51 protein-coding genes and 1 pseudogene are annotated in these 57,607 nt (G+C 50.0%); 32 read left to right on the top strand and 20 right to left on the bottom strand.

The genetic code is table 11. From position 1 onward, the window contains the following. Positions 1–372: 372 nt before the first annotated feature. From H6G45_RS00445 to H6G45_RS19740, 3 genes are all read right to left on the bottom strand, one after another. A complete protein-coding gene (locus tag H6G45_RS00445; protein WP_242017981.1) occupies positions 373–861 on the bottom strand; it encodes a Tab2 family RNA-binding protein in 489 nt (162 codons plus the stop codon). A gap of 46 nt (positions 862–907) precedes the next feature. Beyond that, positions 908–2,233, bottom strand: a complete 1,326-nt coding sequence (locus H6G45_RS00440; protein ID WP_190595537.1) for an ankyrin repeat domain-containing protein — start codon at positions 2,231–2,233, stop codon at positions 908–910. Positions 2,234–2,310: 77 nt separating this feature from the next. Continuing rightward, positions 2,311–2,433 (bottom strand): hypothetical protein, encoded by a 123-nt coding sequence (locus H6G45_RS19740; RefSeq protein ID WP_277922694.1) that lies wholly within the window; start codon positions 2,431–2,433, stop codon positions 2,311–2,313. 77 nt (positions 2,434–2,510) lie between these two features. Between H6G45_RS19740 and gltD the strand changes: the two genes are divergently transcribed. From gltD to H6G45_RS00405, 7 genes are all read left to right on the top strand, one after another. After that, complete coding sequence (gltD, locus tag H6G45_RS00435; protein ID WP_190595536.1) at positions 2,511–3,995, top strand: glutamate synthase small subunit; 1,485 nt, start codon at positions 2,511–2,513, stop codon at positions 3,993–3,995. Between the two features lie 465 nt (positions 3,996–4,460). Beyond that, a complete protein-coding gene (locus H6G45_RS00430; RefSeq protein WP_010871406.1) occupies positions 4,461–4,772 on the top strand; it encodes a BMC domain-containing protein in 312 nt (103 codons plus the stop codon). Positions 4,773–4,900: 128 nt separating this feature from the next. Further along, positions 4,901–5,236 carry a BMC domain-containing protein gene (locus H6G45_RS00425; protein WP_010871405.1) on the top strand — a complete coding sequence of 112 codons (336 nt, stop codon included), beginning with the start codon at positions 4,901–4,903 and terminating at the stop codon, positions 5,234–5,236. 32 nt (positions 5,237–5,268) lie between these two features. Beyond that, entirely contained in the window at positions 5,269–5,571 is a 303-nt protein-coding gene (locus tag H6G45_RS00420; RefSeq protein ID WP_010871404.1) for a EutN/CcmL family microcompartment protein, read from the top strand. Positions 5,572–5,702: 131 nt separating this feature from the next. Further along, the gene (locus H6G45_RS00415; RefSeq protein ID WP_190595534.1) at positions 5,703–7,709 is read left to right on the top strand and encodes a ribulose bisphosphate carboxylase small subunit; all 2,007 of its coding nucleotides are present in this window, start codon (positions 5,703–5,705) and stop codon (positions 7,707–7,709) included. Between the two features lie 34 nt (positions 7,710–7,743). Further along, the gene (locus H6G45_RS00410) at positions 7,744–8,469 is read left to right on the top strand and encodes a hypothetical protein (RefSeq protein ID WP_190595532.1); all 726 of its coding nucleotides are present in this window, start codon (positions 7,744–7,746) and stop codon (positions 8,467–8,469) included. Between the two features lie 383 nt (positions 8,470–8,852). Then, entirely contained in the window at positions 8,853–10,859 is a 2,007-nt protein-coding gene (locus H6G45_RS00405; RefSeq protein WP_190595530.1) for a serine/threonine phosphatase, read from the top strand. Here the strand turns inward: H6G45_RS00405 and H6G45_RS00400 are convergent. Beyond that, positions 10,822–12,156, bottom strand: a complete 1,335-nt coding sequence (locus tag H6G45_RS00400; protein ID WP_190595528.1) for a hypothetical protein — start codon at positions 12,154–12,156, stop codon at positions 10,822–10,824. The two genes, H6G45_RS00405 and H6G45_RS00400, sit on opposite strands and share 38 nt — an antisense overlap. Positions 12,157–12,258: 102 nt before the next feature. After that, positions 12,259–13,107: a prohibitin family protein gene (locus H6G45_RS00395; RefSeq protein WP_190595526.1), complete on the bottom strand. Its 849-nt coding sequence runs from the start codon at positions 13,105–13,107 to the stop codon at positions 12,259–12,261. A 225-nt stretch (positions 13,108–13,332) separates the two neighbouring features. On the opposite strand from H6G45_RS00395, the gene upp reads away from it, so the two are divergent. The 4 genes from upp (at position 13,333) to H6G45_RS00375 (ending at position 16,997) form a co-directional block, all read left to right on the top strand. After that, complete coding sequence (gene upp, locus H6G45_RS00390) at positions 13,333–13,983, top strand: uracil phosphoribosyltransferase (protein ID WP_190595524.1); 651 nt, start codon at positions 13,333–13,335, stop codon at positions 13,981–13,983. 70 nt (positions 13,984–14,053) lie between these two features. Then, on the top strand, positions 14,054–14,353 hold the full coding sequence (locus tag H6G45_RS00385) for a hypothetical protein (RefSeq protein WP_190595522.1): 300 nt from the start codon (positions 14,054–14,056) through the stop codon (positions 14,351–14,353). A 93-nt stretch (positions 14,354–14,446) separates the two neighbouring features. Beyond that, positions 14,447–15,325, top strand: a complete 879-nt coding sequence (locus H6G45_RS00380; RefSeq protein WP_190595520.1) for an MBL fold metallo-hydrolase — start codon at positions 14,447–14,449, stop codon at positions 15,323–15,325. A gap of 16 nt (positions 15,326–15,341) precedes the next feature. Next, positions 15,342–16,997, top strand: coding sequence for a TAXI family TRAP transporter solute-binding subunit (locus tag H6G45_RS00375; protein WP_190595518.1), 1,656 nt, complete (start codon positions 15,342–15,344; stop codon positions 16,995–16,997). A 169-nt stretch (positions 16,998–17,166) separates the two neighbouring features. Here H6G45_RS00375 and H6G45_RS00370 read toward each other — a convergent pair whose 3' ends face one another. Beyond that, on the bottom strand, positions 17,167–20,238 hold the full coding sequence (locus tag H6G45_RS00370; protein WP_190595516.1) for a plasmid replication protein, CyRepA1 family: 3,072 nt from the start codon (positions 20,236–20,238) through the stop codon (positions 17,167–17,169). Between the two features lie 221 nt (positions 20,239–20,459). On the opposite strand from H6G45_RS00370, the gene H6G45_RS00365 reads away from it, so the two are divergent. Further along, positions 20,460–23,306, top strand: coding sequence for a right-handed parallel beta-helix repeat-containing protein (locus H6G45_RS00365; protein ID WP_190595513.1), 2,847 nt, complete (start codon positions 20,460–20,462; stop codon positions 23,304–23,306). 331 nt (positions 23,307–23,637) lie between these two features. After that, the gene (locus H6G45_RS00360) at positions 23,638–26,487 is read left to right on the top strand and encodes a right-handed parallel beta-helix repeat-containing protein (protein ID WP_190595511.1); all 2,850 of its coding nucleotides are present in this window, start codon (positions 23,638–23,640) and stop codon (positions 26,485–26,487) included. 81 nt (positions 26,488–26,568) lie between these two features. Here H6G45_RS00360 and coaE read toward each other — a convergent pair whose 3' ends face one another. The 5 genes from coaE to H6G45_RS00335 form a co-directional block, all read right to left on the bottom strand. After that, entirely contained in the window at positions 26,569–27,177 is a 609-nt protein-coding gene (coaE, locus tag H6G45_RS00355) for a dephospho-CoA kinase (RefSeq protein WP_190595509.1), read from the bottom strand. Between the two features lie 64 nt (positions 27,178–27,241). Beyond that, a complete protein-coding gene (locus tag H6G45_RS00350) occupies positions 27,242–27,976 on the bottom strand; it encodes a hypothetical protein (RefSeq protein ID WP_190595507.1) in 735 nt (244 codons plus the stop codon). A gap of 84 nt (positions 27,977–28,060) precedes the next feature. Next, the gene (locus H6G45_RS00345) at positions 28,061–29,974 is read right to left on the bottom strand and encodes a ribonuclease J (protein WP_190595505.1); all 1,914 of its coding nucleotides are present in this window, start codon (positions 29,972–29,974) and stop codon (positions 28,061–28,063) included. 678 nt (positions 29,975–30,652) lie between these two features. Beyond that, positions 30,653–31,558, bottom strand: a complete 906-nt coding sequence (gene dapA, locus H6G45_RS00340; RefSeq protein WP_190595503.1) for a 4-hydroxy-tetrahydrodipicolinate synthase — start codon at positions 31,556–31,558, stop codon at positions 30,653–30,655. A gap of 60 nt (positions 31,559–31,618) precedes the next feature. Then, a complete protein-coding gene (locus H6G45_RS00335) occupies positions 31,619–32,635 on the bottom strand; it encodes an aspartate-semialdehyde dehydrogenase (protein WP_190595501.1) in 1,017 nt (338 codons plus the stop codon). Positions 32,636–33,176: 541 nt separating this feature from the next. Here H6G45_RS00335 and tig point away from each other — a divergent pair. From tig to H6G45_RS00305, 6 genes are all read left to right on the top strand, one after another. Then, a complete protein-coding gene (gene tig, locus H6G45_RS00330; protein WP_190595500.1) occupies positions 33,177–34,583 on the top strand; it encodes a trigger factor in 1,407 nt (468 codons plus the stop codon). A gap of 303 nt (positions 34,584–34,886) precedes the next feature. Then, complete coding sequence (gene clpP / locus H6G45_RS00325) at positions 34,887–35,567, top strand: ATP-dependent Clp endopeptidase proteolytic subunit ClpP (RefSeq protein ID WP_190595539.1); 681 nt, start codon at positions 34,887–34,889, stop codon at positions 35,565–35,567. A 4-nt stretch (positions 35,568–35,571) separates the two neighbouring features. Further along, the gene (gene clpX / locus H6G45_RS00320) at positions 35,572–36,909 is read left to right on the top strand and encodes an ATP-dependent protease ATP-binding subunit ClpX (protein WP_190595497.1); all 1,338 of its coding nucleotides are present in this window, start codon (positions 35,572–35,574) and stop codon (positions 36,907–36,909) included. Between the two features lie 181 nt (positions 36,910–37,090). Next, entirely contained in the window at positions 37,091–37,549 is a 459-nt protein-coding gene (locus H6G45_RS00315; protein ID WP_190595495.1) for a DUF29 domain-containing protein, read from the top strand. 154 nt (positions 37,550–37,703) lie between these two features. Further along, positions 37,704–38,774 (top strand): potassium channel protein, encoded by a 1,071-nt coding sequence (locus tag H6G45_RS00310; RefSeq protein WP_190595493.1) that lies wholly within the window; start codon positions 37,704–37,706, stop codon positions 38,772–38,774. Beyond that, entirely contained in the window at positions 38,771–40,387 is a 1,617-nt protein-coding gene (locus H6G45_RS00305) for an ammonium transporter (RefSeq protein WP_190595491.1), read from the top strand. Before H6G45_RS00310 ends, H6G45_RS00305 begins: the two co-directional genes overlap by 4 nt. Before the next feature lie 23 nt (positions 40,388–40,410). On the opposite strand, the gene trpC is transcribed toward H6G45_RS00305, so the two are convergent. Beyond that, a complete protein-coding gene (gene trpC / locus H6G45_RS00300; protein ID WP_190595488.1) occupies positions 40,411–41,298 on the bottom strand; it encodes an indole-3-glycerol phosphate synthase TrpC in 888 nt (295 codons plus the stop codon). A gap of 75 nt (positions 41,299–41,373) precedes the next feature. On the opposite strand from trpC, the gene H6G45_RS00295 reads away from it, so the two are divergent. The 6 genes from H6G45_RS00295 (at position 41,374) to rsgA (ending at position 45,724) form a co-directional block, all read left to right on the top strand. Beyond that, positions 41,374–41,595: a hypothetical protein gene (locus H6G45_RS00295; protein ID WP_190595486.1), complete on the top strand. Its 222-nt coding sequence runs from the start codon at positions 41,374–41,376 to the stop codon at positions 41,593–41,595. A gap of 121 nt (positions 41,596–41,716) precedes the next feature. Then, complete coding sequence (locus H6G45_RS00290) at positions 41,717–42,592, top strand: 3'(2'),5'-bisphosphate nucleotidase CysQ (RefSeq protein WP_190595485.1); 876 nt, start codon at positions 41,717–41,719, stop codon at positions 42,590–42,592. Positions 42,593–42,596: 4 nt separating this feature from the next. Further along, a complete protein-coding gene (locus tag H6G45_RS00285; RefSeq protein WP_190595484.1) occupies positions 42,597–43,100 on the top strand; it encodes a crossover junction endodeoxyribonuclease RuvC in 504 nt (167 codons plus the stop codon). Positions 43,101–43,206: 106 nt separating this feature from the next. Then, positions 43,207–44,340 carry a molecular chaperone DnaJ gene (gene dnaJ, locus H6G45_RS00280; protein WP_190595483.1) on the top strand — a complete coding sequence of 378 codons (1,134 nt, stop codon included), beginning with the start codon at positions 43,207–43,209 and terminating at the stop codon, positions 44,338–44,340. Next, the gene (locus tag H6G45_RS00275) at positions 44,337–44,591 is read left to right on the top strand and encodes a sulfurtransferase TusA family protein (protein WP_190595482.1); all 255 of its coding nucleotides are present in this window, start codon (positions 44,337–44,339) and stop codon (positions 44,589–44,591) included. The genes dnaJ and H6G45_RS00275 overlap by 4 nt, the downstream gene beginning before the upstream one ends. Before the next feature lie 17 nt (positions 44,592–44,608). Beyond that, positions 44,609–45,724, top strand: a complete 1,116-nt coding sequence (gene rsgA, locus H6G45_RS00270; RefSeq protein WP_190595481.1) for a small ribosomal subunit biogenesis GTPase RsgA — start codon at positions 44,609–44,611, stop codon at positions 45,722–45,724. 64 nt (positions 45,725–45,788) lie between these two features. Here the strand turns inward: rsgA and H6G45_RS00265 are convergent, their stop codons facing one another. Next, positions 45,789–46,031: a DUF4327 family protein gene (locus H6G45_RS00265; RefSeq protein WP_190595480.1), complete on the bottom strand. Its 243-nt coding sequence runs from the start codon at positions 46,029–46,031 to the stop codon at positions 45,789–45,791. 261 nt (positions 46,032–46,292) lie between these two features. Here H6G45_RS00265 and glmU point away from each other — a divergent pair, with 261 nt between their 5' ends. Both glmU and hisG read left to right on the top strand, forming a co-directional pair. Next, positions 46,293–47,663 (top strand): bifunctional UDP-N-acetylglucosamine diphosphorylase/glucosamine-1-phosphate N-acetyltransferase GlmU, encoded by a 1,371-nt coding sequence (gene glmU, locus H6G45_RS00260; RefSeq protein ID WP_190595479.1) that lies wholly within the window; start codon positions 46,293–46,295, stop codon positions 47,661–47,663. A 6-nt stretch (positions 47,664–47,669) separates the two neighbouring features. Further along, positions 47,670–48,302 carry an ATP phosphoribosyltransferase gene (hisG, locus tag H6G45_RS00255; protein WP_190595478.1) on the top strand — a complete coding sequence of 211 codons (633 nt, stop codon included), beginning with the start codon at positions 47,670–47,672 and terminating at the stop codon, positions 48,300–48,302. Here the strand turns inward: hisG and H6G45_RS00250 are convergent. The 7 genes from H6G45_RS00250 to H6G45_RS00220 all read right to left on the bottom strand — a co-directional run bounded on the left by H6G45_RS00250 (position 48,299) and on the right by H6G45_RS00220 (position 53,468). After that, positions 48,299–48,577: a TMEM165/GDT1 family protein gene (locus tag H6G45_RS00250; RefSeq protein ID WP_190595477.1), complete on the bottom strand. Its 279-nt coding sequence runs from the start codon at positions 48,575–48,577 to the stop codon at positions 48,299–48,301. The two genes, hisG and H6G45_RS00250, sit on opposite strands and share 4 nt — an antisense overlap. 22 nt (positions 48,578–48,599) lie before the next feature. Continuing rightward, positions 48,600–49,910 carry an ATP-binding protein gene (locus tag H6G45_RS00245; protein ID WP_190595476.1) on the bottom strand — a complete coding sequence of 437 codons (1,311 nt, stop codon included), beginning with the start codon at positions 49,908–49,910 and terminating at the stop codon, positions 48,600–48,602. A gap of 18 nt (positions 49,911–49,928) precedes the next feature. Further along, positions 49,929–50,516, bottom strand: coding sequence for a ParA family protein (locus H6G45_RS00240; protein ID WP_010874075.1), 588 nt, complete (start codon positions 50,514–50,516; stop codon positions 49,929–49,931). Between the two features lie 122 nt (positions 50,517–50,638). Beyond that, a complete protein-coding gene (psbD, locus tag H6G45_RS00235) occupies positions 50,639–51,697 on the bottom strand; it encodes a photosystem II D2 protein (photosystem q(a) protein) (RefSeq protein ID WP_010872429.1) in 1,059 nt (352 codons plus the stop codon). Positions 51,698–51,886: 189 nt separating this feature from the next. Continuing rightward, positions 51,887–52,765, bottom strand: a complete 879-nt coding sequence (locus H6G45_RS00230; protein WP_190595475.1) for a 4-hydroxybenzoate solanesyltransferase — start codon at positions 52,763–52,765, stop codon at positions 51,887–51,889. 16 nt (positions 52,766–52,781) lie between these two features. Then, entirely contained in the window at positions 52,782–53,015 is a 234-nt protein-coding gene (locus H6G45_RS00225) for a hypothetical protein (RefSeq protein WP_190595474.1), read from the bottom strand. A gap of 87 nt (positions 53,016–53,102) precedes the next feature. Then, on the bottom strand, positions 53,103–53,468 hold the full coding sequence (locus H6G45_RS00220) for a single-stranded DNA-binding protein (protein ID WP_190595473.1): 366 nt from the start codon (positions 53,466–53,468) through the stop codon (positions 53,103–53,105). 114 nt (positions 53,469–53,582) lie between these two features. Here H6G45_RS00220 and purE point away from each other — a divergent pair, with 114 nt between their 5' ends. The 5 genes and pseudogenes from purE to H6G45_RS19375 all read left to right on the top strand — a co-directional run. After that, positions 53,583–54,113, top strand: coding sequence for a 5-(carboxyamino)imidazole ribonucleotide mutase (gene purE / locus H6G45_RS00215; protein WP_190595472.1), 531 nt, complete (start codon positions 53,583–53,585; stop codon positions 54,111–54,113). A 121-nt stretch (positions 54,114–54,234) separates the two neighbouring features. Beyond that, complete coding sequence (gene argF, locus H6G45_RS00210) at positions 54,235–55,161, top strand: ornithine carbamoyltransferase (protein WP_190595471.1); 927 nt, start codon at positions 54,235–54,237, stop codon at positions 55,159–55,161. Positions 55,162–55,186: 25 nt separating this feature from the next. Beyond that, the gene (locus H6G45_RS00205; RefSeq protein WP_190595470.1) at positions 55,187–55,873 is read left to right on the top strand and encodes a TrkA family potassium uptake protein; all 687 of its coding nucleotides are present in this window, start codon (positions 55,187–55,189) and stop codon (positions 55,871–55,873) included. Positions 55,874–56,176: 303 nt separating this feature from the next. Continuing rightward, entirely contained in the window at positions 56,177–57,076 is a 900-nt protein-coding gene (locus H6G45_RS00200; RefSeq protein WP_190595469.1) for a hypothetical protein, read from the top strand. Positions 57,077–57,507: 431 nt separating this feature from the next. After that, positions 57,508–57,607 (top strand): annotated as a pseudogene (locus H6G45_RS19375) (IS630 family transposase); the annotation flags it as partial.

The following is a 57,607-nucleotide window of genomic DNA, read 5'->3' as shown; positions in this document are numbered from 1 at the left end:
TAAATCAAGATCGTAAGTCATGACTGATTTATTTATGGATTCTTGTGTTATTCTTCCAACATGTTACCATACAACTCCAGCAAAACGTCTCAAAACTAAATAAATCAGCTATATCACTTAACATTCCCACCATTAGATATTTAAAAGCTTCATATGCTCTTACTTCTGGAAATATTTCTTTGTACAGTTCACTGTACGTGTCCACACACTGTACTGTCTTTTTCGCTTCTCTTGCCTTCGTCATACTCCCTCTGGGCTTTCCAGCCTTTTTTCTCCATTCTAATTCACCCACTCTGACGGAAGAGGGATAATTTACCTAATCATTCCTAAAAAAGCAGAGGGGAAATTAGATTAGACGCAAGGAATGGAGTTCTATTTTTGCTTTCTCAATAACCAAAATCCGGTGGTGGTGACCCCAGAATCATCGGGCTGGAGCCATAAAAAATGTAAGCCTTTGGCCTTTTGTTGCCGCTGATTAAATACCCCCGCCGCTGTGGCCATTTCCCCGTCTTTAAAGGTGACCATCACCCATCGATCGCCGTTTTGGGTATGAAGTACCAGTCCTCCTGATTGTTGGGGGTCTTCGGCAATATAGAGCAGACTTGTTGGTTGTTGTTCTGCTAGCCATTGACCAATCTGACGACATTGACGGCCACCATAAATAACCACGCCAGGTATGGGCAAATCCGCTGCTAAACCTAGCTGGAGGGGGGACAAATGCTCCGGCATGGCTTGATAACGCATCGGGCGATCGCCAAAATAGGGCCAGATATCCTGGGCCGGCAGAGCGACAAATTGCCAACTTTCCCCCAGTAGATGATCGGGCAAGGGTTGGGGAGGAGAGGGCTGGGAATTAACCATGGTTGAGAAGTGAAAATTACAGTCGAACAAAATTTTTAGTTAACAATTAGGCGCTACGGGAAAGATGGGATTCCAGCAACGCCACAATGGGCCAATGACGATTTAATCGTGCTAAATCGAGGGCTGTTTGCCCACCTTGGTTTTTGAGGTTAACCTCCAAAGCGGGGAAATTAGCCAGTAGGGTTTGCGCCGCCTCCCCATGGCCCCGATGGCAAGCCCACATCAGTGCAGTGGAGCCGCTGGGATCAGCACAGTTAACTTGGACAGCATAATTAGCAATGGCGATAATCACAGCACTCAGATTTTCCATGGCCGCCAACATTAAAGGGGTTTTTCCCTCCCATAGGGTTTGATCGAGGTCAACCCCCGCCTCCCCCAGGGCGTTAACCATGGCCGCTTGGGTCTGGGCATCCCCATGGGTGGCAGTTAGTGCAGTTAGGAGGGGCGGTTCTCCATTACTGGCAAAATTACCATCGGCCCCGGCATTGAGCAGTTGACCCACAATCTCCAAATGTCCCTGGGCGATCGCCAAATGTAGGGCCGTATCCCCCGCTTGATTAACCGCATTCACCATATTCCTGGGGCCATTTTTTAATAGAACCGCCACCATGGGTTCATAACCTTCCAAACAGGCAAGGTGTAAAGCTGTATCCCCGGCTTCTCCAGCTTGGGCAAAGGGATAGCCAGCCTCAATCAATGCTTGGACGGCAAAAGTGTTGCCTTCCTCCACCGCTGTGAACCAACCATTTTGATCCCAGGGGGCACCGGCTTGCAGTAAACAGTCAACGATGGCTTGGTCACCTATATTGATGGCCAGGGTCAGGGGTAAATTGCCATCCCCATCCCTCAGATCCAGCCTAGCTTGGTGCCCTAGCAGCTTCTGTACCATGGCCAGATTTTGCTGTTTTATGGCCCATTCCAGAGCCGTTGTGCCCTGTTGATCTTGGGTCTGTGCCTTGCTTCCTCCCCTTAATAAAGTTTCCACCAAAGGCAAATTATTGCGATAGGCCGCCATTATCAACGCCGTGGTACCGTCATCGTTGCCCCGATTCACCTCGGCGCCAAATTCGATTAACATTGCGGCGATCGCCTGTTGAGCCAGATTTTTTTCAGCGTCATTGGGGTGGTACTGTAGCCCCGCCAACAACATTAGGGGGGTAATGCCATGGGGCGGCCGGGAGCGGTTGGGGTCAGCCCCCGCTTGGAGTAGTTGTTTGACGGTGATCATTTCCAGGGCCGCTACGCCATACATCAAAGCTGTCAGTCCCCTGGCATCCCTTTGATTAACCTGGTCTGGGGTGGCAGTAAATAAGTGTTTTTGCACCAATTGCCATTGACCCTGTTTAGCCGCTACCACAATGGGATTGACCATGGTTTGATTGCTGATTTTTGAGTAAAAATGCTTTGACTTTTGCCCGTTTGGATTGCCCATTTCCCAAAATATCATTGTTATTCGGGGCCTGGGCATTCCCCCGTCGGGGATTTTTGCCAACAACCTAGGGTGATGGTAGCGGGGGGATTTGTAACAAAAAGCAACATGGCCAGCAAATCTCGATAAAAGTTACCCTCCATTGGTTGGGAACTGCTTTAAACTAGGCTTAAGCCCCAATTTATGGCGATGGCCCCCACCACAAGAGGTAACTACGAGCATGGGCAAACCCACTGGTTTTCTGGAATATACCCGCGAAATTCCCCAAGAGTTAAGCCCTGGCGATCGCCTGAGGAATTGGGACGAATTCCACCTAACCATGCCCGACGAACAGGTGGAAACCCAAGGGGCCCGTTGCATGGATTGCGGCACGCCCTTTTGCCACACCGGTAATTTGATCAGTGGCATGGCCAGTGGTTGCCCGATCAATAACCTCATCCCGGAATTCAACGACCTAGTCTATCGGGGCCTGTGGCGGGAAGCCCTAGACCGTCTCCATAAAACCAATAATTTTCCCGAATTCACTGGTCGGGTTTGTCCCGCTCCCTGTGAAGGCTCCTGTGTGTTGGGCATCAACAATCCCCCGGTGACCATCAAAAACATTGAATATTCCATCATCGAAAAGGGTTGGCAGGAAGGTTGGGTGACCCCGGAACCACCCGCAAAACGTACTGGGAAAAAAGTAGCGGTGGTGGGGTCTGGCCCCGCTGGTTTGGCCGCCGCTGCCCAACTGAATAAAGCGGGCCATTGGGTGACGGTTTACGAACGGGAAGACCGCCCCGGTGGTTTGCTCATGTACGGCATTCCCAATATGAAGTTGGACAAAGAAGAGGTGGTGCTCCGCCGGTTGAACGTGCTGGAAGCGGAAGGAGTCACCTTTGTTTGCAATACCGAAATTGGCAAGGATTTACCCCCAGAAACCCTACTCAAAGACTACGATGCGGTGGTGCTTTGTACCGGTGCCACTAAGCCCAGGGATTTGGCGATCGCCGGTCGGGAATTGGAAGGTATTCACTTTGCCATGGAATTTTTGACCGCCAACACTAAGGCAATTTTAAATAAGGCTGCCGGTCCGGACTTTATTAGTGCCAAAGACAAGGACGTGGTGATCATCGGTGGGGGAGATACTGGTACTGACTGCGTGGGGACTTCCCTCCGCCACGGTTGCAGAAGCTTAGTGCAACTGGAAATTATGCCCAAACCCCCCGAGGAACGGGCCGCCAATAATCCCTGGCCAGAATGGCCCAAAGTGTACAAAATGGACTACGGCCAGGAAGAAGCCGCCGCCGTCTATGGGCACGATCCCCGCAGTTATCTCACCACCGCCACCAAAATTGAAGGGGACGACCAAGGGCGGGTTAAGGCCGTGCACACGGTGGATGTCTGTTGGGAAAAGGATGATCAGGGACGCTTTATTCCCCAGCAAGTGGCCGGCACAGAACAGGTCAGACCGGCCCAGTTGGTACTGCTGGCCATGGGATTCCTCGGGCCAGAAAGTCAACTATTAGATGCGATGAAATTGGCTAAAGATGGCCGGGGCAATGTCAAAGCTGAATATGGCCAGTATGAAACTAGTATTCCTGGTGTCTTTGCCGCTGGGGACTGTCGCCGGGGTCAAAGTTTAGTGGTCTGGGCCTTCAATGAAGGTCGAGGGGCGGCTAAAGCCTGTGATCTTTACCTCATGGGGGAAACGGATCTCCCCTAGGTGCCCATAGCCATCGGTTAATTGATCATATAAGTGAGCGTCGGCAGCGGCGATCGCCCCCTGATTTTTTTTGATTAGCAATGCTGAACAGTCGAATTAAAAATTATCATAATCACTTATATTGTCAAAGGGCCCAAGGTTTCCTATGCTTTTCATAGGGTAAATAATCAAATTTCCGTAAATTTTTTATTTATCCTCCTAAATTCGACCTCAACAGCAGGAAAGTCTGTCAGGAGCCGATACTTTTTGTGTCGGGGGTTTGTCTTGGGTTCCTAAGATCTGCTCTGAAATTCTCTTGATTTTTCCGTTCACCAAAGCTGTTACTGTGGACTGTTAGGCAATCAATCGGGTTCTGAGTTTTGCTCCCTTGGTGGGAATGGCCAGATCCGGCTCTGCCTCTGACCACAGTCGAACTCGCCTGCTAACTTTTACCCGCCCTTTCACGATTCTAGGAGACTATCCCCCATGTCCATTGCAGTTGGAATGATCGAAACCCGTGGCTTCCCCGCTGTTGTAGAAGCGGCCGACTCCATGGTTAAAGCCGCTCGGGTTACCCTGGTGGGCTACGAAAAAATCGGTAGCGGTCGGGTTACCGTCATTGTGCGGGGGGATGTGTCCGAAGTACAAGCTTCTGTTTCCGCTGGTATTGAAGCCGCTAACCGAGTCAACGGTGGCGAAGTGCTTTCCACCCATATCATCGCCCGTCCCCACGAAAACCTGGAATACGTCCTTCCCATTCGCTACACCGAAGAAGTTGAACAATTTCGGACATATTAATTCCCCTTTGCTTGGCGATCGGTAGTCAACTACACAGAATAGCCAGCACTGCCGAGCCGGGGCCATGGGCGCTGAGCAGCGTAATTTTGATTTTTTGATTTGATATTCCCTGGGAGTAACTTAAACCTATGTCAATTGCAGTTGGAATGATTGAAACCCTCGGGTTTCCCGCCGTTGTGGAAGCCGCCGACTCCATGGTGAAAGCCGCCCGGGTTACCCTGGTGGGCTACGAAAAAATTGGTAGCGGTCGGGTTACCGTGATTGTGCGGGGTGACGTGTCTGAAGTGCAGGCCTCGGTTACCGCTGGCATCGAGAACATCCGTCGGGTGAACGGTGGTGAGGTTTTGTCTAACCACATTATTGCCCGTCCCCACGAAAACCTAGAGTATGTTCTTCCCATTCGCTACACCGAAGCAGTGGAACAGTTCCGGGAAATCGTTAACCCTTCCATTATCCGCCGTTAGTTTTCCCTGTAAATTTTGAGCCCAATTAAGCCATGCAACTTGCCAAAGTTTTGGGGACCGTGGTCAGTACATCGAAGACACCAAACTTGACCGGCGTCAAGCTGCTTCTGGTTCAGTTCCTCGACACCAAAGGCCAACCCCTAGAACGCTATGAGGTGGCCGGCGATGTGGTGGGGGCAGGCTTGAATGAATGGGTGCTGGTGGCCCGGGGTAGTGCCGCCCGTAAGGAACGGGGTAATGGCGATCGCCCCTTGGATGCCATGGTGGTGGGCATTATCGACACGGTTAATGTGGCTAGTGGCTCCCTCTATAACAAGAGGGATGATGGGAGATAGTGCTCCCCCCTTTTTCCCATCCTTCCTATCCACTGGGGGAATAGGGTTTTGCTTGGGACGTATTTGAACCCGATGCAGTGCTGGCAAAGCCCCTGGGCTGGTTGTTCGCTGTATCTAGGAGGAACTATTGCATGGGATCTCGCACCGCCTTGGCCTCCAGGCCTTGGTCCAAACATTTAGCAGACCCCCAAATTGACCCGACGGCCTACGTGCATTCGTTTGCCAATGTGGTGGGGGATGTGCGCATTCAACCTGGGGTCAGTGTTGCCCCTGGTAGCTCCATCCGAGCCGACGAGGGCACCCCCTTTTGGATTGGCAATAATGCTTTAATTCAGCACGGAGTGGTAATCCACGGCCTAGAAACTGGTCGGGTGCTGGGGGACGATGACCAGGAATATTCTGTTTGGATTGGGCCGGGCACCTGTGTGGCCCATTTGGCTTTGATTCACGGCCCAGCTTACCTAGGGGCTAATTGCTTCATTGGTTTCCGTTCCACTGTGCTCAATGCACGGGTGGGGGATGGGGCGGTGGTGATGATGCATTCCCTTGTCCAGAATGTGGAAATCCCCCCCAACAAGTTGGTGCCCTCCGGTGCCATGATTACCCAGCAACACCAAGCAGATAGTTTGCCGGATGTGCAAGCTGGCGATCGCCATTTTGTCCAGCAGATTGCGGCCATGCAAGGGGAAAGTTCTTCCCCAACCCAGGGGAATAGTCCCGCCGTCTGTGTTTTGCCGGAGTCCCTCCCCGCTGTTACCCCCGTTACCGAAACTCCCTATATAAATTCCATAGACAACATGAGTATTAATTCTGACATTACCAACCAGATCCGCTCCCTCCTGGCCCAGGGCTATGGTATTGGGGCAGAGCACGCCAACGAACGACGTTTCAAAACCAAATCTTGGCAGAGCTGTGGCACCGCCGATGGTTTCCGCCCCGACCAGGTCATTGCCACGGTGGAAGGTTGGCTCCAGGAGTTTGCGGGGGAATATGTGCGCCTAATTGGCATTGACCAGGGGGCCAAGCGCAGGGTGGTGGAAGTGATTATCCAACGCCCCGGCGATGTACCCGGTTCCCCCAGTCGGGGCACCACTACGACCAAGGCCTTGAGCAGTGGCAGTGCCAGCCGGAGTAGCGCGGCCCAGGGAGGAAGTTTAGCTGGGGACAGTGCTAATCAGATGCGCGCTCTGTTGCACCAGGGTTGCAAAATTGGTTTGGAATATGCCAGCGCCCGTCGCTTCAAAACCGGCTCTTGGTTGACCGGGGGGACTATTAGCAGTCATCGGGAAGGGGAAGCTCTGCAGGAATTAAATCGTTTCATTGCTGACCACACCAATGAATATGTACGCATTATCGGCATTGATCCGGCGGGTAAACGGCGACTGGCAGAAATTGTTGTACACCGTCCCAATGGCAATGGTGTCAGCAAGTCCAGCAGTGCTAGCAGCGCCGGCACCTACAAATCGGCTCCAGTAAGTGCCCCCGGTAATAGCAGCGGTGGTGGTTTAACCCCAGAGGTAGTAGCAACGGTGCGGGGGTTACTGGCTAATGGTCACAGTATTGGCACCGAACACACGGATAAACGTCGCTTTAAAGCCAAATCCTGGGATACCTGTCCCACCATTGACGGGGGTCGGGAAGCTGAAGTTTTAGCCAAATTGGAAGCCTGCCTCGCTGACCATGCCGGGGAGTATGTGCGGATTATCGGCATTGACCGGGGAGCAAAACGACGGGTGTTGGAACAAATTATCCAACGTCCGGGGGATAACGTTACTTCCGGGCGATCGCCGTCTTCGGCTAGTGTTAGTGGCACTGGTAGTGCTTCCAGCAATGGCTTTGGCGGTAGCAACGGCAGCAGCTATGGTAACTCCGCTGTGCGTTTAGACAATAGTGTGGTCACCCAGGTGCGTTCCCTCCTGGCCCAAGGTTACAAAATTGGCACCGAACATACGGATAAACGCCGCTTTAAAGCGAAATCCTGGCAGAGTTGTGCCCCCATCACCAGTACCCACGAGTCGGAAGTGTTGCGGGCCCTAGAAGGTTGCTTGGCAGACCACAATGGCGAATATGTCCGCTTGTTGGGCATTGATCCGGCGGCTAAACGACGGGTGTTGGAAACCATTATTCAGCGTCCCTAGTAACCACTAGTCGACCAGCCCTCCGGATTTTGCCATGCAGTTACCGCCCGTTCACAGTGTTAGTCTTTCTGAATATTTTGTGAGTGGTAACGTGGTCATTCACGAAACAGCGGTGATTGCTCCGGGGGTTATTTTAGAAGCGGCTCCGGATTGTCAAATTACCATTGACGCCGGGGTCTGCATTGGTTTAGGCAGTGTAATTACCGCCCATGCCGGTGATGTCCAAATCCAAGCTCAGGCGGCGATCGCCCCTGGTTGTCTGCTCATTGGGCCAGTGACCATTGGACAAACAGCCTGCCTCGGTTCTCGGAGCACAGTTTTTCAACAGAACATTGATGCCCAGGCCCTGATTCCCCCTGGATCTTTACTAATTAATCGGGTTGTCAGTGCCCAGACGGTAACCGCCAGTGCTCCAACTAGTGACAGCGTTACCGAAGAAAATTCCGCTTCGATAGCAAACCCCATCGCCCCGATTCCTTCCCCCTGGGACAACGACCCCCCTGCCCCTAGGACGGATTCCCCCTCGGATAAACCCAAAGAATCCATGGCAAAGGAAACAATGCCAGATCCTGCCCAACCACAGGAACATGTTCCCCCCAATCAACCCCCTAGGGAATCGGTACCAACCGCTCCAACTGTGGTCACCACTACGCCGTTAGTCCCAGAAGAAATCAAGGAAAAGCCGCCCGTGGTGGGTCAGGTTTATATTAATCAATTGCTCTTAACTTTGTTTCCTGAACGACGATATTCTGGTTCCTAAATTGACGAGCATCAAACCATTGCACCATTACATAAAGTCTTTACCCCACATGAGGCGTTAGGGGAGCCATATCACCAATAATGGGAGTTAAGAACTAATAATGGGAGTTAAGAACTGGCTAAACCGATTATTAAGTGAGGTAATGCCGACAAAAGCAGAGTTTATTGAAGTAGTGTCTGATTTTTGAGATAAGGTATTTACCATGGGGGAGATAGTCTTGAAAAATTAGCGTCTCCCTGGAAATCTCCCCTCCTTGCCTGTAGTCACGGTTTTTGTCCCGGCGCAGCTTGATTGTTGTCTTATGGGCAAAGTGGGGCTTTTTCTGGAAAAAACTGGTTGTCATTTGTCCCAGTTACCTCAGTCCATTGCGTCTCGCCTAAATTATGCTGATTTGTCCCCAGTGCTCCGCCGAAAATCCTAACCGTGACAGTGTTTGCCAAAAGTGTGGCGCGTCCCTGAAGGAACGTCCCTGTAATCAGTGTGGAGAAATGGTGCAGTACGGAGAGGCCCATTGTCCCCATTGTGGGGCGATCGCCGGTCAGATATTAAAGGTGTTGGTGACAGTGCCAGTGGCGGTGGGCCCGGACGGGGAACCGGAGCAAAGTTTTGATCCCCAAAAGATCAAGCTTTATGAAAATTTTATTGATGTGGGTCAACGTTACCAATTACTCACCCCCGTGGAAGAAAATCCCTTTACCATTGATGAGTTTGGGGGAGGGGAACAAATTATGCTCAAAAGTAGGGTGGTGGATTGCCAGCCCCTACAACCATCCGTACTGAAAGCATTATTATCCCAACAGGGAGATCTGTTAGCTCGATTACCCCAAATGTCCGACGGGGAAATTATGGCCGATGACACCTGGTCGAGCTTGAATTTACCCAAGGCGATTATTCCTTATTTTCGCTTTCCGGAATTGGTGCCCAAAATCCCCGAAGCCTACGATGCCTGGTGTGACGGAGATTATGGTTTTGTGTTAATGGAAGACCGTTCTGAATGGGATGTGTTGGCAGACATCCTGCGGGACGAAGGGGACTCCCTGCCTGGGCTGGAAATGGTTTTCTGGATTAATCAACTCTTCCAACTCTGGCATCAACTTGCCTCAGCCGGCTGGGGGAAAGGACTGTTGATGGCGCAAAATCTGCGGGTGGACGAAGACCAAAACATCGCCCTAGAGCAGATTTATGCCAATGGCAGCTCTCCGGTTTCCCTAGAGGAATTTGGCGATCTATTACATGGTTATTTTAGTCCGGTCCCCTCGGCGGGAGAAGAATTGTTGGCCATATTACAAAAGGCGGCCCAGGGTGAGTACCAAGACATGGACGATTTATTTACGGACATCGAAGATTTGGTGATTATGGTGGAGGAAGAAGGGGAAGATTTCACCATCCATGAAGTGGATTTCGAGCAGATTCCAGATGAGGTTTTTGCGGCGATCGAAAGTGGGGAAAGCGCTCTGCAAAGGGATGAAATTCCCTCCAGTACTAACCCAGTGACCATGCCCGATGCCAATGTGTTTGACTCGGAAGAGGTAGACGATGTCCCCACGGCGGTATTGCCTATGCAGTTAATTAGCCTGGTGGATGCGGGCTACACTGACCGGGGTGGGCACCGGCAGCACAATGAAGATTTTTTTGGCATCACCACAGATGTGGAAACCCATCGCAACAACCATGGCAAGACCATCAAAGCCCAAGGAATTTATGTAGTCTGTGATGGTATGGGAGGCCATGCCGCCGGGGAAGTGGCCAGTCAAATGGGAGTCAAAACCCTGTTGGAATATTTTCAAATTGTCATGGCCAATAAGTTGCCTGATAAAAAAACCATTGCTGAAGGCATTGGCCTGGCCAACCAAAAAATTTACGAAGTTAATCAAAGTAATGCCAGCTCTGGCAGTGGCCGCATGGGCACCACTCTGGTAATGACGCTGGTCAAGGACACCACCATGGCGATCGCCCACGTGGGGGACAGTCGTATTTACCGAGTCACCCGCAAAAACGGTTTAGAACAGTTGACGGTGGATCACGAAGTGGGCCAACAGGCCATCCTCAACGGACTAGAGCCGGATTTGGCCTATGCCCGCCCCGATGCCTATCAGTTGACCCAGGCCTTAGGTCCCCACAGTAGTAGCTATATCAAACCAGATGTACAAATCTTTGAAATTGAAGAAGATTGCCTGATTCTGCTCTGTTCTGATGGCATTTCCGACAATGATTTTGTCGAGGAGCATTGGCAAGAATTACTCCTGCCCTATGTTAGCTCCAGTCAAGACGTGGACCGGGGACTGAGAAAATTAATGGAGGCGGCAAATGAATACAATGGCCACGATAATTTGACCGGCGTATTGGTGCGGCTTAAGGTTCGTCCGCAAATTCCTTTGGATGTATGGTAGTTTCAGTGGTTTCTGGTTGACGTTTGGCCAAGACAAATGCATCGATCGCCTTGCTGAGGATACAGGTATAGGTGAGGGCTTCTTCTAGCCGTTGGAAAGAGGGAATGACTAGACTGTGGGTGGCGGTTAAGACCAAAATTTCTGGCTTTTCCTGCCCCACCGTTAATACGGCTTCCACCGCGTCGGTGGGGACTTTTCCCAGGGGTTGATTGTCCAAATTTGCCCGTACAAAATGTTGGTCCACAGCACAGTACTTAACCCGACTAAGGCGCCAGCCCCGATAAATCATAATGGCGATCGCCAGCAGTAGGGGCAGACCAATGCGCCAATCTTGCCAGGGCATCATTAAACCAAAATTAGTTGGTATCTCAACGTAAACCATCTCCCCCGCAAAAGCCCGCCGAAAACCATCCAAAATAGCGCCCAATTGCACCATAAATCCCATCATTAACATCACAAATAACAGGAAACCCGATTCCCGAAAAATTTGTTGAATTAATAGCCAAGAATCCCCCCAACGCCAACGGGAAAAAATCTGCCATTTACGTTCTGTCCTTTTTATCCCCACCCCTTGTCCTTGTTGCAATAGTCGTGCTTCCTCCTGGGTTGTAATGGGATTCAAAGCATAGGCTCCTGGTCCATGGCTAGCTTCAAAGCCCACTGGCACCGGTTCCCCCAGCAATTCTTGGATCGTGGCGATCGCCTCTAGCACCCGGTCAAGGTTTTGATCTTCTTCAAAAATCCAATCAGAACCATCGTACAGAAGCAGTTGCCCCTGCCACACCGTCGCCAACTTATCCTGAAAGGCTCCCCCCCTAATTTCCCGCCGCCGCACACCGATGGCCCGCACTTGCCCTGGATTAAATTCCATAGAAAGGGGAGGGCGTTGGGGTAATTGCAGTTGCCAACTTAAATTTCCAGCCCTATTGAGACGGAGGTAAACCCGACGAATGTAATGTCCCCTCTGAAAATTTTTGTGGCTGATAGAGTTGTCAATAAACCAAAAGATAAAAAATAAGGTAAATAACCATTGACTAGCAGTACGAAAGCTAAACGTTAGCCAAGCAAGAAGCAAAAAAATCAAAAAAAGGATGAGATTAAAAGCTTCGTTGTTTTGTACTTCCCCCGCCCACAACTCCTGCCACATTATTTTCAACAAACTGGTGTAGAGGGATTGGAAAATTTTCTTGAGCTGGACCAAAGGGGTAATGGCCAGGGCATAGGGACTGGGGGAAGGATAAAGAATGGTGCCCGTATACACCGGCTGGGGTTCGGCAATATTTTCGTTATCTGCCATGGGGAACCTCAGTGGAAAAAATAGCGCTATCGGATTATATTAAGTGGCCCCCAAGGGTTAGTCAGGGAAGCCACCCTGGGACCAATAAAGTCCCTGCTGTTGCTAGTTGGCCAGGTCAGTCAGGTTAAACATAAAGGGAATGGCTGCCCCTTTGCCTTCTCCCCCCATCACCAAAACCTTGGGCATGGGAGCACCTCCTTCCCGCCAAGCTTCGATCGCCTCTTTTTGTAGGACCAATTCCCCCCCCTGGGCTTTTAAAGTTTCCGCCAGTAACCGTTGGGCTTCCGCCTTCCCCTTGGCTCGGTTGATGTCCGCCTGGGCCTGTTGTTCCGCTTCCTGAGCCACATACACTGCCCTTTGGGCTCGTTGTTCGGCGATTTGTTTTTCCTCCACTGCCTTGGCAAATTCTGGGGAGAAGGCCAAGTCCACTACGCTCGTATCCAGGACAATAATGCCGTATTTCTCCAGGCGGGAATTGAGGGCGTTGTCAAAGTCTTCTTTCAACTCACTGCGTTTGGTAATAGCTTCTTCCACTGTGCGCCGGGCAGCGGCAATTTTAAAAGATTCCTGGGTTTGGGGAGCGATGATTTTGGCCACAATATTTTGTAGCGTGCCCTGGGTACGGCGAATGGTGACCACTTCGGTGGGATCAAGACGGAAGTTAATGGCAAAGCTAGCAGACAAATCCTGTAAGTCCTTAGTGGAGCTTTGGGCCGGCACTTCAAATTTTTGCACCGTCACATCGTAAATATCCACCGAGGATACTAGGGGGGGCTTGAAATGAATACCTTCTAGTAAGGCTCCGTCTTGGGCCTTACCCAACACACTCAACACACCGGCCTGACCAGGGTTAATCACCACAAAGGAGTTGAAACTCAGCAGGACTAACAAGGCGGCAATCAGCCCCCCCACAATGGACTGCCAGCCGTCAAAGGATGGTTGTTTGCTCATAATTCTTGTCTGCCTGTCGTTGTACTTGGGGGAGATCCCTGCCCAAAGTATGGCAGAAAACCCTTCCCTTCCCAATGCCTCGACTTGCGGTAACCCGATCTGAGCTACAGTGGAACTTTGAGGCGAGTTGTTGCTGACGGTGAGATCACACCCCGACTTTTAGCCAACTTTGCGGTTCCCCAGGGGCCAAAATTAAGTTTTAGATATCAACTTTTAAGTTTTCCCATGGCTTCCCAATTACGTGTTTATGTGCCGGAGCATCCCTTAATTAAGCATTGGTTGGGGGTGGCTAGGGATGAAAACACGCCGCCGGTTTTGTTTAAAACGGCCATGGTGGAATTGGGGCGTTGGTTGACCTATGAAGCTGGTCGTTATTGGTTACCAACGGTGGATACGGAAGTAACAACTCCCCTGGCGATCGCCAAGGCTAGCCTGATTGACCCCCAAATACCCTTTGTAATTGTGCCGATTCTACGGGCGGGTTTGGGATTATTAGAAGGGGCTCAAGGTTTATTGCCCCTGGCAAAGATTTACCATCTGGGTTTGGTGCGCAATGAAATTACCCTGGAGCCCAGCCTTTATCTCAACAAGTTACCGGAGCAATTTGCCCCCGGCACCCATCTTTTATTACTTGATCCCATGTTGGCTACGGGCAACACCATCATGGCCGCCCTGGATTTACTCATGGCCAGAGGTATTGATGCCAATTTAATCCGTTTAGTCTCCGTGGTGGCGGCCCCCAGTGCCCTCCAGAAATTGAGTAATGCCCACCCCCATTTGACCATCTACACCGCCATGATCGACGAACAGCTCAATGACCGGGGTTACATTGTGCCCGGCCTAGGGGATGCCGGCGATCGTTGCTTTGGTACTTGATGACGCCGTTAAACTAGTAATCAAATAATTACAAATTTCACCCCCCAAAGTTAAAAACAGGAGTAAAATCATGGCCCAAAAAGATAACTTCGCCGGAGGATTTTTATTAGGCACAGTCATTGGTGGTGTGGTAGGGGGAATTTTAGGTTCCGTCCTGGCCAATCGAGCTGCCACCCAAAGCCCCGACCAGGAGAAATTGGACACTGAGGGGGGAGGAAATCTCGATAGCGAGGAAAATATTGAGTTGGCCCGCCGTCGCCTGGAAGACAAAATTGCCCAACTTAATTTGGTTATTGACGATGTCCGTGACCAGTTAGGCCACGTCAACGAACTAAACAATATTAAGGAAGTGCAAGAAGAACATCGCTAATCAATCCCAGCCGAAGGCTTTTCCTCACAATTCCTTTGGTCTAGTTGAAGTTACCGCCATCATTGCTAGGGAACCAGAGGAAGTGACAGTCCAATGACATTCAAAATTAAATTTTGGGGAGTACGGGGTAGCATCCCCTGTCCAGGGCCAACAACACTGCGCTATGGGGGCAACACCACCTGTGTGGAAATGGCGATCGGACAGGAACGACTGATTTTTGACGCGGGTACGGGCATCAAGATGTTAGGGGATAGTCTATCGGGCAAGGGGGCAGTCTCGGCCCATATTTTCTTTACCCATAGTCACTGGGACCATATCCAAGGATTTCCTTTTTTTGCCCCCGCTTTCCGTCCTGGCAATTTTTTTCGAGTTTATGGCGTGCCCACCCCCGATGGCATGACCATTGAACAACGACTCCATGAGCAGATGTTACACCCCAATTTTCCTGTGCCGTTGCAAACGATGCAGGGCATTGTGGCCTTTTATGATTTGGAGGTGGGGGAAGACGTTGTCATTGATGATATTAAGTTACAGACCAGGCCATTGAATCATCCCGGGGAAGCCATGGGTTATCGGATGACTTGGCAAGGCATTACGGTGGCCTTTATCACGGATACAGAACATTTCCCCGATCGCCTGGATGGGAATGTGTTGGCTTTAGCCCAGGGTGCGGATGTGTTGATTATTGACGCAACCTATACCGACGAAGAATATTACGATCGCCAGGTGAGCAAGGTGGGTTGGGGCCATTCCACCTGGCAAGAGGCGGTGAAGGTAGCCCAGGCCGCTGGGGTAAGGCAGTTAATTCTTTTCCACCACGACCCCGGTCATGATGATTCCATGTTAGACGGCATATTAAATCAGGCTAAACAACAATTTCCTGCCACGGCGATCGCCAAAGAAGGCATGGAAATCAGCCTAACCCCTGGAACAATGGACAGTTCCTTGGCAACCATTACCATAGTGGAGTGAAGTCAGTCTATCTTCAATGGATTCGGCTCCTGAAATCACTATTCAAGCTTTGCCGGCCGGAGGTAGCGGTACTTTTCATCTCCCCCATTCGCCACCAGCCTTGAGATCTAGTCCAGTTTTGAACCTTTTTACCCTGTCCCCATTGGCCAATAATTTTTCCCTACAGAAATTACTCCAACATCGACTCCGCTGGGCTGTGGTTGTGATTGTCTTTTTGCCCCTGGTATTCGTTGGTTGCACCACCAGGAGACCCACCACCGTTACCCTGTCCAGTGGCAGTAACCTCAGTGCCTATGCCCGCATTGGTCAACAAATTCAGGAATCAGCGGCCACCGTGGATTTAGTGGTGGAAGATGAAAAAAATTCCCAGGGTTCCCAACAAAATCTACAGCGGCTATTGGATGGGGAAGTGGATTTTGCCCTAGTGCAATTGGATGTGGCCAGCGAAGCCATGAAAGCGGGGGATGTGGCCGCCGTGGCCATTTTGACTGAAGAATATGCCCACATTGTTGGCCGCAAAAATGACAATGTGAATACCTTGAGGGACCTAGAAGGCAAAAAAGTTAGCATTGGGCCCCCCGGCAGTGGCATCAACTTCACCGCCACCCGCTTATTTGACTCCACCAGTTTGACCATTCAACCCTATACCCAATCAGCTCTAGGCCTGGGCTTGCAAAGTTTTACTGCCCCCGACAGTCCTTTGGATGCGCTGGTGTATGTGGGACCCCTCAAGGCCAGCGATGAAGTGCGGGAACAATTGACCATTGTTAGAGATGTTAATTTTGTGCCCCTGAGCGAAAGCTTTATTAATTACCTGACTTTGCAGTTTCCCGAGTCCTATCGCAAAGCCTATATTCCCCAAGGGACGTACCGCGCTTTGCCTCCCTTTCCCTCGGAAGATGTACTCACCATTTCCACCGGGGGGGCGTTGCTGACCAGGCCCAATGTGGGTCGGGAAAAGGTAGCCCTGATGACCTGGGCGATTTTTGCCAATTCCCGTCAATTTGCTTCTTTTTACCCCAAATTAGCAGCGGAAAATGGCTCGGTTAATCTTTATGAAGGTCTGCTGTACATTCATCCTGCGGCCATCCGCACCTATCGGGAGGGAGACCCCCGCATTGCTTGGCTACGTTATCTCCAGGACAACAAACCCCTGCAGGCCGCTTCCATTATGTTGTTGAGCACCACCACCATTGGTTTTTTAATTAGGGGTTGGCGCAAGCGTAAAACGGAAAAGTTCCTAGTGGGCCATCGTCAGGCGATCGCCGATTTGGGCACAACCGCTGGAGAAAACCCCCAGGAAGCGTTAAGGGAAATTGAAAGTTTAAAACAGAGCTATCGTTTGATGTTGATTGAGGGCAATTTGGCACCGGATTTGTATCAACAAATTGAAGGAATGAATGAAGTTTTCATCGAACAATGTCGCATGGAAATTAACCGTCAGCAGGATAAGGATTTAACCAAAATCATCGGCGGTTTAACTGAGGTGCAACAATGGCAGGGCCATAATACGCCTTGGATGACGGAACATCTACGGCAATGTCAGGAAATTTACCGAGAAATGCTCCTCAAAGGACATTTGGATTTTCCCACCTATCTCAATCTGTACCAAATGCAACTGCTGTTGGATATTCTCACCAGTCGCCCCCAGCCCACCATGGAAAGGGTTTAATCCGTTGCTGGTTTCTGGATATGAACCTACGACTTCAGCTTAAGCGGGTCGGAGTAGTTCACTCTGCCGTTTGAATTAACATCAACTGAAATTGACTTCCCCTAGCTAAAGCTATTGGTTTGTCGAGTCCATTTATCCAAGCTCCCTTGTTTAGTCCTAGACATCAGAGCTACCCCAACTCCAGGCTAAGTTGCACAAAGGGCTGATTTTGATCCTCCACTCTGGGGGCATTCTGTAATTTTTGCCAGTAATCCGCCATCCATTGTTCTGAACTGCCGGGACATTGGCGATCACCTTGGAGCCAAGCTTGGAAGACCTTTTCCCGGCCATCCTGGGGGCAGGTGATTTGATAAATTCGCACCCGCTTTTTCTGCACAGTTTGGGTGCGGACTAATTTAATGCCAAAGCCCAGTTTTTCTAGGAAGCGACGCACAATGGTGATGGGACTGGCATTTTTGGCCAAACCAATGCCCACCACCGTTTTGATGTCATCCCGGTTCGCTAAAGCTAATTTACCCAACGCAATTAAATCCTCATCCAGGGCACACAATTCCCGTTGGGGATGGCCGAGGAGAATAGGAATACCGATGATGTCGTAGGTGCCGATGATTGCCCCTAACTGGGAGCCATTAAAGTCCGGCAGAAAGAGACTACCCTGTCCTTGATCCAATAGTAAACGGGCAATTTTGGCATCCCGATCGCCTAGGAATGGTCTTCCCACAGTGAGGAAGTAATGCCAACGCAGTTTTTGATACCAATTTTGGTCATCTTTTTGCACCAGGTCGGCCGTCACAGGGATGCCGTAGCGTTGGGCCAGTTCATGGCGGCGTAACCTTTGGCGTTCCCGGCCATTTTTCACTAGCCTTTTCTTTAATTGTTGATATTCCGGCTCCGTTAACGGTTGAGCGTCGGCGATCGCCTGGCAGTCAGCGAGATAATTTTGTGTTCGCACCGCTTCAATGGCCTGTTGCAGGGGCTGAGGGGCGACCGTACTGAGGGGATGGTCTGGGTCACTGGCGGGGGTTGGAAGGGAAGGTAAAGCCGGGGGCGGCCCCAATAACTGATGCCCTTCCTGGTGTAACAGCCCAAGAATGGATTCCCGGTAATTAACCATGGCCAGGTTAATGCGCACCGCCATTTTGGCCCAACAAAGCAAAGATTCCGCCTGGAAACCCGTGTCTAAGTCGTCTAAATTATCCAAGTCAGACTGTTGCAGTAAGCGGATATTGACCTCCGTTAAGCGATGACCGGCAGTGAGGAATTTGCTAATGGCCGTAGCTCCATTGCCCACTTGGTTAAAGCCATAGCTAGCGGCCCAGAGATAACGGGGAATATTTTGGCGGATGCGGCCGAGGGATTGGCAAACGGAAGTGGCGGTTTGGATGCCCTGGGCAATACCCCAAACAGAGGTGAAATGGTTCTGCAGGTCAATGCTGACCCCGGTTTCCACTGCGGGACTGCTGAGCACAATGTCATAGTCTGCCAACACCTGATTGAGGTTAGTTAAACTGCCATGGGCTGGATGGTGGGGATCGGAGAGGGATTCGGCGTCAATGCGTAAAATACGGCGATCGGGAAACTGTTTTTTCAGGTAGGCTTCCAGGTTGCGGGTGCCCCAGGCGCTGGTGAGCTTTTGGGCAGATAAACAAACGAACGGTTTACCCCCTTCCCGAATATGGTGTAACAGTTGTTTGACCAGTTGCTTGGGATCGTTTTCGCCAAAGTGATAAATGGGCCAAGCCTCTTCTGCCCCCGGTTGCCAATGGTTACGGATCACATAGGGTTGGAGGGGAATACCGCTCAAACTGATCAAATAATCGAGGGAAACATCGGTTAAATCAGCATCGGCCACATAAATTTGTCCTTCTCCTTCTAGGCTATGTTGCAGTAGTTGCTTGAGGTTCCGCAAAATAGCCACCCGCTGACGACGGCAGGTGTCGGAATTAAGTCCGTGCCAGAGCACTTGCTCCACTTCGTCGATAATAATCAGGCAATCTTGCCACTGTTCCGGGTCAAACTGGGCTTGGGAGTGGCCATGGAGGGAGTCGATGCATAGACCAAAACCCCTTTGGCGAGCCAGGGGAGAAGAGGGTAAATCCCCCACGTAGGGCAATTGAAAACGGTGACAGAGTTCTTGTACTAAACGAATGCGGTGGCCAATTACCAGCACTGGCCTGTGTTCTGCCTGGGCCTGGCGGACAATGCGGGCCAGAAATTCGGTTTTGCCTGTGCCCTTCGGCGATCGCAGGGCAATTAATTTTTCCGTAGCGGGAATGGTCAGGGGCGGTAAATAGCGAGCTTCCACTTCCACGCCCCGGTTATGAGTGAGGCGATTGAGCCGGTGGGCTTTCCAAATTTCCAGGGGCAGAGCTTTACTAGCCAACTGTTGCAGATAATCACTGCCCTGGTTAGCAATCACATCATCGATCCCCTTACCAAGGTGGTGCTCCCATTGCAGAACTTTGACTTCACAGCCCTGACGACTGAACAGATAGCCCAACCGTTGAATGGCTAAATTCACCTGCTGGATGGTTTTGGGTTTACTGTCTTGGTCGAAGGCAATCAGAATTTGCCTGCCGGGAGTGGCTAATTTACCCAGGGCCGGAATTAGTTGGCATTTGCCGATGCGTTGCCCTTGCTCATCCCTAGGAGTGCGGTAACCGTTGTGGACTCCCGGTAAGGCGATCGCCCCGTAGCCGGCCGTGAGCAGAGCCCCGGCCTTTTTTGCGCCTTCTGTGATCACCAAGGGAATTTCTGGATGGCCCATTAACCATTGCCAAAAGCCTAAATCCGGCTGGTCTGGATCTTGATCCTCCGTTGTCAGGGTTACCCCTGCTTTAGTGGCAATCCTTTCCCAAAGATGAAGGGGCACCCGCAGGGCAAAAATTCCTGTGGGGGTTTTGGGGGGATGCTCATATTTAATAGTTTTACTGCTTTCCCCATCTTGCCTCGGGCGATCGGGTTTAAAACACCCCCATAGATCTTTCTCCCCGGACAATAAATCGATGCCAGAACACCACCAGCCCCCCGCGGCGATGTGGGCATAACGTTTCAACAGACCATCACTAACCCGGCCATCATTACGACGTTGGATGGCATCGGCATAAAGCAGATGTTGGGCGGGGGCATCCCCCAGCAGGGGAGTAACATTAAGACGGGTCAGTTGGTCATCTACACAACTTTGCCGCCATTCTTGCAAGTGATTCATTCTGCCATCGGTCTTGCCGGAACAAGACTCCATATCTAGTGTGCGGGGAGTCTTATTGTAGGGGCAAAACGCTAAATGTGGTAGCAGCTAAAATGTTCAAATTCTGGCGATTTACCCCCACTGACGGCATAGATCTCGATTTGTTTCTGCGGCACTTAATCTTAGTCCAGTTTTCGCCCCGGCGATCGTCTAATTGGGTTTAGACCTGGAAGGAAAACCGTGTACAGTTAAACAAAGGTTTTGGTATCAAAATTATGGCAAGCTTTACCGTTACGAATCTTAACGATTCTGGTTCTGGTTCCCTACGACAAGCAATTTTAGATGCCAACCTCAGCCCTGGCGCTGACGTAATTAGCTTTGCTGTCACTGGCTCGATTAACCTGCTTTCGGCCCTGCCGGACATTATCGATACTTTAACCATAGACGGCACCACCGCCCCAGGTTTCGACGGCAGCCCCCTAGTCGCAATTAATTTCAACAATAATCCTGGAATTAAATTTACTAATTTCAATGGCAATAGTGCTGCGGGGTCCCAACTCCTTGGTCTAGCGGTTATCAATAGTAGTACTAATGGAATTACCGTTGAAGTTGATAACATCACCATCCAAGGTAACTATATTGGCGTCGATTTAGATGGCCAGACCGCCAGGGGAAACCAGGGAGATGGCATTTTTCTCGGTACTCAAACGAGCCAACATCTGATTGGGACCACCAGCAGTGCTAGCGGTCAGTTTCAGCTTTCCAATGTCATTTCCGGCAACCAAGGCAATGGTATCCGTTTGGCTGGTTCGTCTAATAACCGCATCTCGATGAACTACATCGGGACAGACGTAACTGGACAGGTTCAATTGGGCAATGGACTCAATGGTATTTTAGTTACCCAAGGATCTCGTGATAACCTCATTGGCGGCTTTGAAACCGGGGGCAATAACCCCGTGGATGCAGGGCCTTTTGGGGATGGCAGCCCCGTTCAATTTGTGGTTCCTCCCCAGGGAAATTTAATTTCTGGCAATGCAGGCAACGGCGTTTTAATTGACCAACAATCGGAATCTAACACTTTAGCAGGGAACTTCATTGGCACTGTGGCTGATGGTAATTCTGCCTTAGGGAATGGGGAAGATGGGGTCGCCATTAATGAAGCTGACAACAACTTTTTGTTAGGAACAACTGTAAGTCAAAATCCTTTTGTTTTCTACAACGTTGTCAGTGGTAATGGTGGTAATGGTCTGCGGGTAACTAATGCCGATAACATTACTATCCATGCCAATTTTTTGGGGGTTGGCGCTAATAATGCCACCATTGTTAGTAATGGTTTAAACGGGTTGATGGTGGAGGGAAATTCTACCAATACCACCCTAGGGGGAGTGATTCCCCTGGGCAATGTAATTGCAGGTAATACCCTCAACGGCGTAGAAGTTAAGGATGAAGTTACTGGCTTTATTTCCTTCAATACTTTTGGTGGTTTATTTGCTTTCAGTACTGCGGCACCAAACGGTCAAGATGGGATTTTGGTTACTTCTACCGGTGGGAATAATACCATCCGCACCAATGTATTTTCTGGTAATACTGGCAATGGCATTCACCTCACAGGGAACGCTACCGGGGTAACTATTGATCCTAATGTTGTGGGAGCTAGTACCTTTGGTGATAGTGCATTGCCCAATGGAGGCCATGGTGTTTTACTCAGTGGTAATGCTAACAATAATATTATTGGTGGCTTTGAAAATCAAACTCCTTCCGTTATCCCGCGCAATTTATTTTCTGCCAATGGTGGTTTTGGTTTAGTCATTGCTGACCAAGCCCATGACAATACTGTGATCAATTCCCAAATGGGAGGAGGATTTAATACTGATCTTCCCCTCGGTAATGGTTTGGGAGGAATGTTAATTACTGACCAAGCTTTTAACAATATTGTCGGTGGTTTTCCCACTGCCGGAGTGTCCGATGACCCCCAGGCGATCGCCAAGAATAATAATGGCTCTGGTTTTGTCCTCAATACAACAGGGGTCGGCAACCAATTAATCAGTAACCTAGCGGAAAATAACGATGGCGGCGGATTTACTGTGATCGGCAGTAATGGCAACACATTGGTCGGGAACGAATCCCAAACTAATGACGGTTACGGCTACAGTTTTCTCAATAGCCCTGGGGTCGACAACACATTTAATGACAACAAGGGAGTAAATAATAATTTAGGTGAAACCCAAATTGCCAATGGCTGGATTAACGGTTTAGTCAGTCAAGCAGTGGGAACCAATAGTTTTTCCCTAACCCAAACTACCGATTTAACTGTGGCCCGTACTGATAGTGCCGGGGGCACTTTTACCTTTGGCTTAACCAACGGCACTGTTAGTCTCACTGTTCTCAGTGATGCCCAAGCTAGTAGCGCCAATGTTTTGACGGTGGACAAAGTGTACTCCGATGATCCGAGCAGTAATTGGTTCACTTCTGAAGGGCAGGCCTTTGGTACCACGGCAGCGCAATCCATTGACACTGGCACCTGGACTCCCTTTGCCCAGGACAGTGGCGGTAATCAATTAGCTTTGAACGGTTTGGTGGTGGAAGGGAACAATGCCACAGCCACCTTTGCTGGGGGAGTAACTGCTAGTTTCAGTTTACCCAATACGGGCACTAATACTAATTTTGCCGGGCAATCGGCGCCCCTCACTGTCCGTCGTCTGGCTGGCAATGAAAATGGACTGGCTTTCTATCGCACTGACGATTTAACTGGGGCAGTCAACGGCCTTTTGCCGGGGCAGAGTGGTTACTTAGCCGCCGCTTTTACCCGGGCCCAAAACGAAGGTTTAGTGTTCTCGGCGGCCCAATTGCCAGCTTTTCAGGGCACCCAGGGCTTTGCCTTAGGACTCGACTCCACTGCCAACTATGGTGTTCTCTTATTACCCCAGGACAACATTAACGCCGCCTTTAGTTCCTATTCCACTGCCAATCCAGGAGGAGCGGCTCAATTCCAAACCTTTGGCAGTATTGGGGGGAGACTCACCATTGGCATTGAAGATATTGCCGTTAACTCTGGCTTGTCAGACCGGGATTATAACGACCTTATTTTGACCATCGCCGCTGGTAATATTGGTGGCATTTAAGTCTGGGATAGGGGGTGATGAGAAATAAAGCTCACTGTCGTAGGGGGGAGCAAAGTAAATCTGGTCAAAACTCTGCCTTTTTAAGGTTGGCAATAATTTCAAAATATCTCCCCGTACTACAGAGATATAGCCAATCACAACCTTCAACGCCCCCCGCCAAATGTCAGACAGTGCCATGGAAACTTTGCGAATGGTGGGTTGGATTTCTTGCCCCGGCAGGGTTTTAATCGGACGATCGCCAAAGATACGCAGGGGGTGGACTACCGACGGTTATGTGAAATAATGGGCGGCAAATGGAAAGTAGTTTAAATTTGAATACGGTTCAGTGACCATGGTAAATTTTACTGTTACAAATCTTAATGATTCTGGCGCTGGTTCCCTACGACAGGCGATTTTAGATGCGAACCTCAACCCTGGCAATGATGTTATTAGCTTTGCTGTCACCGGCTCCATTAATCTACTGTCAGATCTACCGGAAATTATTGATAATGTCACCATAGACGGCACCACCGCCCCTGGTTTTGATGGCCGTCCCCTGGTGGCGATCAATTTCAACAACAACACCGGTTTTAAATTTACCAGTTCAGGGGGGAATAGTGCCGCTGGTTCCCAAGTTTTAGGCTTGGCGATCTTTGGCAGTAGTACTAATGGAATTACCGTTGAAGTTGATAACATCATTATCCAGGGTAACTATATTGGTGTCGATTTAGATGGCCAGACCGCCAGGGGAAACCAGGGAGATGGCATTTTTCTCGGTACTCAAACGAGCCAACATTTGATTGGTACTACCAGCAGTGCTAGCGGTCAGTTTCAGCTTTCCAATGTTATTTCCGGAAACCAAGGCAATGGTATCCGTTTGGCTGGTTCGTCTAATAACCGCATCTCGATGAATTACATCGGGACAGATGTAACTGGGCAAATCAAATTAGGCAATGGCCTCAACGGCATTTTAGTTACCCAAGGCTCTCGTGATAACTTCATTGGTGGTTTTGAAACCGGGGGCAATAATCCCGTGGATGCGGGGCCTTTTGGAGATGGGAGCCCAGTTAAATTCGTTGTTCCTCCCCAGGGTAATTTAATTTCTGGCAATACGGGCAACGGTGTTTTAATTGACCAACAATCGGAATTTAACACCCTAGCGGGGAACTTCATTGGCACTGTGGCTGATGGTAATTCTGCATTAGGTAATGGAGCTGATGGCGTCGCCATTAATGAAGCTGACAACAACTTTTTGTTAGGAACAACTGTAAGTCAAAATCCTTTTGTTTTCTACAACGTTGTCAGTGGTAATGGCGGTAACGGTCTGCGTTTAACCAATGCTGATAATACTATCGTCCATGCCAACTTTTTTGGCGCTGGAGCTAATAACGCCACCATTGTTAGCAATGGTTTAAACGGTGTGATGGTGGAGGGAACTTCCCGCGATACTCGTTTCGGGAGCATAATTCCCCTGGGTAATGTAACTTCCGGTAATACCCTCAACGGCGTGGAAGTAAAAGACGAAGTTACCGGGTTTACCTCTTTCAATACCTTCAGTGGCCTATTTGCTTTTAGTACTATTGCTCCAAACGGTCAAGACGGCATTTTAATTACTTCCACCGGGGGCAATAATACCCTGCGAACCAATGCGTTTTCCGGTAATGTTCGCCATGGGATTCATCTTACGGGGAACGCTACGGGAGTAACAATTGATCCGAATATTGCTGGCACTAGTACTTTTGGCGACAGTCCATTACCCAACGGTGGCCATGGTGTTTTGATCGGTGGCAATGCTAACAACAACTTCATTGGTGGTTTTCAAAGCCAAACCCCTTCTGCCCTCCCCATTAATCTTTTTTCCGCCAATAAGGGTTACGGCTTAGTCATTGCTGATCGAGCTCATAATAATACTGTTATTAATTCACAAATAGGAGGAGGATTTAATACTGATTTACCTCTTGGCAATGGTTTAGGAGGTTTGTTAATTACAGATCAAGCTTTCAACAATATTATTGGAGGTGCACCCAGCCCAGAGTTGCCCGATAATGATCCCCAGGTAATCGCCATAAATAATAATGGCTTTGGTTTTACCGTCAACACAACAGGCACCGGCAACCAATTAATTAATAATTTTTCCCAAGGCAATGACAGCGACGGATTCGCCATTGTCGGCAGTGGGGGTAACAATTTAACCGGGAATGAATCCCAAACCAACCAGGGCTATGGCTACAGCTTTCTCAATAGTCCTTCCACAAACAACACATTTAATAATAATCAAGGGGTAGATAATAATTTAGGCGAAACCCAAATTGCCAATGGCTGGATTAATGGTTTAGTCAGTCAAGCAGTGGGAGCCAATAGTTTTTCCTTAACCCAAACTACCGATTTAACTGTGGCCCGTACCGATAGCGCCGGGGGCACTTTTACCTTTGGCTTAACCAACGGCACTGTTAGTCTCACTGTGCTTAGTGATGCCCAAGCTAGTAGCGCCAATGTTTTGACGGTGGACAAAGTGTACTCCGATGATCCGAGCAGTAATTGGTTCACTTCTGAAGGGCAGGCCTTTGGTACCACGGCAGTGCAATCCATTGATACTGGCACCTGGACTCCCTTTGCCCAGGATAGTAGCGGTAACCAATTGGCCTTGGCCAGCTTATCAGTGGAAGGAAATAATGCCACAGCCACCTTTGCTGGGGGCATAACTGCTAGTTTCAGTTTACCCAACACGGGCACTAATACTAATTTTGCCGGGCAATCGGCGCCCCTCACTGTCCGTCGTCTGGCGGGCAATGAAAACGGACTGGCTTTCTATCGCACTGACGATTTAACTGGGGCAGTCAATGGCCTTTTGCCGGGACAAAGTGGTTACTTAGCCGCCGCTTTTACCCAAGCCCAAAATGAAGGTTTAGTATTCTCGGCGGCCCAATTGCCAGCTTTTCAAGGCACCCAGGGCTTTGCCTTAGGACTCGACTCCACTGCCAACTATGGTGTTCTCTTATTGCCCCAGGACAACATTAACGCCGCCTTTAGTTCCTATTCCGCTGCCAATCCAGGAGGAGCGGCTCAATTCCAAACCTTTGGCAGTATGGGGGGCAGGCTCACCATTGGCATTGAAGATATCGCCGTCAATTCCGGCTTGTCAGACCGGGATTACAATGACTTAATTTTGACTTTGGCCGCTGATAATATTGGCGTAATTTAGCGGGAGCCAACCTGAAAGAAGGCCTGGCCAGTCTCAATTTTTGGGGCACTCTTGCAATATCAATCTGTTGAGGATGCTCGTTTAAAATACCGATCGCCAGGCCTCTACAATTTGTGATTCTAAGTCAGCAATTTGCCCAGAGTTATCCAGCACCATATCCGCTTGGGCAATTTTTTCCGCTAAAGGCATCTGACTAGCAATGCGGGCCAAAGCCTGTGCCTCTGTCAAACCATTGCGCTGAATTAATCTTTCTATTTGCTGTGCCGGGCCACAGGTAACTACCCAAATTTCTGTCACCCAATGCGTTAACTGGGCTTCAAACAATAGAGGGATACTCAATACCACCGTTTGCTTCTGTTCTAATTGGGCTAGGGCGGACTGAAAACATTGTTTAACAAAGGGATGAATTTGGGATTCCAGCCATTGTTTTTCCTGGGTATTATTGAAAATAATTTCCCCCAGGGCTTGCCGATTTAATTGTCCCCGTTGATCGACAATTTCCGGGCCGTAACGCCTGGCGATCGCCAAGAGAATCCCAGAACCAGATGCCACTGCTTGGCGGGCATAAAGGTCGGCGTCAAGGATGGAAACGCCATACTTTTGGTTTAAAAAGTCTGAGACGGTACTTTTTCCCGTGGCAATGCCCCCTGTCAAACCGATTAATCGTTGTCGAGGGGGCTTGGTATCCATGGATAAAGTATGAGTTTTTACTGGTTAACTTCCTGGTCTGAAACTGGAAGACAAAGAGAATTAATTAACCAAAAACCGTTTGGGGCTGTTGCTCAGCCAAGAATTTTTCGTGGACAATAGCCCGAAATGTATCCAAGTCAGATTGCCACGCCTCAATGTACTGTCTGGCCACGTTGACCCGTTCTTGGGGATTGGGATTGTTCAAGCTGTAGTTAAAATTACCGGCAAACAACAACGCACTCACCGCCTGGCGATCGGGAATCTGCAAGGTCGCCTGATTAACTTTAAGGTTAAATTGACAGCCTTCCAAAAGATAGGTGAATTCCACCGCCGCCTGCACAGGGGCCTTGCCCAAATCTTGCCAGGAACCGGATGCCAGTAGAGTACCAGTGATGAACTTCCGGGCACCGTCGTTTTGATCCGGCAGGGGAATTAAACATTTGGGGGTTACCACCACACCGTTATATTGGGCATTGGGTAATTTTTCGACAAAGGCACTGGCGACTTTACCCACGGTTATCACTTCCGCCGTTTTATCGTTCATCCCTTCTAAAAACGTCAGGGAACGGGGCTGGGCGACAATGCTGAGTCCATTCTTAAACACCAATTGGGAGCCAGCTTTACTCACCACCGGCTGTTGGTTCAACTCCCATTCGTTGGGCACAATGCCACTGAACTTCAAAAATTGTTCATTGACTAGGCTGGGGTCTAACTCCTTGACAGCAATGCTAATGGAAATTTCCAGGATTTCATTGGGGAGGGTGACAGGTTCTTGGGAAGTGGGAATCACAGTGGACATTAATTTTGCTCGACAATTACCGGACTTACAAAGAAATTGGCCAGGGTCCAATGGATAGAACCCCAGCCAAAACAATAATAGATATTAGGAAGAAACAGAAGTAGTGGAGCGCTTGCGACTACGACGGTAAACCTTGGTGGCGCTGACCGGCTGGCCGCTAGGCTCGGCAGTGGTAACCACTTTTTTCTCCGGTTTGACTTTCACTTTCGGTTCTGGAGTTTTAGTAAGAACCACTTTTTTACGGGGTGTTGGAGTGCTAGAAGCAACACTGACGCTTTGGGGTACCTGATCCAATTCGATGGGGGTGTCAGTTTGTAACATCAACAAGACCATGGGACTACTTTGCAGTTCCCGTTTGATTAGTCGTTGCAGGCTGGACTCCAATTCTTTTTGCAAAGCATTCCAACTAACCTCCGTGGAGCCGTTGGAACCATGGGTGAACTCTGACCACCGCTCTGTCAGGAAATTTTCGATGGTACGCACAATCAGTTCTTCCAGCAAATTAGGCTGAATGGTCATCACCACGCCCCGGCAATGGACTTCCGGATAGGCTAACAATGTACCAGTTTTGCTCAGGGCCGCCGCCACTGTCACCAAACCGTCTTCGGCCATTTGTTGCCGCTCCGCCATGGTGCTTTCGTGGACAATCCCCGCCTGATCCACCAATTCAATGCCGGAAGGCACTTGTCCCGCCACCCGGATCCGATCGCCGGTCAGTTCAATTACATCACCATTATTGACAATGACAATGTTTTCACTGGGAATGCCCTGGGCTTGGGCCATCTGGGAGTGTTTGACCAACATACGGTGTTCCCCATGCACAGGCACAAAGAACTTGGGTCGGGTGAGGGCCAGCAACATTTTGTGTTCTTCCTGGGAAGCATGACCAGAAACGTGGATGCCCTGGTGCTTACCGTAAATTACATTGGCCCCCTGCATCATCAGGCGATCAATGGTGTTGACCACCGCAATGGTATTACCGGGGATGGGATTGGCCGAAAAGACCACCGTGTCCCCCTGGCGAATTTTAATTTGGGGATGTTCACCCTTGGAAATTCGAGTCATGGCCGCAAGGGGTTCCCCCTGGGAGCCGGTGGTTAAAATTAACTGTTGTTGGTCAGGTAAATTGCGGGCCGCCTTCAAGGGCACAAATAAATTGTCTGGGCATTTGATGTAACCCAACTTACGGGCATGGGCAATGACATTGAGCATCGACCGTCCCACCACAGCCACTTTCCGCTGATGTTTTTGGGCCAAGCTGAGAATAATATTGACCCGGTGCACCGAAGAAGCAAAGGTGGTCACCATCAAACGACCTTCCGCCTGGGAGAAAACCCGGTCTAGGTTGGGAATAACGGAGGCTTCGGAGGGGGTGATACCCGGCACTTCCGCATTGGTGGAGTCGCTCAGTAAACAAAGCACGCCTTTTTCGCCATATTCCGCTACCTTTTGCAGGTCAAAAAATTCGCCATCAATGGGGGTATGGTCAATTTTAAAATCTCCACTGTGCATCACTACCCCCAGGGGCGTGTGGATGGCCAAACAGTAACTGTCGGCAATGGAGTGGGTATTGCGGATAAACTCCACCACAAAGGATTTACCCAAACGCACCATTTCCCGGGGGGAGACGGTTTGCAAATTGGTGCGCTCCAGCATGCCCGCTTCCTCCAGTTTGTCCCGTAGTAGGGCCATGGCTAGCCTGGGGCCGTAGATAATGGGAATGTCAAACTGCTTGAGGTGATAGGCAATGCCACCAATGTGGTCTTCGTGGCCGTGGGTAACCACCATGCCCTTGATCTTCTCGCGATTTTCCCTCAAATAGGTCATATCGGGCAGTACAACATTGACGCCATGCATGTCATCGGTGGGAAAAGCGAGCCCAGCATCGAGCAGTAAAATTTCATCGTCGTACTCAAAGACGCAGGTGTTTTTGCCAATTTCGTGCAGGCCACCAAGGGGAAGAATTTTAAGGGTAGGGGTTTGGGTATTTTTAGCCATAGTGTAAATAAAAAAACGTTGTAATTTAGCTAGGGAAAATCAACAGTTGCGGCACAACTTGAAGAAATCAAAGAAAAAACTGAGGCTTGAGTAGAGCAAAAGTGGGGCTAAGTGACCAGCAAATGACCGATGCAATTCAATCTTTGGGTTAGTATTCCACCTTATTTCTTGGGGAATAGGGATGGGCAGAATCGAATTTTGGCAACGTCCCAGGGAGTGAATGTATTTGTGGTCTCTGAAGCCATTGGGGAGAGAGCAAACTCTAGTGATGGAGAGCGGCAAGGAATACTGATTGGGAAAAACTTAGCTCATCCTGGACTCGGAAACTGTCGAACATTGGAAGAAGACGCTGAAGCCGGTAGCTAATCGGTGTAATGAACTAGCTTGCATAGAGGATGGATTATCTATTCAGGTTTGGACGGAATTGAAAAACTTACTTCGCTCTTAAGTTCATGCCATTCTAGCACATACTCTCCAGATAAGTACCTATGCTGAGAAAAAAATAGAGAAATTATCAACATTGGGTTGGGTTTTAGCAATGGGGGTGATGGTAATTGATCAAAAATTATTGTGGTCCGTCATTGACATCCTCTGACTGCCATGACCAAGGTCAAGTTTCCCCTTCATCCAGTCTATTTTCCTCCGGTTGACCCAACAGCTATCCCGGGCTTCTCTCCCCTAGGGAAGTAAGGCTAAATCCCTTAGTACGGACTGTAGTTGTTCAGTGTGACTAGAGGACAGGGCACAGAGGGGGGGTCTGAAGGCTCCCACGGGCCAACCCTGGAGTCCTAGGGCCGTTTTGACCGGGATGGGGTTGGTGGCGCAGAAGAGAATTTTAAATAGGGGGATTAACTGCAGATGAATTTCGAGGGCTTGGGCCGTTGCTCCCTGGGCAAAGTTTTGCACCATGGCCCGGAGGCGATCGCCAACGAGATGGCTGGCCACGCTGACCACCCCGGCCCCTCCCACTGCCAAAAGGGGTAAAGTGAGCACATCATCCCCGGCATAGATAGCAAAATCCTCCGGGGTATGGGCCCGGATCAGGGAAGCTTGTTCCAAACTGCCGGTGGCTTCTTTGATGGCCACAATGTTTTCCACTTCCGCCAGACGATACACCGTTTCCGGAGCCAAATTTTGGCCCGTTCTACCGGGGATGTTATACAACATCATGGGCAACTCCGGGGCACAGCGGGCGATCGCCTGGAAATGGGCCAATAAACCTTCCTGGGGCGGTTTGTTATAGTAGGGCACCACTTGGAGGGAACCATCTACCCCCAACTTGGCCGCAATCTGGGTTGCTTCCATGGCCTCCCTGGTGCAGTTGGAGCCGGTGCCGGCAATGACGGAGCCCCGATCGCCGACGGTTTGTTTAACCACCCGAAACAGTTCATGTTCTTCCTCCCAGGAAAGGGTGGGGGATTCCCCCGTAGTGCCACAGACCACCAGTCCGTCACTGCCATGGGTAATAAGATGGTCAGCCAATTTTTCCGCTACCCCATAATCCACCCCGCCATCGGCATTAAAGGGGGTGACCATAGCAGTTAACACAGAGCCAAAGGGGGAAGCGTTCACAAAATCAGCCATAGACTATCTCAACGGAAAAAGGGCAACGGGCAAGTGACCATCGGTGGGTTTGGAAAAATTCTACAGCCAACCCCGCTCCACTAACAGTTCGGCGATTTGCACCGCATTGAGGGCCGCCCCTTTACGAATCTGGTCACCGCACAACCACAGGTCCAAACCATTGGGGTGGGAAATATCCTGGCGAATCCGCCCCACCAACACATCATCCTGGCCGGTAGCATCTATAGGCATGGGGAAATAATTTTTTTGCCAATCCTCCACCAGTTTTACCCCTGGGGCCTTGGCGATCGCCGTTTTGGCCAATTCCACCGGGAACGGCGTGGCAAATTCCAAGTTAACCGCTTCTGAGTGGGCCCGGAGCACCGGTACCCGCACACAGGTAGCCGTAATTCTGATCTCCTCGGCGGCGAAAATTTTCCGCGTTTCCTGCACCATTTTCATTTCCTCTTCACAGTAATGATTGGCTGTGATGGGGGAATTGTGGGGAAAGAGGTTAAACGCTAGGGGATAGGGCAAAATTTCGGCTTGGGGAGTTTTTCCTGCCAGGATATCCCGACTTTGGTGTTTGACTTCCTCCATGGCCATGGCCCCAGCCCCACTGGCGGACTGATAGGTGGCCACCACAATGCGTTGAATGGGTTGAATTTGGTGCAAGGGATAGATGGCCACCCCCATTAAAATTGTCGTGCAGTTGGGGTTGGCAATGATGCCTTGGTGATTTTGGGCCGCCTCGGGATTGATTTCGGGCACCACGAGGGGCACTTCCGGCACCATGCGAAAAGCGCTGGAATTATCCACCATCACCGCTCCAGCCTTGGTAATTTCCTCGGCCCAACGTTTGGAGGTGGAACCCCCTGCGGAGGCTAATACCAGGTCACAGTCTTTAAAGGCTGACCCGTCCACCACCTGGATCGGTAACTTTTCCCCCTGAAACTCCAGGGTTTTCCCCGCAGAACGGGGCGATGCTAACAGTTTTAAATCCGCCAGGGGAAAATTCCGGCTGGCCAGTAGCTCCAGTAATTCTGTGCCAACGGCCCCAGTGGCCCCCAGGATGGCAACGCGTATCGGTGATGGCAAGGCTTACTCCTCCAGTAGCTAATCAGGATCAAAAGATGGACAAGGTGCTCAGACAGTGGCATTAAGCTCAATTAAACCGCTCAATCCAGCCAAGTTGGTCAAAGTCATTGGGGCAAAAAATCAGCAAGATAAAGAAAAAATAGGTTGTGGCGCAGGGCATTTCCCGGTAAACAGCAAGGCCATTATTGAATTGTCCAGCTAGAAAAATTATTGATTTTGCCCAATTTGTTCAAACCGGTCTGGGTGGCCACCACGGCGGAAAGACTTACCCATGGAACAATGGGCCCAGCGGGAAAAGATTCTTGCCCTAGGGAAAAATGGCACCCGGCTTATATTATGATCAATTGGGTTGACCGCCACAGGTCTTCCCCGAGTCATTGCGTTGCGGGGCTAGAAGGGAAACATTTCCCTCGGTCTAAGTGAACCTAGCATAGCACGGGTAGAAGGGCCCACAGACCAATTTCTGTAGTCCTTCCCAGCCCTCCAGGGGTGAACTTAGTGCCCACTGCCCCCATTGTTTCACCATCGAGATTTCCCATCAATGAAAGTTACCCAGGAAAAATTGCCAGATAGTCAAGTTGGGCTAGAAATTGAGATTCCCGCCACAGCGTCGAAAAAGGTTTACGAGAACGTCGTCAAAAAGTTAACCCGCACCGTTAATATTCCTGGGTTCCGTCGGGGTAAGGTGCCCAGGGCCATTGTGATCCAGCGTTTGGGACAAAGCTACATTAAGGCCACGGCCATTGAAGAGTTGATCGACGACAGTATTAAGGCGGCTGTCAAGCAAGAGGAATTGCCCATCATCGGCAATTTTTCCCTGCGCTCGGACATGGAGAACTTGATCCAGACCTTCGACCCCGATGCGTCCCTCACCATTAAAGTGGCGGCGGATGTGTTCCCCGAAGCGGAGTATGAGGCGGAAAGCTATAAAAAAATCACCGCCCAGGCGGAAGAAATTGAGTATAGTGCCGATGCTGTTGAGCAGTGGCTCAAGGGAGAACAGGAAAAACGGGCTACCCTAGTGCCAGTGGAGGATCGTGCTGCGGCCATGGGGGATGTGGCCATTGTGGACTATGCCGCTTTTGAAGTGGCGGAGGATGGCCAAGCCGGAGAGGCGATCGCCGAAGTGAAGGGTTCCGATTTTGAAGTGGCCCTGGAGGAAGGTCGTTTTGTTACCGGGATTGTGGATGGCATTGACGGCATGGCGATCGACGAAACCAAACTCATTCCGGTTACTTTTCCTGAAGACTACCCCCTAGAAGCGGTGGCCGGGGAAGACGTGCTGTTTGAAATTAAGCTCAAGGAAATTAAATTCCGGGAACTACCCGAATTGGACGATGACTTTGCTGAAGATGTCAGCGAGTTTGAAACCATGGATGAACTGAGGGCAGATCTGGAGAAGCAATTCCAGGACCAGGCCAAACAGCGCACCGATGACAATATTAAAGCCGCCATTAAGCAAAAATTGGGGGAACTGTTCACCGGGGATTTACCGGAAACCATGATCAAACAAGAGTGCGATCGCCTGGTGGCCCAAACCGCCATGGAATTAGAACGCATGGGCCTGGATGTTTCCCAGCTCTTCCGCCAGGGGGACGATATGCTCCAAACCCTCAAGGACAATTCCCGCCCGGAGGCGATCGCCAACCTGAAAACCCAACTGATGATGGGGGCGATCGCCAAGGATGAAAAAATTGAGCCCACCGAAGCAGAAATTAAGGAACGCTGCGACGAACTCCGTCAGGAATTCAAGGGAGAAAAGATCGACGAAGACCGGCTGGTAAGCTTTGTGGAAAGTTCTCTGATAGAAAATAAAGTGCTAGACCGGCTCAAGGAGTGGGCCACCATCGAACTATTGCCCGAAGGTAGCCTCAACCAAACGGAAGAAACTGAGGACGACGACGGAGACGAAATCACCGTTGACGTGGAAGCTACCTCCGAAGCCTAGGGTCCATTGCCCCAGCTCACACTTTCGGTCTGGGACCCACGCCGGGCTTCCGTAAACCAGAGAGAAACATCCCTGGAGTTGGCAAATTGACAGGGCAGACTAACCTCCTGCCCTCCCGACCCTAGGACGGTGCCCCCCCAAGGCTCAGGCAAATCTAGGTAAGATGAGACCATGTCAGCAACAAAGTTGAGTTAACCTAAAGCAAAGCAAGGGAAAAATCATTTCTTTCCCCTACCCTTGGACGCTAGTTTGATCGCCGTCCGCTTTTTTCTTAATTTCCCCTACCTTCTCCGTACCGAACCCATGGTCAACTCCCGTTCTCCCTACCGTTCCCCCCTCAGCGCCCTAGGGGGCAATAACATCCAAAGCGTTGTTCCCATGGTGGTGGAACAGTCTGGCATGGGGGAGCGATCCTTCGACATTTACTCCCGTCTGCTGAGGGAAAGAATTATCTTTTTGGGCACCCCCGTGGACGACCAAGTGGCGGACTCCATTGTGGCCCAGCTACTATTCTTGGACGCAGAGGACCCGGAAAAAGATATCCAACTCTACATCAACTCCCCGGGAGGCTCGGTCTATGCGGGATTGGCTATCTATGACACCATGCAACAGATCCGCCCCGATGTGGTCACCATCTGTTTTGGGCTAGCCGCCAGCATGGGAGCCTTTTTGCTTTCCGGTGGCTGTAAAGGAAAACGCATGGCTTTGCCTAGTTCCCGTATCATGATCCACCAACCCCTAGGGGGAGCCCAGGGTCAAGCAGTGGAAATTGAAATTCAGGCCAGGGAAATCCTGTACATCAAACACCGTCTTAACACTATGTTAGTGGAACACACTGGCCAACCCATGGAGAAACTCCAGGAAGATACGGAAAGGGATTTCTTTATGTCTGCGGAGGAAGCAAAGGAGTATGGCCTCATCGACCAGGTAATTTACCGCCCCAACCTTCCCGATCCCACTACCCCCGTCACCTCCCTCGGTTAGTTTTATGCCCAAATACGACTCCCATCTGAAATGTTCTTTTTGTGGCAAATCCCAGGAGCAAGTCCGCAAATTAATTGCTGGCCCTGGTGTATATATTTGTGACGAGTGTGTGGAACTCTGTAACGATATTTTAGATGAGGAGTTGTTGGATGTTCCCCCTGCCACAGTTGGGGACAGGGAAGGGGGAGGCCAAAAGCCGAAAAAATCTAGCCAGCCCCGCCGCCGCCTCACCCTAGAGGAATTACCCAAGCCCACGGCGATCAAACAGTACTTGGATGAGTATGTGATTGGCCAAGATGAGGCCAAAAAGGTACTTTCCGTTGCTGTTTATAATCATTACAAACGCTTAAACTTGCTGGAGCGCAATCAGGAAGCGGATCCCGGCGAGGCGGTAGAATTACAAAAATCGAATATCCTCCTGGTGGGGCCCACGGGCTCCGGTAAAACCCTGCTAGCCCAAACCCTGGCGAAGATTTTAGAAGTACCCTTTGCTGTGGCCGATGCCACTACCCTGACGGAAGCGGGCTACGTGGGGGAGGATGTGGAAAATATTTTGTTAAGACTCCTCCAGGTGGCGGATTTGGATGTGGAGGAGGCCCAGCGGGGCATTATTTACATTGATGAAATTGATAAAATTGCCCGCAAAAGTGAGAACCCTTCTATTACTAGGGATGTGTCCGGGGAAGGGGTACAACAAGCATTGCTGAAAATGTTGGAAGGAACGGTGGCCAATGTCCCCCCCCAGGGAGGCAGAAAACATCCTTACCAAGATTGTATTCAAATTGATACTAGTAACATTCTCTTTATCTGCGGTGGGGCCTTTGTAGGTTTAGAGAAAGTCATTGAACAACGATTTGGCAAAAAATCCATGGGTTTTGTTCGCCCAGGGGAGGGACCCAGCAAGGAAAAGCGTACCGCCGATGTGCTCCGTCAAGCAGAGCCAGATGATTTGGTCAAATTTGGCCTAATCCCTGAGTTTATCGGTCGGATTCCAGTGATGGCCTGCCTGAACCCCCTGGATGAGGATGCCCTGATTGCTATTTTGACCCAGCCGCGCAATGCCATTGTGAAGCAGTACCAAACTTTGCTGGGCATGGACCATGTTGAGTTGGATTTTCAACCCGATGCGGTGCGGGCGATCGCCACGGAGGCCCACCGTCGTAAAACCGGGGCGAGGGCGTTACGGGGCATTGTGGAGGAATTAATGCTGGACGTGATGTATGAGTTGCCTTCCCGGGAAGATTTAACCCACTGCTTGATTACTAGGGAAATGGTGGAAAAACGCTCCACAGCAGAATTATTGCTCCATCCTTCTTCTTTGCCTAAACCGGAATCTGCTTAGGTTCACCCTTTTGTTTTTCAGCAGTTAAAGACTGGTTGGAATTGCCACAACCCATGACTGCCATCTTAAATGAATACAGGCTAAGTTAGTGAGTTTAATGTGAATAAAGTTAGTAATTTAAAGTGGGGCTAAATTGCTGCCGAGATTTGCGTTTTTTCATAATTTATCTGGAGTTAATGCCATGACGCAAACTGCTATACAGCCAACAACCCTCTATGAAATTGATTATTTACTTTGGACTGAAGAAATAATCGCCCAACTGAAAGCCAGGGATTTTGAACATCTAGATGTGGAAAATTTAATTGAGGAGATTGCAGATTTGGGGCGATCGCAAAAGCGAGAACTGAGACAGCGCTTGGCTACTTTGCTGGAGCACTTACTCAAGCGAATTTATGTGGGTATGCCCCAAGAATATAATGGTTGGGAGCGGACCATCCGAGAACAGCGCCGCCAGATTAGGTTTGAGATTAAAGCCTCCCCCAGTCTGAAATCAATTTGGGAGCAGTCCTTTGATTTAGCTTGGGAATTTGCCTTAGAAACGGTTCGTGATGACTATGCCGAGTTTAATTTTCCTGACTTGTGGCCATGGGAGTCTGACATTGACACCGTCTTGACAGTTAACTTTTGGGAAATTCAGTAAATTCTCCATAATCCTAGCTACCCTCGTTACAAAGGGAAATTGGGAATTTAGTGTCCCTCGCCACAATTTTCCGGGTCAGGGTTGATAAACTGCCTATACGGACGGTGTTTTCCTGTCCATAGGCTTTGCCGATCGCCGTTTGTTCCGTTTAACTATGCAGAATTCCAATCAACGGCTCAAGCTGGGGGTATTGTTTTTTGCTGTCACCCTAGTTTTGGCCACTTTGGGCTACATCTGTTTTGGTTGGACAACGACGGAAGCGGTGTACATGGTGGTAATTACCGTTTTTGGGGTGGGCTATGGGGAAGTACGTCCCCTCACAACGCCGGCGGAAAGGTTATTCACCATGGGGGTTATCCTAGCGGGCACCACCTCTGCGGTCTATATTGTCGGAGCATTTGTGCAAATGGTGACGGAGGGAGAAATCCATCGGGCTTTGGGGAATCAACAACGGCAACGGCAAATTGCCAATTTGACTGACCACACGATTATTTGCGGTTTTGGGCGCATGGGGCAGGTCTTGGCAAAGCAATTGAAGCAGTCCGGTTTGCCCTTTGGCATCATTGATAATCAACCAAGCCAAGTGGCGATCGCCGAATCCTTGGGTTATCTGGCCCACTGTGGGGATGCCACCAGGGAAGAACAACTGCAAATGCTGGGGGTAATGAAAGCCCAAACCCTAGCCACCGTATTACCGGAAGATGCCACCAACGTTTTTATTACCCTGACCGCCCGGGAACTTAACGCCCGTTTGACCATTTTAGCCCGGGGGGAAATTCCCGAAACAGAGAGAAAATTGCGGCTCGCCGGGGCAGACCAAGTTATTTTACCCCTCACAGTGGGGGCCATTCAGATGGCGGATTTAATCACCCAGTCAAATCGCCGGGATTTTCTCCATCGGCCCGATGAACGGGGCTTTTTAAATGATCTGTTGGCCAGCGTAGAAGTGCAAATGGACGAATTAATTGTGGCGCCGGATTCCCCCGCCATGGGTCGTACCATTATGGAAATGGAAGTCCGCAGTAAGGGAGCTTTCATTGTCATTGCCCTACGACGGGCTGATGGTAGTACTATTCTCCATCCCCACCCTTCCCAAATTTTGAACGAGAACGACACCATCATTGTTATTGGTCACCGTTCCGAGATTCCCCGCTTTGCCGAACAGTATCAGTTCAAGCGTAAACAACTCAAAGCCCGTTGGCAAGAGACGGCCCTGACACCATGACCTCCATCGATACACTCTGGGTCTTGCTCTGTGCTGGCTTAGTATTCTTTATGCAAGCCGGTTTTATGTGTTTGGAGTCGGGGCTAACCCGTTCCAAAAATAGTATTAACGTTGCCATTAAAAACTTTGCTGACTTTGGTATCTCCGTTGCTCTTTTTTGGGCATTTGGCTTCAGCATCATGTTTGGCCTATCCCAGGGGGGTTGGTGGGGAGAGGGCTATAACTTTGTCAGTGTCGGCGGGAAGCCATCCTTAGCGGTCTTTTTTCTTTTCCAAGCCATGTTCTGTGGCACTGCCACCACTATTATTTCCGGAGCGGCGGCGGAACGGCTTAAATTTTCCGCTTATCTGTTGGTGGCCGGTCTAGCCTCTGGGCTAATTTATCCGCTCTTTGGCGGCTGGGCTTGGAATGGCTTGGCCACAGCGGCGGGCATCGAAACCATGGGGGGCTGGCTAGAAAATTTAGGATTTCGGGATTTTGCGGGCTCCACCGTAGTTCATAGCGTCGGGGCCTGGGTGGGTTTGGCCACCATTTTGGTCGTCGGTCCCCGGCAAGGTCGTTTCCCTAAAACTGGCAAAGCAGCAAAAATTCAGGGCTCCAATATGCCCTTTTCCGTTCTCGGCACCTTAATTCTTTGGTTCGGCTGGTTGGGCTTCAATGGGGGCAGCACTCTCGCACTAACTCCCGCTGTGCCGGGCATCATTGTCAACACTGTGTTGGCCGGGGTCGGGGGCATGTTGATGGCAGGGTTGATCAGCCTACTCCAAGACAAAATGATCCAAGTGGAACCCCTGATGAATGGTTCCCTGGCTGGGTTGGTGGCCATTACCGCCGGGGCCAATGTGGTCATCACTCCGATCGCCATAGTGATTGGGGCTACGGGAGCGGCGATCGCCCACTTAGTAGGCAGACAAATGTTGCACTGGGGAGTGGATGATGCGGTGGATGCGGTGGCGGTCCATGGCGGGGCTGGGGTCTGGGGCACCCTTTGTGTGGGTCTATTTGGTCAATTGGCGTTGGTGGATACAGGACTGAATCGTTGGCAACAATGCGGAGTACAAATATTGGGTGTTGGCATTTGTGCCCTCTTGGCCTTCGGCTCAGCCTGGATAGTTTTAACCTTTCTGAACCGGGTTTTCAGCCTACGCATCTCTCCCGAGGACGAGGAAATTGGTTTAAACGTGTCTGAACACCAAGCCACCACCGAAACCTATGAACTTTTTCAGGTGATGGACCGCCAGGCTAAAACCCATGATTTGAGTTTGCGGGTGCCGGTCAATCCCTTCACTGAAGTGGGGCACATTGCCGGCCGCTATAACCAAGTGATGGATGCCTTTGAAGTTCGCCATCACCGCAGTGTGGAGGACTTAGCCCAAATTTATTACGTTACAGCAGCGATCGCCGCCGCCATTGAAAATAACAGTTTTAAAGCCGACCAGTTGGGGTTGGAGGAAGTCACTAATCGGGCCGATGAATTGGGGGCGTTGGCCAGAACCATTCAACAAATGGCGGAAATGCTCCAGCAGAGAGACCAAGAACTGATCGCCGTTAAACAGCAATTGGTGCTCCAGCAACAAAAACAACAAAATGGCAACATTGGCACCACGGATTGATGCTTCCAGGCAATGGGGGAAAGTTAAACTTCACCATACAAAGCGGCGATCGCCTGTTGAGGATTGGGTTGTTTCACTAGGGATTCTCCCACCAACACCGCCCGGGCCCCGGCCTGCCCTAGTATTTGTAGATCAGCTAATTCATAAATACCGGATTCACTCACCACAGTAATGCCCTTTTCGGTTAATTGCTCCCGTCGCTGGGCTAAAAGATCCGCTGTAGTTTGCAAATCAACAGTAAAAGCCTGCAAATTGCGATTATTAATGCCAATCAGTTGGACCCCTTCCAGGGCCAACACCCGGTCCATTTCCTCCAGGGTGTGGACTTCCACCAGGGCAGCCATGCCCAGACCTTGGATAATTTTGAGGAAATAAGGTAAATCCTTATCACTGAGAATGGCGGCAATTAACAACACCGCATCGGCCCCCCGGCTCCGGGCTAGATAAATTTGGTAGGGGTAAATAATAAATTCCTTACACAGCAGGGGTAACTGCACCGCTGAGCGCACCAGTTGCAAATTTTCAAAACTGCCCTGGAAAAATTTCTCGTCCGTCAACACCGACAAACAGTTTGCCCCACCCGCTTCATAGGCCTTGGCGATCGCCACTGGGTCAAAATCAGCCCGAATAATGCCCTTACTGGGGGAGGCTTTTTTCACTTCTGCAATTAAAGCCGGTTGACGCTGGCTCTGGCGCAATGCTCCGACAAAATCCAAAGGAGCAGCCATGTCCTTAACCAAACTCTGGAGTTTGACCAAGGGCACCAATTCCCGCCGTTGGGCCACTTCCTTTTCCTTGTGCCAGACAATTTCCTCCAGAATGTGCCGGGGAGCCGCTTCCGGATGCTTAATTTGGTATTGGAGAATGTCAACGTTAATAGGGGGATTGGGAGGACGGCGACGAATTTCCATAAATTGCAGTCAATGCGAGGGATTATGTTGGTGGCTAGATGGTGAAACTAACCTAGTCCGATCTTAGATAGTAGGATGGAATTGTTAATTTTGTCGGCAGTGCCCCGCTGGTTGACGGCATCAGTTCACTTTCAATACTATTCTTTCAACTCCCAACCCCATCCCGTGCCCCCTTTCTGGAGCGATTACGAAAAAGTACTTTTACGGATTGTGCTCACCAGCTTAACGGCTCTGCTCGTATTACTCTGCCTTTGTCTGGGCTACCGTTTGGTTCGTTTCACCCTACTGGGGTTTTGACAAAGCCCGCTCCAGGGGCTTAGGGCAAGGGTAAACTTACTGAGGAAATCCAATCCAAGTTGAAGTTGATCCTTTGGGCTAAACTACTGGTTTGATTTTCGCTTCCACTGCATTTACCTTTATGCCCAATAGCGACCTGTTACCCAACCTTGATTCCTGTTTAACTACTCTCCGCACCGTCGGTTGGGGGGCCATGGCAATCCTCCAGTCCTACTACAACGGCGATAATCAGACTAATTTGAACGCCAACGAAGATAAACAGGATGGCCCGGTTACGGCGGCGGATTTGGCGGCTAACAAATATATTTTAGCTACCCTGCAGGAGACCTTTAGCCCAGAGGAATTTGGCTATCTGAGTGAAGAAACTCATCAGGGCAACGAGCCATTACCCCAGGATTGGGTCTGGATCATTGACCCCCTCGACGGTACCAGGGATTTTATTGATAAAACCGGGGAATATGCTCTACACATTGCTCTGACCTATCGCCAGCGGCCGGTCTTAGCCCTGGTGGGTATGCCAGAGGCAGAAAAGCTTTATTACGCCGTCCAAGGCCAGGGTTGTTTTCGGGAGACCAAAGCAGGGGAAGTGACTCGGTTGCAAGTAACCTCTAAATCGGATTCTAGCCCCTTAACCCTAGTGGTGAGCCGCAGCCATCGGGACCAACGTTTTCAGGATTTGATTGACCGTTTACCCTTTGGCGATCGCCATTATGTGGGCAGTGTGGGCTGTAAAATCGTCACCATTTTGGAGGGACAAAGCGATGTGTACATTTCCCTCTCTGGTAAATCCGCCGCTAAGGATTGGGACTTTGCGGCCCCGGAATTAATTCTCACCGAAGCAGGGGGGAAGTTTACCTATTTTGACCAAACCCCTGTGGTATATAACCGGGGAGACGTGCGGCAATGGGGCGGCATCATGGCCACTAACAGTTCTCGCCATGGAGCTTTGTGTGGGCAAGCGGTACAAATCCTAGCCGAACTGGATCGGAATAGTTAACCCAATGGCTCAAGCTGAAGCGGCCCAACGTTGGTTAGGCATTGATCCTGGTTTAGCCATTATTGGTTGGGCTATTCTGGATGGTCAACCGGATCTATCTGCCCAACTGGTGGACTACGGCATCATCGAAACCTCCAAGCACCTCAGCACCCCGCGACGGCTGGTGGAAATTGAGCAAGATATTCACGCCCTATTGGAAGAATTTTCTCCCCAGGCGATCGCCATGGAAATGCCTTTCTTTAGTAGGCAAATCAAAGCGGCCGGGGGCGTAATGCAGGCCTTGGGGGTGATCAACCTGGTTATTTACCGGGAAAAGAGCATTCAACCCATCTTTTTGCACCAATCCAGTTGGAAATGCCATCTGGGCAACGGTAAAGCCAATAAAGCCGAGGTGGCCGCCATGGTGCAAAATTTTTTTGGTCTGGAGGATCTGCCCATTGATGACAGTGTGGATGCCATTGCCATTGCCCTGGCTGGACTAAACGGAGTCCGCAACGAGATCAATTAAGGTACGGAGGTGGGGATTTCTGGGCAACCATGTAGGGGCGAGAGTTTGCTACAGTAAACACTACAGAAGCCTTGTCAATTATTGTTAAGCAAAACATCGACGCATTATGCCTGGGGATTATTACCAAACGCTCGGAGTGACGCGGGATGCCAATAAAGATGAAATCAAACGAGCCTACCGTCGGTTAGCCCGCAAATATCATCCTGACGTTAATAAAGAACCAGGAGCAGAGGAAAAATTTAAAGAAATTAACCGGGCCTACGAAGTCCTCTCCGAGCCGGAAATTCGTCAGCGCTACGACCAATTTGGCGAAGCAGGGGTCAGCAGTGGCGGCGCCCAGGGCTTTGATGTGGGCAATATGGGAGACTTTGCCGACATCTTTGAAACCATTTTTGGTGGCTTCGGTGGCGGCATGGGGGGGCAACAACGGGGTCGTCGCCGGGCTAATGGCCCCACCAGGGGGGATGACCTCAGGCTCGATTTACAGTTAACTTTCCAGGAAGCTATTTTTGGTGGCGAAAAAGAAATTCGCATTCCCCACCTGGAATCCTGTCAGGTCTGTGAAGGCACTGGCGCTAAACCGGGTACCGGAGTTAAAACCTGTGGCACCTGTAACGGCGCTGGCCAGGTCCGCCGGGCCACCCGCACTCCTTTTGGTAGTTTTGCCCAGGTTTCCACCTGTCCCACCTGCAACGGCACCGGGGAAGTGATTGAAGAAAAATGCGAAGCCTGCAACGGAGTCGGTCGTAAACAGGAAACGAAAAAGCTCAAAATTACCATCCCCGCTGGGGTAGACGATGGTACCCGTCTGCGGGTGGGCAAAGAAGGGGATGCCGGTCTACGGGGCGGCCCCGCCGGAGATCTATACGTCTTCCTGATGGTGGAAACGGATAAGAACTTTGTCCGGGAAGGGATGAATATTCGTTCCAACTTGGAAGTGAGTTATCTCCAAGCTATCCTAGGTTGTCGTTTGGAAGTGGACACGGTGGATGGTAAAGCGGAACTGACTATTCCGGCCGGCACCCAACCCAACACCGTATTGACCCTAGAAAATAAAGGGGTGCCCAAATTAGGTAACGCCACCATCCGGGGAGACCATCTAATTACCATTAAAGTACAGATTCCCACCCGCATTAACTCCGAAGAACGGGAACTGCTGGAACGGCTGGCTACCATTAAGGGTGAGAGCCATGGCAAAGGAGGCTTGGAAGGATTTTTAGGGGGACTATTCCATAAATGAGCCAGGACAATGAACCAATTTTGCTCGATTTGCGGGGCACTCCCTGTCCGATTAACTTTGTCCGCACTAAGCTCAAACTGGCCCAGATGGCCCCAGGACAGTGCCTGGAAGTCTGGCTGGATGGGGGAGAGCCGGTGGAGCAGGTGCCCCATAGCCTGGAATTGGAGGGCTATACAAAACAATCCCTACGGGCACTGGAGGGAGAATCGGCCTATTGTTTGACCATTACCGTTCCGGTGGCAGTTCCCTAGGGGGCTAGGGGTTAACAATGACCAAAGCGACGGATGACGGCACGGTTATTGCTGTTCAAGCTAACTACTATTGGGTGCGTTTGCGGAACGTGACTGCCCAGCCACTGCTCTGCACCCGCCGTACCCGTCTGAAAAAAGTAGGGCAGAAGGTCATGGTAGGGGATCAAGTCCGGGTGGAATTACCTCCTTCCTTGCTATTACAGGGTCAAGGCAAGGCGATGGAAGTGCCCATGGTGGCCGAGGGAGATTTAGGGGCGATCGCCAAAGTTTATCCCCGCCGTACTGTGTTGGAACGGCCGCCGGTGGCCAATGCGGAACAAATTTGTTTAGTCTTTGCCCTCACCGATCCCCCTCTGGAAGAATGGCAGTTGAGTCGATTCCTGGTGCAAGCGGAAGCCACTGGGTTGGAAATTAGCCTTTGCCTCAATAAACAGGATCTGGTGGAGGAAACAGAGGTTAAATTCTGGGGCGATCGCCTAACTAATTGGGGCTATACACCGATCATCCTCAGCGTGCAAAATTGCTGGGGCGTGGAAAAATTACAAGCAAAATTAAAACACCGTATTAGCCTCATGGCTGGCCCCTCTGGCGTGGGCAAATCTAGTCTGATCAACCTGCTGGTGCCCGGGGTGGAGCAACGGGTGAAAAAAGTATCGGGCAAATTACGGAAAGGACGCCACACCACTCGCCATGTGGAACTATTCGACCTCCCCGCCGGGGGACTACTGGCCGATACCCCAGGCTTCAACCAACCGGACTTGGCCGTTGAACCGGCCCAACTAATTCATCTCTTTCCCGAAGCCCGCCAGCAATTGACAGGGCGAGAATGTTTTTTTAAAGACTGTCTCCATCGAGGGGAACCGGACTGTGCTGTGGGGCAAGACTGGGAGCGCTATGACCATTACTTAGCCTTCCTAGAGGAAGTTCTGGCCCAGCAAAATCCCGAACAGCCCAAGGAAGCGGACACAGGCTTGAAAACTAAAACCGGCAGTGATGGCCAGGAGTATGATGAGCCGAAATTAGAGACTAAAAAATACCGTCGCCATTCCCGTCGCCAGGAGCATCAAGAACTCCAGAGTTTTTGTGAGCAAACGGATTTAGATAATTTGCAGGAGGACTGGGATTGGGAATAGACCGGGACGTTAAGCCCAGAAGCAGTGGAGTACTAAATTAAAAACCATAACCAAAACCAATCAATTAATCATTTTCCCAACATTCGGAGGACATCAAGTCACCAATCTGATCCCGCAGTAAATAGTCATTTCTTTCTAACTCACATTCCACACAGACCCATTCCCGGGCAGGAATATACTGACAGAGGACATAAATCGGTTGGTGACGACTCACCGTGCCCCGCTCCACTAACAGGCGGGCTTCATCCTTGAGCATATTGATATCGTAGTCGAAGGAGGAAAGGGGAGTTAAAGTTGCAGTACTCATAGAAAGTCACCAAAATTCGGAGATCGAAACCTACACACAACTATAACCTAACCCCAAATACAAACAAAGGGGGGCTTTGCTGTATTATCTATTACAATTCTTTGCTCTCCCGTATAAATACCTAATTTTTCTAGGCTTTGGGCAACCATAAAATTTTTGTTAAGGTTTTGCCGATGGTTCTTGGTTGGCAGTTTTGTGGCTGAATTTGCCTTGCCCCAATCACGATATACTCAATGGCGATGATCAGGACAGAAAACCATTATGGTGGCGGTTGCAGTGTTAGCAGCGGGGAAGGGCACCCGCATGAAATCGGACTTACCCAAAGTGCTCCATCAATTGGGGGGCTATAGTTTGGTGGAAAGGGTATTGCAAAGTTGCCGTCCCCTCACCCCCGAGAGACAAATATTGATTGTGGGTTATCAGGCCGCCGCGGTGGAATCTTCCTTGGCCGGGCGATCGGACGTGGAATTTGTGGAGCAAAAGGAACAATTGGGCACTGGCCACGCCATTCAGCAGTTACTGCCTTGCCTCGAGGGCTACCAAGGGGATTTGTTGGTGCTCAACGGCGATGCCCCCCTACTGCGGTCGGCAACTTTGGAAAATTTGATTGCCACCCACCAACGCCATGGCAATGCGGCCACCCTGCTCACAGCCCATTTACCAGACCCAAAGGGCTATGGCCGGGTATTTTGTAACGGAGATAATCGGGTGACGCAAATTGTCGAAGACCGGGATTGTAATGCAGCCCAACGGCAAAACCATCGGGTGAATGGGGGCATTTATTGTTTTCACTGGCCTCGGTTAGCGGCGGCTCTGCCCAAATTGTCGGCCAACAATGATCAACAGGAATATTACCTGACAGAAGTGGTGGACTACCTAGACCAGGTGATGGCGGTGGATGTGGACGATTATTTGGAAATTAACGGCATCAATGACCGTAAACAGTTGGCAGCGGCCAATGATATTTTGCAAAATCGCATCAAGGATGACTGGATGGCCCAAGGCATTACTTTGATAAACCCTGATAGCATCACCATTGACGATACGGTGGTGCTGGAGGCGGATGTGATCATTGAACCCAACACCCACCTGCGGGGTAAAACGGTCATCGGTCGGGGCAGTCGCATTGGCCCTGGTAGTTTGATCGAGGATAGTACCGTCGGATCTGATTCTTCCGTTCTATTTTCTGTGGTCAGCCAGAGTCAGGTTGGGGATGGTTGTCGCCTTGGCCCCTATAGCCACATTCGGGGAGAAGCGGATATTCAAGCCCACTGTCGCATTGGTAATTTTGTCGAAGTCAAAAAATCTGTCATTGGCGCCCAAACTAATGTGGCCCACCTGAGTTATCTGGGGGATGCGCTACTTGGGGAGCGGGTTAATGTGGGGGCCGGTACCATTACCGCTAATTATGACGGGGTGAGTAAGCATGCCACGGTGATTGGTAGTGGCACTAAAACGGGGGCCAATAGTGTCTTCGTAGCTCCCGTGCAGGTGGGGGAAGGGGTAACGGTGGCGGCGGGATCGGTGATCAATCGGGATGTGCCGGCGGGATCTTTGGCGATCGCCAGGCCGCGGCAACGTATCATTGATAATTGGCAAGTGCCCCCAGCCCCGCAGTCGGGTCAACCTTAAATTGTTATGCTCACCATTGCTTTACCGAAAGGCTCGTTGTTGCGGGATAGTATTGACCGTTTCCAGCAAATTGGCCTAGATTTTTCTGCTTTCCTCGAACCCAAAAACCGTCAGCTACAAATTGTTGATCCCACCCATCGGGCCAAGGCTTTGTTGGTAAGAGCTTGGGATGTGCCGGTGTATGTGGAATATGGCCAGGCCCAGTTGGGCATTGTGGGCTATGACATTCTGCGGGAGAAAAAACCAGCGGTGGCCCAGTTGGCAGATTTAAATTTTGGGGGCTGTCGTCTTTCGGTGGCGGTGCCCCAAGCAAGTCCCTATCGGCGATCGGTGGATTTACCGCCCCATGGCCGGGTGGCTTCTAAGTTTGTCCATTGTGCGTTGGAGCATTTCCGTCGTTTGGATTTACCGGTGGAGATTATTCCCCTCTACGGTTCGGTGGAGTTGGGGCCCATCACGGGCATGTCGGAAGCCATTGTGGATTTGGTTTCCACTGGCCGCACTCTCCAGGAAAATGGCTTGGTGGAAATTGAAGTTTTGTTCGACAGTAGTGCCCGGCTCATTGCCCATCCCCTCAGTTATCGGGTTAATGGCGATCGCCTGTTGGATTGGGTGGAAAAATTACGGTCGGTGATCTAATCTTCTTGGTCGGGCCACAGTAAACGCAGGGCCATGACGGTAAAACCCAGAGCAGCCAATGCTTTGAGTAACTTAGTAGGCAAAAACTGAGCTAAACTGCCCCCGGCCAAAACCCCAAGGAAACTGGCTAAAATTAACGCTGTCACAGAGCCGAAAAATACGGCCCGGGGAGATTTGGCACTGCCCCCTAAGGCGATCGCCGCCAGCTGACTTTTGTCTCCAATTTCCGCCAAAAAAACGGTAATAAAACTCAGACCAAATAGTTGCCAATCCATAGTGATGTCAAAACAGGAAATGTTAAGGGGAAGTTAATCCTTGTTCGCCGATTAAATAATCCACAAACTGCCTGGCAGTGCGGCCCGATCGCCCATTATGACGGGTAGCCCATTGCTTCGCCCGAAAATCTAACTCCGTTGCGGGCAAGTTAAGCTGCGCTTGTTTGGCCAGGTGATGTACTATCGCCAAATAGGTGTCCTGGTTAGCCGGCGGAAAAGTTAGAGTTAGGCCGAAACGATCACTAAAAGATAATTTTTCCTGCACTGTGTCCCAAGCCTGTACTTCATCAGCATCCTGGGGCGAAGGGCGATCGCCAAAAAATTCTCGGATTAAATGCCGGCGGTTACTGGTGGCATAAATGACCACATTGGCGGGTCGGGCGACCAGATCACCTTCCAACACAACCTTTAAACTTTTGAAACGTTCATCCTCCTCTTCAAAGGAGAGATCATCAACAAAAATGATAAATTTCTGCGGATAGCTGCGTAATTTTTCCACCAATAAAGGCAGGGTAATCAAATCCCGTGGAGAAACTTCCACCAAGCGCAAACCCCGATCGCCATACTGATTAACCAAGGCCTTAACCAAGGAAGATTTACCACTGCCCCGACTGCCATAGAGCAACACATTTAGCGCCGGCAGTCCCTGCAATAGACACTGGGTATTTTGACAAAGGACTTTTTGAGGCTCATCATAACCCACTAAATCCGCCAATTGAACACCATCAATTTGGGGTACCCCCTGTAGGTTTTCCCCCTGCCAACGAAAAGCCCGGTAATGGGCCACGGCCCCCACGCCTTTTTGCCGATAATGGCCCACCAGATAAGCCAAATTGTCTCCCCATTTTTGGCCGCTTTCTGCAGGAAAGGTCATTTGGTTGGGCACCTGCCAAGCCTTTAACGCCACTGGGGTTTGGGAAGCAATAATTACCCACTGCAAAATCTGCTCTGGTGGGCATTGATATACCATTTGGATCAAATTCAAATCGTGGCGAGCCGCATCCTCCAAACTGGTTGGCAATTGGGCCAGTTCTTCCCTCTGCACCCGCACACTAAATGGATTTTCATCCTCCAACAGGCGATCGAGCAAAAAATCCTGCCAACTTTGACCCACCTCCGCCAAATGACGAAACCATGCCCCATAGGCTTGCAGACAAACGGTGGCTTCCGGCTTTTGGTTAGTCCCATTGTGGTGCAAACAGCGCAACAAATCTAGAAAAGCCTCCCCAATGGGATGATCGAAAATACCTTGGTATAGCAACAGGCTCGAAACCTGATGGTACAAAGCTTTACTGGATGTGGCCAGTAGGGGGGTAGGGTAGGGAACCGTCATCAAATATCGTGCCAAAGTCTAGGGTAAAATTTCCCGGCCCACCGCTTTATAGCGACCCCAGGCCAAATGGGAACGGGGATCGACGTAATCTCGAATAATTACCCCCGACTGGGAAGCCCGCTCAAAGGCCACCAATAGGGGAATTTCCGTTGTGAACAGAGGTAAATTTTCCGCCTGCAATAACTGCCTTGCCTCTCGACCACTACGGGTACGGGCATCTACCTTGGTTAACAAAATTTTGTAGTTAACCTTGAGGGATGCCAACTGCTCCGCCGCCTTTAAAGTGGCATCCAAATCCAAGTGATTGGGGGTGGTGGGAATAATCAACAGATCGCTCCCCTCCGCCAAATCCCGAAACTCATCCAATTCCGGCATGGCCCTGGTGTCCACCACAATGTGGGGATATTTACGAATTAACGCCGTGGAGCCCGCCTGGGAAGCAACGTAGAAAGGTAATTTCTCTTCCCTGGCCCAAATCAACGCCGAACGGTTACGGTCCGCATCGATCAGCAATGTTTGATCCTTTTGTTGCAGATAGGCCGCCAGGTGGACAGCGGTGGTAGTTTTCCCAACGCCCCCTTTGAGGGCAGTGATGGCAATAATCATCGGCTAGGGCAAAAGAAAAAGGAGAGCGGTAACACTCTCCCAACTTTAGCTAATTGCTGATGTTTTGCTCAATTAGTTTTGTTTTTTAGCCATTTTTCGAGTGACGACTGTTTTACAAAACCTTAGAGAGCATTACCCCGGGGTAGTACTTCCTCAGGGAAGATAAAGTTTTCATGGGGTTGATCTTGGGGAGCCATCCAGGCGCGCATCCCTTCGTTCAACAAAATGTTTTTTGTATAAAACGTTTCAAATTCCGGGTCTTCCGCTGCCCGTAGTTCCTGGGAGACGAAGTCATAGGCCCGTAGGTTCAAGGCTAAACCAACAATACCCACCGAACTCATCCAGAGACCAGTTACCGGCACGAACAACATGAAGAAGTGCAACCACCGTTTGTTGGAGAAGGCAATACCGAAAATCTGAGACCAGAAACGGTTAGCGGTCACCATGGAATAGGTTTCTTCTGCTTGGGTGGGTTCAAATGCCCGGAAAGTGTTGGAATCTTCCCCATCTTCAAACAGGGTGTTTTCCACCGTGGCACCGTGGATGGCACACAATAGGGCGCCGCCCAAAATTCCTGCTACTCCCATCATGTGGAAGGGGTTCAAGGTCCAGTTGTGGAACCCTTGCAGGAACAAAATGAACCGGAAGATTCCCGCTACCCCAAAGCTGGGGGCAAAGAACCAACTAGATTGTCCCAGGGGGTACATCAAAAAGACGCTGACAAACACCGCAATGGGACCAGAAAAGGCGATGGCGTTGTAGGGACGAATACCCACCAGACGGGAAATTTCGAACTGACGCAGCATAAAGCCAATCAGACCGAAGGCGCCGTGGAGGGCAACGAAGGGCCACAAACCACCAATTTGGAACCAGCGGGTCAGGTTACCTTGGGCTTCAGGCCCCCAGAGGAACAGGAGGGAATGGCCGAAGGCATCGGCGGGGGAAGAGACCGCCACGGTCAAAAAGTTAGCTCCTTCTAGGTATGAACTGGCTAGGCCGTGGGTGTACCAGGAAGTAACGAAGGTGGTGCCGGTGAGCCATCCCCCCAGGGCCATGAAGGCACAGGGGAAGAGCAGCAAACCAGACCAACCAATAAATACGAAACGATCACGCTTTAGCCAATCGTCGAGGACATCAAACCATCCTCTTTCGACTGGGGCGCGTCCGACTGCAATGGTCATGGCGCAAAATCTCCAAATAATAATTACGAAGGAAAATTTTCTCTCCCGATCGCCGACCCATGGCTTTGCCCGTCATTGGGAGCAAAAATGAGAAAGAACCGGGAAATCTTAATTTTTCTTAATGTTTCCCATTGTAAAGCAAATTTGAGGAATCTGCCAGTGGGAAAGGGATTGGCGCATAGTTACGGGTTAAAGCCAGCCCAATAACATTCCAGCTAGTAACACAAAGCCAATGATGACGTTTTGTCCAAAAATTTGACCGTATAGTTTTGGTTCCGGCGTGGGGGCACTGAGTTGGATGTATTGGATTACCCAACCCACAATGGCGATCGCCAAACTGAGCCAATAGAGGGGATTGAGCATTAGAATCATGCCCAAATAAAATAGACAGCCAATGGTGAGGGCAAAAAATATCCCCACCGCTTCCCCGACGTACTGACCAAAAAAGAGGGCACTGGAATTAACGCCAATGCGGCGATCATCTTCTCGATCCGCCATGGCGTAAACGGTGTCAAAACCGAGAGTCCAAAACACGGTGGCCCCCCAGAGTACCCAGGTGGCATTGGCCAAATCCCCTGTGACCGCACTCCAACTAATCAGTACAGCAAAGCCCCAAGCGATGGACAGAACTAACTGGGGCACCGGGAAAACTCTTTTCGCACCGGGGTAGGCAAGAATGACAGGCACCGCCGCCACACAGAGCCAAAAACTGAGGGGCGTGAGGTAGAAGGCTAGTCCTGCGGCACATAGCAAGGCCACTAATCCCACCCCAATGCCCACCTGCACGGAGAGGGTGCGGGCCGCTAACGGGCGTTGCTTGGTGCGTTCCACCTGGGGGTCAATGTCCCGGTCCCACAGGTCATTGACCACACAGCCTAAACCACTGGTGGCAAGGGTTCCCAAGGAGATGACACCCAACAAAGGTAGGGGCGGCAGACCTTGGGCCGCTAAACACACTGCCCATAGGGCTGGAATCATTAAAATCAGTCGGCCAGCGGGTTTGTGCCAGCGCAACAGGTAAATGATTGTTAACCAAAGGGGCTGGGAAGATGGGGTTTGGGCAACCATAGAAAAGATTAAAGGACTATTGGGGGGAAGGGGGACGGTCACTGCTCCAGGCCCACCAACCCTGACCACATTCACACTGGTAAAATTCCTGCCATTTGCGCCGTCGATCATCCCCTAACACTGGCGATCGCCGATTGATCCATGCCCTGAGGGCCTGGCGGGGGCCAGCCTGACATTGGGGACAACAAAAACCCCTGGCATGAACAGTATCCTCAACCCAAGGGGGAGGAGTGGGGTCAAAGACTTCCATGGGTTTCTGGCATGGGTAAGGGATGCAAAAGCTCGTCTGGCAATGGCGATCGCCGCAGTTTACCAATGGGGTTAATGGGTCCGATGACTAGAACTCGTCGGGGTAATTATTCATGGTGGCTTCAGCGTTGTCCCGCTTGGAGCCTAGTAAATCCAAATTATTGACCCGGATTACCGGTTTGGAACGGGGGGTACCGGAGTTCCGATCTTCCCAATGGTCAAATTTTAACGATCCTTGGATACCAATCAAACTGCCCTTTTTGACGTAGTTACCGGCTATTTCAGCAGTTTTACCCCAAATTTCGAGGTCAAACCAATCGGGGGGTTCATCCTTTTTGCTTGTGCGTCGATTTACCGCCAGGGTGAAGTTGCAGACTACATTACCGGACTCAAAATATTTAACTTCAGGGTCACGGCCGGCCCTTCCCACCAGATGGATGCTGTTCACTGACATAAAAATCTTTCCTTGGGATCTTGAAGATTTTCCGATACGCTATTAGCGGTTAGCCTCAGTTTAAAGTCAAACCTCCATCTTCGTCATCTCAACTTAATTTATTCAATCCAATTTATGACTTCCCCCTTTCCCCTGGTCGGCATCATCATGGGAAGCGATTCCGATCTCCCCACCATGGCAGCGGCGATCGCCATTTGTGAACAATTTGCCATACCCACGGAAGTGGCCATTGTTTCCGCCCATCGTACCCCAGAAAAAATGGTGGAGTATGCCCAAACTGCCCATCAGCGGGGTCTAAAGGTGATTATTGCCGGGGCAGGGGGAGCGGCCCATCTACCGGGCATGGTGGCGGCCCTCACGCCTTTGCCGGTGATCGGTGTGCCAGTGCAGACTAAAACCCTACAGGGAGTGGATTCCCTCTATTCCATTGTGCAAATGCCGGGGGGAATCCCCGTGGCCACAGTGGCGATCGGCAATGCCAAAAATGCTGGACTATTGGCAGTGCAAATTCTGGCTAGCCATAATCCCGTGTTGTTGGAAAAAGTACAAAAATATCGCCAAAGTTTAGAAACCATGGTCTTAGATAAGCAAACCCAACTGGAGCAACTAGGCTATCGAGCCTATCTGGAAAAGCAAAATCACTAATCCCTGACATCGTGGCGATCTACTAAGGCTCATCAGCGGAGTATGGCAAAATAATGCTTAATTAATTCGATCATTTCGATGTTAATTTGACCACCACATTGGGGAACCAGGGATCAGGGCTATGGGCATTAAGGCGTTGGCAGGCAGAGATCTATTGGCGATCGCCGATTTGACCATCGAGGAAATGAAATCACTCTTGCAGTTGGCGGCGGATCTTAAGTCCGGTGTGCTCAAGCCCCACTGTCAAAAAATTCTCGGTTTACTTTTTTATAAAGCCTCCACCCGCACCAGGGTTTCCTTCACGGCAGCCATGTACCAACTGGGAGGGCAAGTATTGGATTTAAACCCCAGTGTTACCCAAGTGGGTCGAGGGGAGCCGATTCAAGACACCGCCAGAGTTCTAGACCGCTACATTGACATTCTTGCTGTGCGGACCTTCAAACAAGCAGATCTGCAAACCTTTGCCGACCATGCCAAAATGCCCATCATCAATGCTTTGAGTGATCTGGAGCACCCCTGTCAAATTTTGGCCGATCTGCAAACTATCAAAGAATGCTTTGGTAAGTTGGCTGGCCTAACAGTGACCTACCTGGGGGATGGCAACAATGTAGCCCATTCCCTCATTCTGGGGGGGGTAATGATGGGAATGACAGTGCGGGTAGCTACGCCCAAAAACTATGAACCCTTGGCGGAAATTATCCAACAAGCCCAACAAATTGCCGCCCCAGGGGGAAAAGTGGAACTAACCGACGATCCCAAAGCCGCTGCCCAGGGAAGTCATATTCTCTACACCGACGTCTGGGCCAGCATGGGTCAGGAAGATTTGGCCGACAGCCGCATTCCCATTTTCCAGCCCTACCAAATTAACCAGGAACTCCTTGCCTTAGCCGATCCCGAAGCCATTGTGCTCCATTGTTTGCCAGCCCATCGGGGGGAAGAAATTACCGATGCAGTGATGGAAGGCCCCCAATCCCGACTGTGGGACCAAGCAGAAAATCGGATGCACGCCCAAAAAGCCCTCATGGTGGCCCTGTTGGGTTTGGTATAATGCCGCTCAATTTAGAACAAAATTAATGAAAACTAGTCATTTCCTCAGTTTAATTCGCCAGGAAAAACGGCAATTTGCGGTGATCGGCCTGGGTCGGTTTGGTCGGGCCGTGTGTGAAACCCTCCACGTCAATGGCTATGAGGTGTTGGGCATTGACCAGGACCCCAAATTGGTGGCGGAAGTGTTGGCTGATCGGGTGGTGGGCAACGCCATTAGTCTCGATTCCACCGATGACACAGCCCTGCGGGAGGCCGGCATTTTTGAAATTGAAACGGTGATTGTGGCGATCGGTAATTACCTCAAAGAAAGCATCATTACCTGTCTTAATCTCAAGGAAGGGGGCGTAAAATCTGTCGTAGCTAAGGTTTCTTCCGAGACCCACGAAAAAATTCTTAAGCGCCTAGGCGTAGATTTAATTATCTTTCCAGAGCATAAGGCCGGCCAGGACTTAGCCTATACTTTGACCACTCCGGCGATCGTTGACCGCTTCAAATTAGATCCCAACAACAGCATTGTCGAAATTCTAGTTCCTGAAGAATTTTGTGATAAAACTTTGGCCGAACTGCAACTGCGGAAAAACCATGGGGTCAGCGTTTTGGCAGTGGGCTATGAAGAAAAATTTAAAATCAACCCCCCTCCCCAGGAACGATTGCAACGGGGGATGATTCTAGTCCTCCTCGGTTCCAACGAAGATATTGGTCGTCTAGTCTAGTATTTAACAAATGAACAGTAACTAACTTAATTGCCCGTGATTCTGGCAATTCTGGGTGATCTTTGAAAAAATATGGAGGTCAGTCATCTGTCAAGTAAGCATTGAGTTTTCAGATTTCATCGAGGATTGCTATAGGGTATTTGGCGCTGACCAAAAACAGGTTACCAACTAGTCACCAGCAACAAAATTAAATAGTTTGCATCTTGATCCCCGGACCTTCACATCTTTAACGGTGCATGGGGGTGCCTTCAATTAAATTAAACCCACAGAGAAATAATATTTTTGATTAATGGGAAGAAAGTAGTGATAAAACATACGTTTTTTAGTTTAATTTTTCTGCTATTGCAGCCTGATTTAGCTTACGGTCAAGATAAAATCCTAGCTGATGTATTTTTTGTCAATTCTTCAGTCAAAAAGATTGATAATCTATCTATTGATTCAACTGTGGAGCATTTACAAAGTAGCAGAAAAAATTTAACCGACATCGATAATTTACAATACACTGAAAGTATTGTGGAGCTGGAAACCAGTTTTGAAAAGGTCGAGATAAAAAGTCCAAGCCTAGAATCTTTGACCAAATTTATTTTAGTCAATGAAAGCACCATTGGTCCCTCTGTTGTTGTTCCTAGCCCTAGGGCAAATCTAGACTTATCGTCGCCAACTTACCAACAAATACCGTTTCTAAAAGGAGAGGAGAATGTTAACTCTCCCAACATCGACACTTCTTCCCCTGTCAACGTTTGGCATTTAACCGATAAATATTTGACCCTTTCCCCTATTTCTTGGCACGTAGATTATACAGAACCGGATGTCAATAACTTCCCCTTTGGTATTGGGGCCGCCTACGATTTTGAAATTATTAATCCTAGCTACGGATTCTTAAATATTTTTGTTGAAAATTCCGTAGTTAGTGTAGAGTTTAATGTTTTTAGAGATTCAGATTTCGGCTATCCGTCGGCATATGCGGGTCTTAGTTTAAGAAGAAATATTTTTGCTAGTCCGATTCAAATTGGCTCTGCCATGGGGTTGCTTTATACCACACAACTCCAGGAGCTATCGGGAAGTCCGGTACTTCCGTTTATGTTGCCGTTTGTGCAAACCGACTTTGATAGTCCAATAAATTTACGGATAGTTTATATTCCATCCTTTGCAGACTACAATAGCCAACAATTTTTCTTTACCCTATTAATCAAAATTAATTAGTCCAATAGAATTGATCTTAATTTTTGGGATACATACCCCGCAGCTTGCTGCGACTACAAATGAAAACGATGTCCGAATGGCATTGTAAAGCGTAACTGAACCACGAAGTGTGTGAAGTGAAGCGCAGTGATACCCCGTTGCTTGCAGCGGGGAAGTTCATTCAATTCATAAAGATTTTTCTGAGTCTTTTTTTGTCAACAAAGAAAATTTATTTATTTGTTATTTTCTGATAGTGCTTGTATATAAAATTGAGGAATTAAGCAAAGAAAATAATAAGCTGAATATCTACAGAGCAAAAAAAACTTTGTGTAAATATTTAATCCCAGAAAAATTAAACTCATTAAAAGACGGCATAGAAAATATCATCAATAAATATAGCAAAGATTGCTAAGATTAGGACATAATATAGGGAAAGAGTTAGGAAAAAAGCGATGCCAGCCCCCTACAGTATAGATCTAAGAGAGAAAGCGGTAAGTGCAGTAGAAAAAGGAGAGAAGAAAAGCCATGTCTGCCGAACACTGAACATTAGTC

The organism is Synechocystis sp. FACHB-383 (assembly GCF_014698605.1).
GTDB lineage: Bacteria > Cyanobacteriota > Cyanobacteriia > Cyanobacteriales > Microcystaceae > Synechocystis > Synechocystis salina.
This window is presented reverse-complemented; position numbering and strand designations above follow the sequence as displayed.

Bases quoted from the DNA above. Each gene is read 5' to 3' on its own strand.
- H6G45_RS00310 (WP_190595493.1), top strand. From the start codon at position 37,704: ATGCAGAATTCCAATCAACGGCTCAAGCTGGGGGTATTGTTTTTTGCT.
- H6G45_RS00250 (WP_190595477.1), bottom strand. From the start codon at position 48,577: ATGGATTGGCAACTATTTGGTCTGAGTTTTATTACCGTTTTTTTGGCG.
- H6G45_RS00360 (WP_190595511.1), top strand. From the start codon at position 23,638: ATGGTAAATTTTACTGTTACAAATCTTAATGATTCTGGCGCTGGTTCC.
- psbD (WP_010872429.1), bottom strand. From the start codon at position 51,697: ATGACCATTGCAGTCGGACGCGCCCCAGTCGAAAGAGGATGGTTTGAT.
- coaE (WP_190595509.1), bottom strand. From the start codon at position 27,177: ATGGATACCAAGCCCCCTCGACAACGATTAATCGGTTTGACAGGGGGC.
- gltD (WP_190595536.1), top strand. From the start codon at position 2,511: ATGGGCAAACCCACTGGTTTTCTGGAATATACCCGCGAAATTCCCCAA.
- H6G45_RS00405 (WP_190595530.1), top strand. From the start codon at position 8,853: ATGCTGATTTGTCCCCAGTGCTCCGCCGAAAATCCTAACCGTGACAGT.
- H6G45_RS00425 (WP_010871405.1), top strand. From the start codon at position 4,901: ATGTCAATTGCAGTTGGAATGATTGAAACCCTCGGGTTTCCCGCCGTT.
- H6G45_RS00365 (WP_190595513.1), top strand. From the start codon at position 20,460: ATGGCAAGCTTTACCGTTACGAATCTTAACGATTCTGGTTCTGGTTCC.
- H6G45_RS00350 (WP_190595507.1), bottom strand. From the start codon at position 27,976: ATGTCCACTGTGATTCCCACTTCCCAAGAACCTGTCACCCTCCCCAAT.
- glmU (WP_190595479.1), top strand. From the start codon at position 46,293: ATGGTGGCGGTTGCAGTGTTAGCAGCGGGGAAGGGCACCCGCATGAAA.
- H6G45_RS00410 (WP_190595532.1), top strand. From the start codon at position 7,744: ATGCAGTTACCGCCCGTTCACAGTGTTAGTCTTTCTGAATATTTTGTG.
- argF (WP_190595471.1), top strand. From the start codon at position 54,235: ATGGGCATTAAGGCGTTGGCAGGCAGAGATCTATTGGCGATCGCCGAT.
- H6G45_RS00420 (WP_010871404.1), top strand. From the start codon at position 5,269: ATGCAACTTGCCAAAGTTTTGGGGACCGTGGTCAGTACATCGAAGACA.
- H6G45_RS00290 (WP_190595485.1), top strand. From the start codon at position 41,717: ATGCCCAATAGCGACCTGTTACCCAACCTTGATTCCTGTTTAACTACT.
- H6G45_RS00230 (WP_190595475.1), bottom strand. From the start codon at position 52,765: ATGGTTGCCCAAACCCCATCTTCCCAGCCCCTTTGGTTAACAATCATT.
- H6G45_RS00245 (WP_190595476.1), bottom strand. From the start codon at position 49,910: ATGACGGTTCCCTACCCTACCCCCCTACTGGCCACATCCAGTAAAGCT.
- H6G45_RS00315 (WP_190595495.1), top strand. From the start codon at position 37,091: ATGACGCAAACTGCTATACAGCCAACAACCCTCTATGAAATTGATTAT.
- trpC (WP_190595488.1), bottom strand. From the start codon at position 41,298: ATGGAAATTCGTCGCCGTCCTCCCAATCCCCCTATTAACGTTGACATT.
- H6G45_RS00285 (WP_190595484.1), top strand. From the start codon at position 42,597: ATGGCTCAAGCTGAAGCGGCCCAACGTTGGTTAGGCATTGATCCTGGT.
- H6G45_RS00220 (WP_190595473.1), bottom strand. From the start codon at position 53,468: ATGTCAGTGAACAGCATCCATCTGGTGGGAAGGGCCGGCCGTGACCCT.
- H6G45_RS00225 (WP_190595474.1), bottom strand. From the start codon at position 53,015: ATGGAAGTCTTTGACCCCACTCCTCCCCCTTGGGTTGAGGATACTGTT.
- H6G45_RS00400 (WP_190595528.1), bottom strand. From the start codon at position 12,156: ATGGCAGATAACGAAAATATTGCCGAACCCCAGCCGGTGTATACGGGC.
- tig (WP_190595500.1), top strand. From the start codon at position 33,177: ATGAAAGTTACCCAGGAAAAATTGCCAGATAGTCAAGTTGGGCTAGAA.
- H6G45_RS00370 (WP_190595516.1), bottom strand. From the start codon at position 20,238: ATGGAGTCTTGTTCCGGCAAGACCGATGGCAGAATGAATCACTTGCAA.
- H6G45_RS00275 (WP_190595482.1), top strand. From the start codon at position 44,337: ATGAGCCAGGACAATGAACCAATTTTGCTCGATTTGCGGGGCACTCCC.
- H6G45_RS00375 (WP_190595518.1), top strand. From the start codon at position 15,342: ATGGATTCGGCTCCTGAAATCACTATTCAAGCTTTGCCGGCCGGAGGT.
- H6G45_RS00295 (WP_190595486.1), top strand. From the start codon at position 41,374: ATGGAATTGTTAATTTTGTCGGCAGTGCCCCGCTGGTTGACGGCATCA.
- H6G45_RS00385 (WP_190595522.1), top strand. From the start codon at position 14,054: ATGGCCCAAAAAGATAACTTCGCCGGAGGATTTTTATTAGGCACAGTC.
- H6G45_RS00380 (WP_190595520.1), top strand. From the start codon at position 14,447: ATGACATTCAAAATTAAATTTTGGGGAGTACGGGGTAGCATCCCCTGT.
- H6G45_RS00265 (WP_190595480.1), bottom strand. From the start codon at position 46,031: ATGAGTACTGCAACTTTAACTCCCCTTTCCTCCTTCGACTACGATATC.
- rsgA (WP_190595481.1), top strand. From the start codon at position 44,609: ATGACCAAAGCGACGGATGACGGCACGGTTATTGCTGTTCAAGCTAAC.
- H6G45_RS00305 (WP_190595491.1), top strand. From the start codon at position 38,771: ATGACCTCCATCGATACACTCTGGGTCTTGCTCTGTGCTGGCTTAGTA.
- H6G45_RS00345 (WP_190595505.1), bottom strand. From the start codon at position 29,974: ATGGCTAAAAATACCCAAACCCCTACCCTTAAAATTCTTCCCCTTGGT.
- dapA (WP_190595503.1), bottom strand. From the start codon at position 31,558: ATGGCTGATTTTGTGAACGCTTCCCCCTTTGGCTCTGTGTTAACTGCT.
- H6G45_RS00430 (WP_010871406.1), top strand. From the start codon at position 4,461: ATGTCCATTGCAGTTGGAATGATCGAAACCCGTGGCTTCCCCGCTGTT.
- purE (WP_190595472.1), top strand. From the start codon at position 53,583: ATGACTTCCCCCTTTCCCCTGGTCGGCATCATCATGGGAAGCGATTCC.
- upp (WP_190595524.1), top strand. From the start codon at position 13,333: ATGGCTTCCCAATTACGTGTTTATGTGCCGGAGCATCCCTTAATTAAG.
- H6G45_RS00240 (WP_010874075.1), bottom strand. From the start codon at position 50,516: ATGATTATTGCCATCACTGCCCTCAAAGGGGGCGTTGGGAAAACTACC.
- H6G45_RS00205 (WP_190595470.1), top strand. From the start codon at position 55,187: ATGAAAACTAGTCATTTCCTCAGTTTAATTCGCCAGGAAAAACGGCAA.
- H6G45_RS00440 (WP_190595537.1), bottom strand. From the start codon at position 2,233: ATGGTCAATCCCATTGTGGTAGCGGCTAAACAGGGTCAATGGCAATTG.
- H6G45_RS00445 (WP_242017981.1), bottom strand. From the start codon at position 861: ATGGTTAATTCCCAGCCCTCTCCTCCCCAACCCTTGCCCGATCATCTA.
- clpP (WP_190595539.1), top strand. From the start codon at position 34,887: ATGGTCAACTCCCGTTCTCCCTACCGTTCCCCCCTCAGCGCCCTAGGG.
- H6G45_RS19740 (WP_277922694.1), bottom strand. From the start codon at position 2,433: ATGGAGGGTAACTTTTATCGAGATTTGCTGGCCATGTTGCTTTTTGTT.
- dnaJ (WP_190595483.1), top strand. From the start codon at position 43,207: ATGCCTGGGGATTATTACCAAACGCTCGGAGTGACGCGGGATGCCAAT.
- H6G45_RS00415 (WP_190595534.1), top strand. From the start codon at position 5,703: ATGGGATCTCGCACCGCCTTGGCCTCCAGGCCTTGGTCCAAACATTTA.
- clpX (WP_190595497.1), top strand. From the start codon at position 35,572: ATGCCCAAATACGACTCCCATCTGAAATGTTCTTTTTGTGGCAAATCC.
- H6G45_RS00395 (WP_190595526.1), bottom strand. From the start codon at position 13,107: ATGAGCAAACAACCATCCTTTGACGGCTGGCAGTCCATTGTGGGGGGG.
- hisG (WP_190595478.1), top strand. From the start codon at position 47,670: ATGCTCACCATTGCTTTACCGAAAGGCTCGTTGTTGCGGGATAGTATT.